General features: G+C 69.9%; 46 protein-coding genes, 2 pseudogenes and 1 riboswitch (1 of these 49 running past the window's edge). Of the genes and pseudogenes, 25 read left to right on the top strand and 23 right to left on the bottom strand.

Annotation, left to right across the window (positions count from 1 at the left end; translation table 11 throughout):
• On the bottom strand, positions 1-709 hold the 5' portion of the coding sequence (locus tag AB0D27_RS13905; protein ID WP_362506864.1) for a C40 family peptidase. It extends 101 nt beyond the left edge of the window; only the first 709 of its 810 coding nucleotides appear in the window; its start codon is at positions 707-709; its stop codon lies off the left edge, out of view.
• A 742-nt stretch (positions 710-1,451) separates the two neighbouring features.
• Here AB0D27_RS13905 and AB0D27_RS13900 point away from each other — a divergent pair.
• From AB0D27_RS13900 to nuoN, 14 genes are read left to right on the top strand one after another with little or no spacing between them, the layout of a single operon-like run.
• Complete coding sequence (locus tag AB0D27_RS13900) at positions 1,452-1,811, top strand: NADH-quinone oxidoreductase subunit A (RefSeq protein WP_007383963.1); 360 nt, start codon at positions 1,452-1,454, stop codon at positions 1,809-1,811.
• Between the two features lie 14 nt (positions 1,812-1,825).
• Positions 1,826-2,380, top strand: a complete 555-nt coding sequence (locus AB0D27_RS13895) for an NADH-quinone oxidoreductase subunit B family protein (RefSeq protein WP_362506861.1) — start codon at positions 1,826-1,828, stop codon at positions 2,378-2,380.
• Positions 2,377-3,138, top strand: coding sequence for an NADH-quinone oxidoreductase subunit C (locus AB0D27_RS13890; RefSeq protein ID WP_362506859.1), 762 nt, complete (start codon positions 2,377-2,379; stop codon positions 3,136-3,138). Before AB0D27_RS13895 ends, AB0D27_RS13890 begins: the two co-directional genes overlap by 4 nt.
• Positions 3,135-4,478, top strand: coding sequence for an NADH-quinone oxidoreductase subunit D (locus tag AB0D27_RS13885; RefSeq protein WP_362506856.1), 1,344 nt, complete (start codon positions 3,135-3,137; stop codon positions 4,476-4,478). The genes AB0D27_RS13890 and AB0D27_RS13885 overlap by 4 nt, the downstream gene beginning before the upstream one ends.
• Positions 4,475-5,320, top strand: a complete 846-nt coding sequence (gene nuoE / locus AB0D27_RS13880) for an NADH-quinone oxidoreductase subunit NuoE (protein WP_362506853.1) — start codon at positions 4,475-4,477, stop codon at positions 5,318-5,320. Before AB0D27_RS13885 ends, nuoE begins: the two co-directional genes overlap by 4 nt.
• Complete coding sequence (gene nuoF, locus AB0D27_RS13875) at positions 5,320-6,696, top strand: NADH-quinone oxidoreductase subunit NuoF (RefSeq protein WP_362506850.1); 1,377 nt, start codon at positions 5,320-5,322, stop codon at positions 6,694-6,696. Before nuoE ends, nuoF begins: the two co-directional genes overlap by 1 nt.
• Positions 6,693-9,197, top strand: coding sequence for an NADH-quinone oxidoreductase subunit G (locus AB0D27_RS13870; protein ID WP_362506847.1), 2,505 nt, complete (start codon positions 6,693-6,695; stop codon positions 9,195-9,197). The genes nuoF and AB0D27_RS13870 overlap by 4 nt, the downstream gene beginning before the upstream one ends.
• A complete protein-coding gene (nuoH, locus tag AB0D27_RS13865) occupies positions 9,194-10,570 on the top strand; it encodes an NADH-quinone oxidoreductase subunit NuoH (protein ID WP_362506844.1) in 1,377 nt (458 codons plus the stop codon). The genes AB0D27_RS13870 and nuoH overlap by 4 nt, the downstream gene beginning before the upstream one ends.
• Positions 10,563-11,204: an NADH-quinone oxidoreductase subunit NuoI gene (nuoI, locus tag AB0D27_RS13860; protein ID WP_362506841.1), complete on the top strand. Its 642-nt coding sequence runs from the start codon at positions 10,563-10,565 to the stop codon at positions 11,202-11,204. Before nuoH ends, nuoI begins: the two co-directional genes overlap by 8 nt.
• Positions 11,201-12,016 (top strand): NADH-quinone oxidoreductase subunit J, encoded by an 816-nt coding sequence (locus AB0D27_RS13855; protein ID WP_362506838.1) that lies wholly within the window; start codon positions 11,201-11,203, stop codon positions 12,014-12,016. The genes nuoI and AB0D27_RS13855 overlap by 4 nt, the downstream gene beginning before the upstream one ends.
• Positions 12,013-12,312, top strand: a complete 300-nt coding sequence (nuoK, locus tag AB0D27_RS13850) for an NADH-quinone oxidoreductase subunit NuoK (protein WP_004927567.1) — start codon at positions 12,013-12,015, stop codon at positions 12,310-12,312. The genes AB0D27_RS13855 and nuoK overlap by 4 nt, the downstream gene beginning before the upstream one ends.
• A 14-nt stretch (positions 12,313-12,326) precedes the next feature.
• Positions 12,327-14,273, top strand: coding sequence for an NADH-quinone oxidoreductase subunit L (gene nuoL, locus AB0D27_RS13845; RefSeq protein ID WP_362506835.1), 1,947 nt, complete (start codon positions 12,327-12,329; stop codon positions 14,271-14,273).
• A gap of 5 nt (positions 14,274-14,278) precedes the next feature.
• Entirely contained in the window at positions 14,279-15,874 is a 1,596-nt protein-coding gene (locus AB0D27_RS13840) for an NADH-quinone oxidoreductase subunit M (RefSeq protein WP_362506832.1), read from the top strand.
• Entirely contained in the window at positions 15,871-17,520 is a 1,650-nt protein-coding gene (gene nuoN, locus AB0D27_RS13835; protein ID WP_362506829.1) for an NADH-quinone oxidoreductase subunit NuoN, read from the top strand. Before AB0D27_RS13840 ends, nuoN begins: the two co-directional genes overlap by 4 nt.
• Before the next feature lie 51 nt (positions 17,521-17,571).
• Here the strand turns inward: nuoN and AB0D27_RS13830 are convergent, their stop codons facing one another.
• A complete protein-coding gene (locus AB0D27_RS13830; protein WP_362506827.1) occupies positions 17,572-18,171 on the bottom strand; it encodes a hypothetical protein in 600 nt (199 codons plus the stop codon).
• A gap of 287 nt (positions 18,172-18,458) precedes the next feature.
• On the opposite strand from AB0D27_RS13830, the gene recQ reads away from it, so the two are divergent.
• Entirely contained in the window at positions 18,459-20,444 is a 1,986-nt protein-coding gene (recQ, locus tag AB0D27_RS13825) for a DNA helicase RecQ (RefSeq protein WP_362507037.1), read from the top strand.
• 361 nt (positions 20,445-20,805) lie between these two features.
• Here the strand turns inward: recQ and AB0D27_RS13820 are convergent, their stop codons facing one another.
• From AB0D27_RS13820 to fahA, 7 genes and pseudogenes are all read right to left on the bottom strand, one after another.
• Positions 20,806-23,535, bottom strand: coding sequence for a fumarate reductase/succinate dehydrogenase flavoprotein subunit (locus tag AB0D27_RS13820; RefSeq protein WP_362506824.1), 2,730 nt, complete (start codon positions 23,533-23,535; stop codon positions 20,806-20,808).
• Between the two features lie 38 nt (positions 23,536-23,573).
• Positions 23,574-24,500, bottom strand: a complete 927-nt coding sequence (locus AB0D27_RS13815; RefSeq protein WP_362506821.1) for an ATP-binding cassette domain-containing protein — start codon at positions 24,498-24,500, stop codon at positions 23,574-23,576.
• Positions 24,484-25,377: an ABC transporter permease gene (locus tag AB0D27_RS13810; RefSeq protein WP_362506818.1), complete on the bottom strand. Its 894-nt coding sequence runs from the start codon at positions 25,375-25,377 to the stop codon at positions 24,484-24,486. Before AB0D27_RS13810 ends, AB0D27_RS13815 begins: the two co-directional genes overlap by 17 nt.
• Positions 25,374-26,727: pseudogene (locus AB0D27_RS13805) on the bottom strand (ABC transporter substrate-binding protein). The gene AB0D27_RS13810 and the pseudogene AB0D27_RS13805 overlap by 4 nt, the downstream one beginning before the upstream one ends.
• Positions 26,728-26,742: 15 nt before the next feature.
• A complete protein-coding gene (locus tag AB0D27_RS13800) occupies positions 26,743-26,970 on the bottom strand; it encodes a ferredoxin family protein (protein ID WP_030347217.1) in 228 nt (75 codons plus the stop codon).
• A 124-nt stretch (positions 26,971-27,094) separates the two neighbouring features.
• The gene (locus AB0D27_RS13795; protein ID WP_362506815.1) at positions 27,095-27,874 is read right to left on the bottom strand and encodes a GntR family transcriptional regulator; all 780 of its coding nucleotides are present in this window, start codon (positions 27,872-27,874) and stop codon (positions 27,095-27,097) included.
• Positions 27,875-28,197: 323 nt separating this feature from the next.
• A complete protein-coding gene (gene fahA, locus AB0D27_RS13790) occupies positions 28,198-29,475 on the bottom strand; it encodes a fumarylacetoacetase (protein ID WP_362506812.1) in 1,278 nt (425 codons plus the stop codon).
• 237 nt (positions 29,476-29,712) lie between these two features.
• Between fahA and AB0D27_RS13785 the strand changes: the two genes are divergently transcribed.
• Complete coding sequence (locus AB0D27_RS13785; RefSeq protein ID WP_362506809.1) at positions 29,713-30,984, top strand: ATP-grasp domain-containing protein; 1,272 nt, start codon at positions 29,713-29,715, stop codon at positions 30,982-30,984.
• Between the two features lie 28 nt (positions 30,985-31,012).
• Complete coding sequence (locus tag AB0D27_RS13780; protein ID WP_362506806.1) at positions 31,013-32,254, top strand: FAD-dependent oxidoreductase; 1,242 nt, start codon at positions 31,013-31,015, stop codon at positions 32,252-32,254.
• Between the two features lie 88 nt (positions 32,255-32,342).
• Here AB0D27_RS13780 and AB0D27_RS13775 read toward each other — a convergent pair whose 3' ends face one another.
• Positions 32,343-33,365, bottom strand: coding sequence for a hypothetical protein (locus AB0D27_RS13775; RefSeq protein ID WP_362506803.1), 1,023 nt, complete (start codon positions 33,363-33,365; stop codon positions 32,343-32,345).
• Between the two features lie 311 nt (positions 33,366-33,676).
• On the opposite strand from AB0D27_RS13775, the gene AB0D27_RS13770 reads away from it, so the two are divergent.
• On the top strand, positions 33,677-34,522 hold the full coding sequence (locus AB0D27_RS13770; RefSeq protein ID WP_362506800.1) for an HAD family hydrolase: 846 nt from the start codon (positions 33,677-33,679) through the stop codon (positions 34,520-34,522).
• A gap of 9 nt (positions 34,523-34,531) precedes the next feature.
• On the opposite strand, the gene AB0D27_RS13765 is transcribed toward AB0D27_RS13770, so the two are convergent.
• From AB0D27_RS13765 to AB0D27_RS13750, 4 genes and pseudogenes are all read right to left on the bottom strand, one after another.
• Positions 34,532-35,293, bottom strand: coding sequence for a LysM peptidoglycan-binding domain-containing protein (locus AB0D27_RS13765; protein ID WP_362506797.1), 762 nt, complete (start codon positions 35,291-35,293; stop codon positions 34,532-34,534).
• Between the two features lie 5 nt (positions 35,294-35,298).
• A riboswitch (cyclic di-AMP (ydaO/yuaA leader) is annotated at positions 35,299-35,457 on the bottom strand.
• Positions 35,458-35,726: 269 nt separating this feature from the next.
• Positions 35,727-36,056: a hypothetical protein gene (locus AB0D27_RS13760; protein WP_362506794.1), complete on the bottom strand. Its 330-nt coding sequence runs from the start codon at positions 36,054-36,056 to the stop codon at positions 35,727-35,729.
• Positions 36,057-36,089: 33 nt separating this feature from the next.
• Positions 36,090-38,105, bottom strand: a complete 2,016-nt coding sequence (locus tag AB0D27_RS13755) for a CocE/NonD family hydrolase (protein WP_362507034.1) — start codon at positions 38,103-38,105, stop codon at positions 36,090-36,092.
• A gap of 40 nt (positions 38,106-38,145) precedes the next feature.
• A pseudogene (locus AB0D27_RS13750) lies at positions 38,146-39,100 on the bottom strand (oligopeptide:H+ symporter); the annotation flags it as partial.
• Between the two features lie 266 nt (positions 39,101-39,366).
• Here AB0D27_RS13750 and AB0D27_RS13745 point away from each other — a divergent pair.
• A complete protein-coding gene (locus AB0D27_RS13745; protein WP_362506791.1) occupies positions 39,367-40,377 on the top strand; it encodes a polyprenyl synthetase family protein in 1,011 nt (336 codons plus the stop codon).
• 99 nt (positions 40,378-40,476) lie between these two features.
• On the opposite strand, the gene AB0D27_RS13740 is transcribed toward AB0D27_RS13745, so the two are convergent.
• The gene (locus AB0D27_RS13740) at positions 40,477-41,028 is read right to left on the bottom strand and encodes a hypothetical protein (RefSeq protein ID WP_362506788.1); all 552 of its coding nucleotides are present in this window, start codon (positions 41,026-41,028) and stop codon (positions 40,477-40,479) included.
• A gap of 189 nt (positions 41,029-41,217) precedes the next feature.
• On the opposite strand from AB0D27_RS13740, the gene AB0D27_RS13735 reads away from it, so the two are divergent.
• The 4 genes from AB0D27_RS13735 (at position 41,218) to AB0D27_RS13720 (ending at position 45,490) form a co-directional block, all read left to right on the top strand.
• Positions 41,218-42,180: a CHRD domain-containing protein gene (locus AB0D27_RS13735; RefSeq protein WP_362506785.1), complete on the top strand. Its 963-nt coding sequence runs from the start codon at positions 41,218-41,220 to the stop codon at positions 42,178-42,180.
• Positions 42,181-42,414: 234 nt separating this feature from the next.
• Positions 42,415-43,623, top strand: a complete 1,209-nt coding sequence (locus tag AB0D27_RS13730) for a DUF2092 domain-containing protein (protein ID WP_362506782.1) — start codon at positions 42,415-42,417, stop codon at positions 43,621-43,623.
• A gap of 27 nt (positions 43,624-43,650) precedes the next feature.
• Positions 43,651-44,616 carry an ABC transporter ATP-binding protein gene (locus AB0D27_RS13725; protein ID WP_362506779.1) on the top strand — a complete coding sequence of 322 codons (966 nt, stop codon included), beginning with the start codon at positions 43,651-43,653 and terminating at the stop codon, positions 44,614-44,616.
• Complete coding sequence (locus AB0D27_RS13720) at positions 44,603-45,490, top strand: ABC transporter permease (RefSeq protein WP_362506776.1); 888 nt, start codon at positions 44,603-44,605, stop codon at positions 45,488-45,490. The genes AB0D27_RS13725 and AB0D27_RS13720 overlap by 14 nt, the downstream gene beginning before the upstream one ends.
• Positions 45,491-45,588: 98 nt before the next feature.
• On the opposite strand, the gene AB0D27_RS13715 is transcribed toward AB0D27_RS13720, so the two are convergent.
• Together AB0D27_RS13715 and AB0D27_RS13710 are read right to left on the bottom strand one after the other, a co-directional pair.
• Positions 45,589-46,182, bottom strand: a complete 594-nt coding sequence (locus tag AB0D27_RS13715) for an NAD(P)H-dependent oxidoreductase (protein ID WP_362506773.1) — start codon at positions 46,180-46,182, stop codon at positions 45,589-45,591.
• 188 nt (positions 46,183-46,370) lie between these two features.
• Positions 46,371-49,250 carry a hypothetical protein gene (locus tag AB0D27_RS13710; protein ID WP_362506771.1) on the bottom strand — a complete coding sequence of 960 codons (2,880 nt, stop codon included), beginning with the start codon at positions 49,248-49,250 and terminating at the stop codon, positions 46,371-46,373.
• Between the two features lie 46 nt (positions 49,251-49,296).
• Between AB0D27_RS13710 and AB0D27_RS13705 the strand changes: the two genes are divergently transcribed.
• Positions 49,297-49,854, top strand: a complete 558-nt coding sequence (locus AB0D27_RS13705) for a hypothetical protein (protein ID WP_362506768.1) — start codon at positions 49,297-49,299, stop codon at positions 49,852-49,854.
• 5 nt (positions 49,855-49,859) lie between these two features.
• Here the strand turns inward: AB0D27_RS13705 and AB0D27_RS13700 are convergent, their stop codons facing one another.
• From AB0D27_RS13700 to AB0D27_RS13675, 6 genes are all read right to left on the bottom strand, one after another.
• Positions 49,860-51,278 carry a zeta toxin family protein gene (locus AB0D27_RS13700; RefSeq protein WP_362506765.1) on the bottom strand — a complete coding sequence of 473 codons (1,419 nt, stop codon included), beginning with the start codon at positions 51,276-51,278 and terminating at the stop codon, positions 49,860-49,862.
• Positions 51,275-51,565, bottom strand: coding sequence for a hypothetical protein (locus AB0D27_RS13695; RefSeq protein ID WP_362506762.1), 291 nt, complete (start codon positions 51,563-51,565; stop codon positions 51,275-51,277). Before AB0D27_RS13695 ends, AB0D27_RS13700 begins: the two co-directional genes overlap by 4 nt.
• Positions 51,566-51,593: 28 nt before the next feature.
• Positions 51,594-51,959 carry a DUF4913 domain-containing protein gene (locus AB0D27_RS13690; RefSeq protein ID WP_362507031.1) on the bottom strand — a complete coding sequence of 122 codons (366 nt, stop codon included), beginning with the start codon at positions 51,957-51,959 and terminating at the stop codon, positions 51,594-51,596.
• 161 nt (positions 51,960-52,120) lie between these two features.
• Entirely contained in the window at positions 52,121-53,875 is a 1,755-nt protein-coding gene (locus AB0D27_RS13685; RefSeq protein ID WP_362506759.1) for a TraM recognition domain-containing protein, read from the bottom strand.
• 203 nt (positions 53,876-54,078) lie between these two features.
• Positions 54,079-55,581: an ATP/GTP-binding protein gene (locus AB0D27_RS13680; RefSeq protein WP_362506756.1), complete on the bottom strand. Its 1,503-nt coding sequence runs from the start codon at positions 55,579-55,581 to the stop codon at positions 54,079-54,081.
• Positions 55,578-57,071, bottom strand: a complete 1,494-nt coding sequence (locus tag AB0D27_RS13675; RefSeq protein WP_362506753.1) for an SCO6880 family protein — start codon at positions 57,069-57,071, stop codon at positions 55,578-55,580. Before AB0D27_RS13675 ends, AB0D27_RS13680 begins: the two co-directional genes overlap by 4 nt.
• 385 nt (positions 57,072-57,456) lie before the next feature.
• Here AB0D27_RS13675 and AB0D27_RS13670 point away from each other — a divergent pair.
• The coding region (locus tag AB0D27_RS13670) for a hypothetical protein (protein ID WP_362506750.1) at positions 57,457-57,671 on the top strand (215 nt) is incomplete at its 3' end.

Below are 57,671 nucleotides of genomic sequence, written 5' to 3'. Positions count from 1 at the left end.
CATAGACCGCCACGTGGTACGCGCTGCCCGCACCGCCCCAGTAGAGGATGTCGCCCGGCTGCAGGGCGCTCAGCGAGACCTGGGTGCCCGCGGTCGACTGGCTCTGCGAGACACGCGGCAGGCTGACGCCGACCTGGTTGAAGGCGGCTTGGACGAGGCCCGAGCAGTCCCAGGAGTTGGGGCCGGTGCCGCCGGAGACGTAGGCGTCACCGAGCTGCGCCTTGACGAAGGCGAGGACGGCCGCGGCGGAGCCGGTGGCCGTGGACGTGCTCGGCGTGCTCGTGGAGCTGCTCGCCGACGCGGACAGGGTGGTGCGCTGCGAGGAGCGCGAGGCGGCCTGGGCGGCGGCGGCCTTGCGTGCGGCCTCAGCCTTCTTCTTGGCCTCCGCCTTCTTCTGGGCCTCGGCGAGGTCGGCCTTGGCCTGCTTGGCGGCCTTGGCGGCGGCCGCGTCTCGCTCCGCCTGCAGCTCGTAGTTGGCCGCGGCCTGCTGCGTGGCGTCCGCGGACTGCGCCACCTGGGTGGCCAGGTCGGCCGTCAGGGTGGGCAGTTCGAGGGTCTGGGTCACGGGCTCGGCCGCGTTCGCCGAACCGGACGCACCGGCCACTGCCAGGGTGCTGAGAACGCCACCGGCAACTCCGGCGCGCATCGCGAGCGACGACGCGTTGCGGCGGGGCTTCCGGTGGCTTCGTATGTGAGCGGTGTGGGACATGGGTACAAGCGGTATCAGGGGCTCCTCCATACCTTCAAGAAACGTGTGGTGCGCCACAGTTGTTCAATCGACTGCCGAATTCAGCGCGCGTCACCCTTTATTGACGCCGTAACGGGCATTGCGGACACGACCCATCAAGCCCGTGATCAAGGCGTTTCTCTATTACGTCCGGATTGCCCGCCGCCTACCACTGGTTGAACCTGATGGCCAAGCCCGGCTTATCTGACCCACATCAAGATGTGGCGCAGGTCACGGAACGGTCACCACGGAGGCGGCGTCACGCGCGTGAGTCCCGACCTCACCCGCTCGTGAACGCGTGCACGCGTCCACACCCGTCCCCGCCCCTCCCTCTGAAGAGTGAACGCGGGCCTCTACCAAGCCTCCGAGTCCAGCACCAATTTGCATGCAGCGGAAGTCTCTTGATATGGAGACGTCGCTTCGGACCTGCGACGACGAGTGGAAATGTCACCTCTGGTGATCGCCCGGACGCTTCGCGTATGAAGATCACTGCTCATCCGACTTCATGATCGTTCGTCAGGTGGTGGAGATCACAAAGCTTGTGTAATACCCCGTGTCGCAGATCACAGACCGGCGGGCATAAGATGCGAGGCAGTTGGGCTTGTGACCTGCTTCACATGTTCGCGATCTTCGCCGGGACGGGCGGGGTTCGTGGGGCCGGTGGGGCGGGGTGCTCGCTCGCCGAACCGCCACCAGTCAGTGCCGACTGAGAGGAGCGAGGAGCGTGAACGCGTATGCGCCGATCCTCGTATTGGGAGCCCTCGGGGCAGGCTTTGCGATCTTCTCCGTGGTCATGGCCACGCTGATCGGTCCGAAGCGGTACAACCGCGCCAAGCTCGAAGCGTACGAGTGCGGTATCGAGCCGACCCCCACGCCGGCCGGCGGCGGGCGCTTCCCCATTAAGTACTACCTGACGGCGATGCTCTTCATCGTCTTCGACATCGAGATCGTCTTCCTCTACCCCTGGGCCGTCACCTTCGACGCCCTGGGTGTTTTCGGGCTCGTGGAGATGCTGCTCTTCGTGCTCACCGTCTTCGTCGCGTACGCGTACGTATGGCGGCGCGGCGGTCTGGAATGGGACTGAGGGGCCTTTAAGACATGGGACTCGAAGAAAAACTGCCGAGCGGATTCCTGCTGACCACCGTCGAGCAGGCCGCCGGCTGGGTACGCAAGGCGTCCGTCTTCCCCGCGACGTTCGGGCTCGCCTGCTGTGCCATCGAGATGATGACGACCGGCGCCGGGCGCTACGACCTGGCGCGCTTCGGTATGGAGGTCTTCCGCGGATCGCCGCGCCAGGCGGACTTGATGATCGTGGCCGGCCGGGTGAGCCAGAAGATGGCGCCGGTGCTACGGCAGGTCTATGACCAGATGCCGGACCCCAAGTGGGTGATTTCCATGGGGGTTTGTGCCTCGTCAGGCGGAATGTTCAACAATTACGCCATCGTGCAAGGAGTCGACCATATCGTCCCGGTCGACATCTATTTGCCCGGCTGTCCGCCGCGGCCCGAGATGCTGATGGACGCGATCCTCAAGCTCCACCAGAAGATCCAGACCTCCAAGCTCGGCGTGAACGCCGAGGAGGCGGCCCGCGAGGCGGAGGAAGCGGCGCTCAAGGCGCTCCCCACCATCGAGATGAAGGGCCTGCTGCGGTGAGCGACGCGAACGGCAACGGGGCGAACACGCCGGGTAACGGCGTCAACCCCGAGAAGGACCTGGGTGCCTCGAACCTCCCCGGCCAGCGTGGCGAGGGCGGCGAGGAGATCCGCGTCCAACGCGGCATGTTCGGCGCCGACAACGGCGGCGACACCTCCGGCTACGGCGGCCTGGTCCGCTCGGTCCGGCTTCCCGGCCCGGCCACCCGCCCCTACGGCGGCTGGTTCGACGAGGTCGCCGACGAGCTGGAGGGCGCCCTGGAGGAACAGGGACTCGTCCCCGAAAACGCCATCGAGAAGACGGTGGTCGACCGCGACGAGATCACCTTCCACATCGAACGCGAGCACCTGCTCCGCGTCGCCCAGACCCTGCGCGACGACCCGGCCCTCCGCTTCGAACTGTGCACCGGCGTCTCCGGCGTCCACTATCCGCAGGACAAGGGCCGCGAGCTGCACGCCGTCTACCACCTGCGCTCGATCACCCACAACCGGCTGATCCGCCTGGAGGTCAGCGCCCCCGACGCCGATCCGCATGTCCCCTCGCTCGTCTCCGTCTACCCGACGAACGACTGGCACGAGCGCGAGACGTACGACTTCTTCGGGCTGATCTTCGACGGTCACCCGGCGCTGACGCGGATCATGATGCCGGACGACTGGCAAGGCTTCCCGCAGCGCAAGGACTACCCCCTCGGCGGCATCCCCGTCGAGTACAAGGGCGCCCAGATCCCGGCTCCGGACCAGCGGAGGTCGTACTCATGAGCACGCAGACCCCTTCTTCCGGGGCATCGGCCGCGTCGGCCCGCGAGACGACCGAGGGCACCGTATATACGGTCACCGGCGGCGACTGGGACGAGATCGCCCAGTCCGCCGCGAAGTCCGACGACGAGCGCATCATCGTCAACATGGGTCCGCAGCACCCCTCCACACACGGCGTGCTCCGGCTCATCCTGGAGATCGACGGCGAGACCGTCACCGAGGCCCGCTGCGGCATCGGCTATTTGCACACCGGCATCGAGAAGAACCTCGAGTTCCGCACGTGGACACAGGGCACCACGTTCGTGACGCGCATGGATTACCTGACGCCGTTCTTCAACGAGACGGCGTACTGTCTCGCGGTCGAGAAACTCCTCGGCATCACGGACGAGATCCCCGACCGCGCCACGATCATCCGCGTGCTCCTGATGGAGCTGAACCGGCTCTCCTCCCACCTGGTGTGCATCGCCACCGGCGGCATGGAGCTGGGCGCCACCACGATCATGATCTACGGCTTCCGTGATCGTGAACTCATTCTCGACATCTACGAGCTGATCACCGGCCTTCGGATGAACCACGCGTACATCCGCCCCGGCGGACTCGCCCAGGACCTGCCCCCGGGGGCGGTGGACCAGATCCGCGAGTTCGTGAAGAAGATGACGAAGAACCTTCCCGAGTACGACAAGCTCGCCACCGGGAACCCCATCTTCAAGGCCCGTATGCAGGACGTCGGCTACCTGGACCTGGCCGGCTGCATGGCCCTCGGCGCCACCGGCCCGATTCTCCGCTCGGCGGGCCTGCCGCATGACCTTCGCAAGTCCCAGCCGTACTGCGGCTACGAGACATACGACTTCGACGTCCCGACCGCCGACACCTGTGACTCCTACGGGCGCTTCCTGGTCCGCCTGGAGGAGATGCGTCAGTCGCTGCGGATCGTCGAACAGTGCCTGGACCGGCTGCAGCCCGGCCCGGTCATGGTCGCCGACAAGAAGGTCGCCTGGCCCGCCCAGCTCGCGCTCGGCCCCGACGGTCTCGGCAACTCCCTCGACCACATCAAGAAGATCATGGGCACTTCCATGGAGGCCCTGATCCACCACTTCAAGCTGGTGACCGAGGGCTTCCGCGTGCCGCCGGGACAGGCGTACGTGGCGGTCGAGTCGCCCAAGGGCGAGCTCGGGGTGCACGTCGCCTCGGACGGAGGCACCCGCCCCTACCGGGTCCACTTCCGGGACCCGTCCTTCACCAACCTGCAGGCCATGGCGGCGATGTGCGAGGGCGGCCAGGTCGCCGACGTCATCGTCGCCGTCGCATCCATCGACCCCGTGATGGGAGGCGTCGACCGGTGACCACCACCCCCTCCGAGGGCGTCAGCCTGGGCATGCCGCAACTGCCCGCGCCCGACTACCCGGACGACGTTCGAGCCAGGCTCGAAGGGGACGCGCGCGAGATCATCGCCCGCTACCCGGACTCCCGCTCGGCGCTCCTTCCGTTGCTGCACCTCGTGCAGTCGGAGGAGGGCCATGTCACACGCACAGGGCAGCAGTTCTGCGCGGACCTACTGGGCCTGACCACGGCCGAGGTGACCGCGGTCGCGACCTTCTACTCCATGTACCGCCGCAAGCCCTCCGGCGACTATCAGGTGGGCGTCTGTACCAACACCCTGTGCGCGGTCATGGGCGGAGACGCGATCTTCGAAGCGCTCCAGGACCACTTGGGCGTCGGCAACGGCGAGACCACCGACGACGGCAAGGTCACCCTGGAGCACATCGAGTGCAACGCGGCCTGCGACTTCGCGCCGGTCGTAATGGTCAACTGGGAGTTCTTCGACAACCAGACCGTGGCCTCCGCGAAGCACCTCGTCGACGACCTGCGCGCGGGAGCACAGGTCGACCCCACCCGCGGCGCCCCCTTGTGCACGTTCAAGGACACCGCCCGGATCCTGGCGGGCTTCCCCGACGAGCGGGACGGCGCTGTGGAGGCCGGCGGCAGTGCGGGACCCGCCTCACTGATCGGCCTCCGCCTGGCCAGGGGAGAGACAGCCCCCGCGCGCGTGGTGCACCCCCGCGGCGGTGAAGCCCCCAAGGACCAGCCGCCCGCCGAGCACCTGAGCTCACACGACGCGCCGCAGGAGACATCGGCCTCCGACCCGGCCCACCCGGCGGGTCCTGTCGCCGAGGAGGGGGAGTGATGACCGTGTCCACTCAATATGGGGGCACCTCGCAGCCGGAGGCTGGGGGAGGAACCAGCCCCGAGAAGCTGCTCGCACCCGTGCTGTCGGCCTTCTGGGACGAGGAGAAGTCCTGGACGCTGGACGTGTACCGAAGGCACGAGGGATACGAGGGGCTGCGCAAGGCGCTCGCCATGTCGCCGGACGACCTCATCGCGTACGTCAAGGACTCCGGACTGCGCGGCCGCGGCGGCGCGGGATTCCCCACCGGAATGAAGTGGCAGTTCATTCCTCAGGGTGATGGCAAACCTCACTATCTAGTTGTCAACGCCGACGAATCGGAGCCGGGAACCTGCAAGGACATCCCGCTCCTCTTCGCGAACCCGCATAGCCTCATCGAGGGCATTGTGATCGCGTGTTATGCCATCCGGTCTTCGCATGCCTTCATCTATCTGCGCGGTGAAGTGGTCCCTGTTCTGCGGCGGTTGCACGAGGCCGTGCGTGAGGCCTACGCGGCGGGCTACCTCGGCGAGAACATCCTGGGCAGCGGACTCGACCTTCAACTCACCGTGCACGCGGGCGCGGGCGCGTACATCTGTGGTGAGGAGACCGCACTGCTCGACTCGCTCGAAGGCCGCCGTGGTCAACCGCGGCTTCGTCCCCCTTTCCCTGCCGTCGCGGGCCTCTATGCGTGCCCAACTGTTGTAAATAACGTCGAGTCGATCGCGTCAGTTCCCGCCATTCTGCAAAAAGGCAAGGAATGGTTCAGGTCGATGGGCAGTGAGAAGTCCCCGGGCTTCACGCTCTACTCGCTCAGCGGCCATGTCGCCAGCCCCGGCCAGTACGAGGCCCCGCTAGGCATCACGCTCCGCCAACTCCTCGACATGAGCGGCGGGATCCGCCCCGGCCACCGGCTGAAGTTCTGGACGCCTGGCGGCTCCTCGACGCCGATGTTCACCGACGAGCACCTCGACGTCCCTCTTGACTACGAAGGAGTGGGGGCCGCGGGTTCCATGCTCGGCACCAAGGCGCTCCAGTGCTTCGACGAGACGACCTGTGTCGTCCGGGCGGTCACCCGGTGGACCGAGTTCTACGCCCACGAGTCCTGCGGCAAGTGCACGCCCTGCCGCGAAGGGACGTACTGGCTCGTGCAGTTGCTGCGCGACATCGAGGCCGGCAAGGGCGTCATGTCCGACCTCGACAAGCTGAACGACATCGCCGACAACATCAACGGCAAGTCCTTCTGCGCCCTCGGCGACGGCGCCGCCTCGCCGATCTTCTCCTCGCTCAAGTACTTCCGCGAGGAGTACGAGGAGCACATCACGGGCCGCGGCTGCCCCTTTGACCCGGCCAAGTCGACCGCTTGGGCGGACAAGCACACGGAGGTGAACGCATGACGGTAACCACGAGCGCTCCCTCCGGTGGGGGAGAGGCGGCGGTCCCGCCGGCGGATCTCGTCTCGCTGACGATCGACGGCGTCGAGATCAGCGTGCCCAAGGGCACCCTGGTCATCCGCGCCGCCGAACAACTCGGCATCGAGATCCCCCGGTTCTGCGACCACCCGCTGCTCGACCCGGTCGGCGCCTGCCGCCAGTGCATCGTCGAGGTCGAGGGCCAGCGCAAGCCCATGGCGTCCTGCACGATCACCTGTACGGACGGGATGGTCGTCAAGACGCACCTCACCTCCCCGGTGGCCGAGAAGGCCCAGCACGGTGTGATGGAGCTGCTGCTCATCAACCACCCGCTGGACTGCCCGGTCTGCGACAAGGGCGGCGAGTGCCCCCTGCAGAACCAGGCGATGTCGCACGGCAACACCGAATCCCGTTTCGAGGGCAAGAAGCGGACCTACGAGAAGCCCGTCCCGATCTCCACGCAGGTGCTGCTCGACCGTGAGCGGTGCGTGCTGTGCGCCCGCTGCACCCGCTTCTCCAACCAGATCGCGGGCGACCCGATGATCGAGATGGTCGAGCGGGGCGCGCTCCAGCAGATCGGCACCGGCGAGGGCGACCCCTTCGAGTCGTACTTCTCCGGAAACACGATCCAGATCTGCCCGGTGGGCGCCCTGACGTCGGCGGCGTATCGCTTCCGCTCGCGGCCCTTCGACCTCATTTCCTCGCACTCCGTGTGCGAACACTGCTCCGGCGGCTGTGCCACCCGCACCGATCACCGGCGCGGCAAGGTCGTGCGGCGCCTCGCGGCCCCGGACCCCGAGGTCAACGAGGAGTGGCTGTGCGACAAGGGGCGGTTCGGGTTCCGATACGCACAGCAGAGGGACCGCCTCGACACGCCGCTCGTACGAGGTGCGTCCGGAGAGCTGGAACCCGCCTCCTGGCCGGAGGCCCTGTCGGTCGCCGCTGAGGGGCTGTCGGCGGCTCGCAGCAGGACCGGTGTCCTGACCGGCGGCCGTCTCACCGTGGAGGACGCCTACGCGTACAGCAAGTTCGCGCGCGTGGCCCTCGACACGAACGACATCGACTTCCGCGCGCGCGTGCACAGCGCCGAGGAATCCGACTTCCTGGCGGCCCGGGTCGCCGGACGCGGACGCGACCTCGATGGCACGGGGGTCACGTACACCTCCCTGGAGAAGGCGCCCGCCGTCCTGCTGGCCGGCTTCGAGTCCGAGGAGGAGGCGCCCGGCGTCTTCCTGCGGCTGCGCAAGGCGTGGCGTGGACACGGTCAGAAGACCTACTCGCTGGCCACGCATGCGACGCGCGGCCTGGAGAAGGCGGGCGGCACGCTGCTGCCGGCCGCGCCCGGCACCGAGACCGAGTGGTTGGACGCCCTCGCGAGCGGTGTCGGTCTGGAGGGTGACGGCGCGAAGGCCGCCGAGGCGCTGCGCACCGAGGGCGCGGTGATCGCCGTCGGCGAGCGCCTTGCCGCCGTGGAGGGCGGCCTCACCGCGGCCGTGCGGGCCGCGTCGGCGACAGGCGCCCAGCTGGTGTGGATTCCGCGCCGGGCCGGGGAACGCGGTGCCGTCGAGGCGGGCGCGCTGCCGTCGCTGCTGCCGGGCGGACGTCCGGCCACCGACCCGCGCGCGCGGGAGGAGGTCGCGGCCGCCTGGGGCGTCTCCGAACTTCCGCACCGCTACGGCCGCGACACCGGCCAGATCGTGGAGGCCGCCGCCGGCGGTGAACTGCGGGCCCTGGTGGTCGCGGGCGTGGAGGTCGCCGATCTTCCCGATCCGGCACGCGCGCGTGCGGCACTTTCCGAAGTGGGCTTCCTGGTGTCGCTGGAACTGCGACCCAGCGAGGTCACCGAACACGCCGACGTCGTCCTTCCGGTCGCGGCGGTCGCCGAGAAGGCCGGCACCTTCCTCAACTGGGAGGGCCGGGCCCGCTTGTTCGAGGCCGCGCTCAAGCCCGACCAGATGACCCGCCGCGTGGCGCCCAGCGACGCGCGTGTCCTGCAGATGCTGGCCGACGCCATGGACGTCCACCTGGGTCTGCCCGATCTGCGTACCGCGCGCGGGGAGCTGGACCGGCTCGGCGCCTGGGACGGTCCGCGGGCCACCGAACCGCTGGAAACAGCGGCACAGTTGCCGCGCCCCGCCGCCGGGGAGGCCGTACTGGCCGGGCATCGGCTGCTGCTCGACCAGGGCCGACTCCAGGAGGGTGACGAAGCGCTCGCCGGGACCCGGCACGCCGCACGCGCGCGCGTGTCGGCCGCCACGGCCGCCGAGGTGGGCATCAAGACCGGCGACCTGCTCGCCGTCACCGGTCCCTGCGGAGTGGTCGAACTGCCTCTGCAGATCGCCGAGATGCCCGACCGCGTGGTCTGGCTCCCGCTGAACTCAACCGGCAGGGGCGTCGCCTCCGACACCGGGGCGCTGCCCGGCGCACTCGTCCGTATCGGTCCGGCGACCCTCGCCGCCGAGGCCCCCAAGGAGGTGGAGGCATGACGCCGTACCTCGCCGCTGAAGACCTCTCGATGTTCGGCCGCGACCCCTGGTGGCTGGTCGTCATCAAGGCGGTCTTCTGCTTCGCCTTCCTGATGGTGACCGTGCTCTTCTCCATCGTGTGGGAGCGCAAGGTCGTCGCCTGGATGCAGTTGCGCATCGGCCCCAACCGGCACGGCCCCTGGGGCATGCTCCAGTCGCTCGCCGACGGCATCAAACTGATGCTCAAGGAAGACGTCATCGTCAAGCGCGCGGACAAGGTGGTCTACGTCCTCGCACCGATCGTCGCGGCCATCCCGGCCTTCATGGCGATCGCGGTGATCCCCTTCGGGCCAGCGGGCAACGAGATCTCGATCTTCGGCCACCGCACCACCATGCAGCTCACCGACCTGCCGATCGCGATGCTCTACATCCTCGCGGTCGCCTCGGTGGGCATCTACGGGATCGTGCTGGCGGGCTGGAGTTCTGGATCCACCTACCCGCTGCTGGGCGGTCTGCGGTCCTGCGCGCAGATGATCTCGTACGAGATCGCCATGGGCGCCGCCTTCGCCTCGGTGTTCCTCTACTCCGGGTCCATGTCGACCTCGACGATTGTCGAACAGCAGCACGACCGCTGGTACATCGTCCTGCTGCCGGTCTCGTTCCTGATCTACATCGTCACGATGGTCGGCGAGACCAACCGCGCCCCCTTCGACATGCCGGAGTCCGAGGGCGACCTCGTCGGCGGCTTCAACACCGAGTACTCGTCGATCAAGTTCGCGATGTTCATGCTCGCCGAGTACGTGAACATGGTGACGGTCTCGGCCGTGTCGACCACCCTCTTCCTGGGCGGCTGGCGGGCCCCGTGGCCGATCAGCACCTTCTGGGAGGGCGCCAACCACGGCTGGTGGCCGATGGCCTGGTTCGTGGTGAAGGTGCAGCTGCTGCTGTTCTTCTTCATCTGGCTGCGCGGAACGCTCCCGCGCGTCCGCTACGACCAGCTGATGAAGCTCGGCTGGAAGGTCCTCATCCCGGTCTCCGTGGTCTGGCTGATGCTCGTCGCGACCGTGCGGACCCTGAGGAACCAGAACTACGACTTCGCGGACATCGCCCTGTACGTCGGCGGCGGCGTCCTCGTCCTGCTGCTCCTCTCGTTCGCCGCGGACATCTTCCGCGACCGCGGCGCCAAGGAGCAGGAGGAGCCCGCCGAGCCCGCCGCCTTCGACCCGATGGCCGGCGGATTCCCCGTACCGCCGCTGCCAGGACAGGAGCTGCCGCCGGTGCCGCGGCGCCGCCCGCGCCGTGAGCGGGAGCTGATTGTCAGTGGTGGGTCCGATACTGCGAGTGACGGATCAAATGGCGGAACTCGTGACGGAAAGGAGGGGTCCGATGGCTGAGGAGCCGAAGGAGACCAAGCCGGGTTTCCAGAACCCCGTCGCCGGCTTCGGCGTGACCTTCAAGGCCATGTTCAAGAAGCGGCTGACCGAGCAGTACCCGGAACAGCAGAAGACCACCGCCCCGCGGTTCCACGGCCGGCACCAGCTCAACCGCCACCCGGACGGCCTGGAGAAGTGCGTCGGCTGTGAGCTGTGCGCCTGGGCCTGCCCCGCGGACGCCATCTATGTGGAGGGCGCCGACAACACCGACGAGGAGCGCTACTCGCCGGGCGAGCGCTACGGCCGCGTCTACCAGATCAACTACGCCCGCTGCATTCTGTGCGGCCTGTGCATCGAGGCGTGCCCCACGCGCGCGCTCACGATGACGAACGAGTTCGAGCTGGCCGACTCCAGCCGCGCCAACCTCATCTACACCAAGGAGCAGCTGCTCGCCGGCCTCGAAGAGGGCATGGTCGACACGCCGCACTCGATCTATCCCGGCACCGACGAACAGGACTACTACCGGGGACTCGTCACGGAGGCCGCGCCCGGCACGCAGCGCCAAGTCGCCCTCTCCAAGGGCGAGGTGCCCCAGGAAGCGGCCTCGACCTTCGGTGAGGACGAGCCGACGTCGGAGAAGGTGATCGGGCGATGACGGATCTCGCCGCTTACTCCACCTCGACCGGTGAGGCCTTCCAGTTCTGGGTCCTCGGCACGGTCGCCGTGATCGGCGCCCTGTGCACCGTCTTCATGAAGAAGGCCGTGCACAGCGCGCTCTGTCTCGCCGGGACCATGATCGTCCTGGCGGTGTTCTACCTCGCCAACGGCGCGTACTTCCTGGGCATCGTGCAGATCGTCGTCTACACCGGCGCGATCATGATGCTGTTCCTCTTCGTGGTCATGCTCGTCGGTGTCACCGCGGCGGACTCCCTGAAGGAGACCATCAAGGGCCAGCGCTGGCTGGCCCTGGTGTGCGGTGCCGGCTTCGGCATCCTGCTCCTCGCCGGCATCGGCAACGCGTCCATCAAGGACTTCGACGGCCTGGCCAAGGCCAACGCGAACGGGAATGTGGAGGGCCTCGCCGCCCTCATCTTCACGAAGTACGTGTTCGCCTTCGAAATCACCGGCGCGCTGCTCATCACGGCCGCCGTCGGCGCCATGGTCCTCACGCACCGCGAGCGCACCGAGCGCGCCAAGACCCAGCGCGAACTGTCCGAGCAGCGGGTACGGGAGGGCAAGCACCTGCCACCGCTGCCTGCTCCCGGTGTCTACGCACGGCACAACGCGGTGGACATCGCGGGCCTGCTCCCCGACGGCACCCCGTCCGAGCTGACCGTCAACAAGACGCTGCGTGAGCGCGGGCAGATCCGTGACGTGTCGGCCGACGCGCTGAGCGACCTGAAGGCGCTGGAGCGGCGCGCCGAGGAGCGCCTGGAGCGCACGAAGACGGAGGAGGCGTCCAAGTGAACCCGGTCAACTACCTCTATCTCGCCGCCCTGCTGTTCACGATCGGCGCCACCGGCGTACTGATCAGGCGGAACGCGATCGTGGTGTTCATGTGCGTCGAGCTCATGCTCAACGCCTGCAACCTCGCGTTCGTCGCCTTCTCCCGTATGCACGGCAATCTCGACGGCCAGATCATCGCCTTCTTCACGATGGTCGTCGCCGCCGCGGAGGTCGTGGTCGGGCTCGCGATCATCGTGTCGCTGTTCCGTTCCCGCCACTCGGCCTCGGTCGACGACGCCAGCCTGATGAAGCTGTAAGGGGTCGCTGAATCGTGGAGAACCTGATTGCGCTGCTGGTAGCGGCGCCTCTGCTCGGAGCGGCCGTACTGCTGTGCGGCGGCAGGCGGCTGGACGCCGTCGGCCACTGGATCGGTACGGCCCTCGCGGCCGCCTCCTTCGTGATCGGCGTCGTGCTCTTCGCCGACATGCTGGGCAAGAGCGCGGACCAACGGGCCATCGGCCAGCACCTGTTCAGCTGGGTCCCGGTCGCCGGCTTCCGGGCCGACGCCTCCCTCCAGCTCGACCAGCTGTCGATGACGTTCGTGCTGCTGATCACCGGCGTCGGCTCGCTCATCCACCTGTACTCGGTCGGGTACATGGAGCACGACGAGCGCCGACGCCGCTTCTTCGGCTATCTGAACCTGTTCCTCGCGGCGATGCTGCTGCTCGTCCTCGCCGACAACTACCTTCTGCTGTACGTCGGCTGGGAGGGCGTCGGCCTCGCCTCGTACCTGCTCATCGGTTTCTGGCAGCACAAGCCCAGCGCCGCCACCGCCGCGAAGAAGGCCTTCCTGGTCAACCGCGTCGGCGACATGGGCCTGTCGATCGCCATCATGCTGATGTTCACGACCTTCGGGACGTTCGCCTTCAAGCCGGTCCTGGCGAGCGTGGGTGACACGTCCGAGGGCAAGCTCACCGCCGTCGGCCTGATGCTGCTGCTCGCCGCCTGCGGCAAGTCCGCCCAGGTGCCGCTGCAGTCCTGGCTCGGGGACGCGATGGAGGGCCCGACCCCGGTCTCGGCCCTCATCCACGCCGCCACCATGGTGACCGCGGGTGTGTATCTGATCGTCCGCTCAGGAGCGATCTTCAACGCGGCGCCCGACGCGCAGACGGCCGTCACCGTGGTAGGAGCCGTCACGCTCCTCTTCGGTGCGATCGTCGGTTGCGCGAAGGACGACATCAAGAAGGCGCTCGCCGGTTCGACCATGTCCCAGATCGGCTACATGGTGCTCGCCGCGGGCCTCGGCCCCATCGGCTACGCCTTCGCGATCATGCACCTGGTCACACACGGCTTCTTCAAGGCCGGACTCTTCCTCGGCGCCGGTTCGGTCATGCACGGCATGAACGACGAGGTCGACATGAGGAAGTACGGCGGCCTCAGGAAGTACATGCCGATCACCTTCATCACCTTCGGCCTCGGCTACCTCGCCATCATCGGCTTCCCGTTCCTGTCCGGCTTCTACTCCAAGGACAAGATCATCGAGGCGGCCTTCGCGAAGGGCGGCACCGAGGGCTGGATTCTCGGCGGCGCGGCCCTGCTCGGCGCGGCGATCACCGCGTTCTACATGACGCGCGTGATGCTGATGACGTTCTTCGGAGAGGAGCGCTGGCGCAACGCGCCGACGCCGTCCCCTGCGGAGCCGAGCGTGGAGCCCGCCGCCGAGACGCGCGGCGAGCACGCGGAGCCGCACCCGCACGAGTCCCCCAGGACCATGACGATCCCCATGATCGTGCTGGCCGTCGGATCGGTGGGCGCGGGCGCCTTCTTCGGGATCGGGAACCGCTTCCTGCACTGGCTGGAGCCCATCACCGGGCACGAGGAGGGCAACTCGCCCGTCAGCGCCCTCACGGTCACGCTGGCCACCATGGCGGTGCTCGTCATCGGTGCCGGAATCGCGTACGCGCAGTACGGGCGCCGTCCCGTCCCGGTGGTCGCCCCGCGCGGCTCCCTGCTCACCCGGGCCGCCCGCCGCGACCTGCTCCAGGACGACTTCAACCACGTCGTGCTGGTACGCGGCGGTGAGCACCTCACCCGCTCCCTGGTGTACGTCGACCACACCCTGGTCGACGGGGTCGTCAACGGCACGGCGGCCTCGATGGGCGGCCTCTCCGGGCGCCTGCGCAAGCTGCAGAACGGCTATGCGCGCAGTTACGCGGTCTCGATGTTCGGCGGTGCGGCGATCCTCATCGCCGCGACCCTGCTGATGAGGGCGGTCTGATACCGATGTCCTTTCCTCTGCTGACAGCGACGGCGGCGCTCCCGGCCCTCGGGGCGATCGCCACGGCCGCCGTACCGGCCGCGCGGCGCGTCGCCGCCAAGTGGCTGGCGCTGCTCGTCTCGCTCGCCACGCTCGCGCTGGCCGCGATCGTCCTCGTACGCTTCGAGCCCGGCGGCGACCGCTACCAGCTCACCGAATCCCATGCCTGGATCAAGGACTTCGGGGTGCGGTACGAGCTGGGTGTGGACGGCATCGGAGTGGCGCTCCTCGCGCTGACGGCGCTGCTGATCCCGTTCGTGATCCTCGCGGGCTGGCACGACGCCGACCCGCAGGAGACCGGCGCCGCATCCCTTGGCAGCTTCGCTGCGGGGCGCTGGCGGCCGACGCAGGGCTTCTTCGCCCTGATCCTGGCCGTCGAAGCGATGGTGATCATCTCGTTCGAGGCCACCGACGTCTTCCTCTTCTACATCTTCTTCGAAGCCATGCTCATCCCGATGTACTTCCTCATCGGCGGCTTCGGAGACCGTGCTCACGAGCACGGTGACGAGGCGGCTGCCACCCAACGGTCGTACGCCGCAGTGAAGTTCCTCCTCTACAACCTGGTCGGCGGCCTGATCATGCTGGCCGCCGTAATCGGCCTCTACGTAGTGGCCGGGAACTTCTCGCTCCAGGAGATCGCCCAGGCCCGCGCCAACGGTTCGCTGCACATGGCGACCAGCACCGAGCGGTGGCTCTTCCTCGGTTTCTTCTTCGCCTTCGCGGTGAAGGCGCCGCTGTGGCCGCTGCACACCTGGCTGCCCAACGCCATGGGTGAGGCCACCGCCCCGGTCGCCGTACTGATCACGGCGGTCGTCGACAAGGTCGGCACCTTCGCGATGCTCCGCTTCTGCCTCCAGCTGTTCCCGGAGGCCTCGAAATGGGCGACGCCCGTCATCCTCGTACTGGCGCTGATCAGCATCATCTACGGGGCGCTGCTCGCGGTCGGCCAGCGAGACATCAAGCGACTGGTCGCGTACGCGTCGATCTCGCACTTCGGGTTCATCATCCTGGGCATCTTCGCGATGACCAGCCAGGGCCAGTCGGGCGCGACGCTCTACATGGTCAACCACGGGATCTCGACCGCCGCCCTGATGCTGGTGGCGGGCTTCCTGATCTCGCGGCGCGGCTCGCGCCTGATCGCCGACTACGGAGGGGTGCAAAAAGTCGCCCCGGTGCTCGCGGGCACCTTCCTGATCGGCGGCCTCGCGACCCTCTCGCTTCCGGGGCTCGCGCCCTTCGTGAGTGAATTCCTGGTCCTGGTCGGCACGTTCACGCGCTACCCGGCCGTCGGCATCATCGCCACCTTCGGCATCGTTCTCGCCGCGCTCTACACGCTCGTCCTCTATCAGCGGACGATGACGGGCCCGGTGAAGGCGGAGGTCGCCGAGATGCCCGACCTCAGGGTGCGTGAGCTTCTGGTGGTCGCCCCGCTGATCGCACTGCTGATCTTCCTGGGCGTCTACCCGAAGCCGGTCACCGACATCGTCAACCCGGCGGTCAAGCAGACCATGTCAGACGTACACAAGACGGACCCCAAGCCCGAGGTGGAGGCGGCCAAGTGAGCGCAACAGCCGTCCACAGCCTGTGGACAACCGCGGCCGACCCGATCTCCAAGATCGACGCGCCGAAGATCGAATACGGGCAATTGTCGCCCACCTTGATCGTCCTCGGGGCGGCGATCATCGGCGTGCTGGTCGAGGCGTTCGTGCCGCGCAAGTCCCGTTACTACGCTCAGGTGTTCGTGTCCGTCGTCGCACTGGCCGCCGCCTTCGCCGCGGTCGTCGCCCTCGCGGCCGGCGGGTACGGCACCACGAAGGCGCACATCGCGGCGATGGGCGCGATCGCCGTCGACGGGCCCGCACTGTTTCTTCAGGGCACGATCCTCCTCGCGGGCATCCTCGGCGTGTTCACGTTCGCCGAGCGGCGGCTCGACCCGGAGGCGCACGGCAACCGCGTCGACTCGTTCGCCGCGCAGGCCGCGTCCGTGCCCGGCAGCGACAGTGAGAAGGCCGCGGTGAAGGCCGGGTTCACCACCACCGAGGTGTTCCCGCTCCTGCTCTTCGCGATCGGCGGCATGCTGGTCTTCCCCTCGGCCAACGACCTGCTGACGCTCTTCGTGGCCCTGGAAGTCTTCTCCCTCCCGCTCTACCTCCTGTGCGCCGTGGCCCGCCGCAAGCGGCTCATGTCGCAGGAGGCCGCGGTCAAGTACTTCCTCCTCGGCGCATTCGCCTCCGCGTTCACGCTCTTCGGCATCGCCCTGCTGTACGGCTACGCGGGCTCCGTGTCGTACGCGACGATCGCGCAGGTGGTCGACGGCACCATCCAGAACGTCGACCCGGCTCTCGCCGGAACCATGGGCAACGACGTGCTGCTGCTCATCGGCGCCGCCATGGTGGTCATGGGCCTGCTGTTCAAGGTCGGCGCGGTGCCCTTCCACATGTGGACGCCGGACGTCTACCAGGGTGCGCCGACACCGGTCACCGGCTTCATGGCCTCGGCGACGAAGGTGGCCGCCTTCGGCGCGCTGCTGCGCCTGCTGTACGTCGTCCTGCCGGGCCTGCGTTGGGACTGGCGGCCGGTCATGTGGGCCGTCGCGATCGTCACCATGCTCGGCGGTGCGATCGTCGCGATCACCCAGACCGACATCAAGCGGCTCCTGGCGTACTCGTCCATCGCGCACGCAGGCTTCATCCTCGCGGGTGTCATCGCGACCTCGCCGGACGGAGTCTCGTCGGTGCTCTTCTACCTGGGCGCGTACTCGTTCGTCACGATCGGCGCCTTCGCCGTCGTGACACTCGTACGGGACGCGGGGGGCGAGGCCACACACCTGTCCAAGTGGGCGGGCCTCGGACGCAGGTCTCCACTGGTGGCGGCCGTGTTCGCGGTCTTCCTGCTGGCCTTCGCGGGTATCCCGCTGACCTCCGGATTCGCCGGAAAGTTCGCGGTGTTCAAGGCGGCGGCGGAGGGCGGCGCGGGCGCGCTGGTCGTGGTCGGTGTGATCTCGTCGGCGATCGCGGCGTTCTTCTACATCCGGGTGATCGTGCTCATGTTCTTCAGTGAGCCGCGGCCCGAGGGCCCAACGGTCGCCGTGCCCTCGCCGCTGACCATGACGGCGATCGGGGTGGGTGTGGCGGTCACGCTGGTTCTGGGTGTGGCGCCGCAGTACTTCCTGGATCTGGCGGGGCAGGCTGGGGTCTTCGTGCGCTGAACCGCGGTGCCGGGCCCCGCTCCCTGCCCGGGAGCGGGGCCCGTGCCATGTTCAGTGGGCTGAGTGACCCGACATGGCGGAGTGAGCGGAGTGGCCGGAGGAGGCCGGACACTTGACCGTGGGATTCCAGCGTTCGAACAGACCGCTGGGATTGTGCTTGTAGAGCCAGACATGCAGGTCGTAGTGGATCGGCATGGTGGCGTTGTGGCCGAGCATCGGGCCGTCGAACTTGTGGCCCCCGAACATCGAGGGCCTGTCGCCGGCCGTCTTCAGATTCTGATCGGCGTCCGGGACGATCCACTCCACACCGACGAGCCTGCGGCCCCCGCCCTCCGCATCCTCATAGAGGAGAGCCGCGGGTTTTGTCGGGTCGACCGAGCCGTAGAGGGACTCCTTGAAGTAGTGGTAGCCCATGCTGCCGTGGCCCATGGGGTCCGGGGAGCACCGGTTGGGGACGTATCCGTCGGCGACGGCGGCCGGTTCGTAGGAGTACTTCGCGGTGGCGGCGTACGCCATGGCCAGCTCCACCGGGACCTTCGGGTCGAACGCGCCGTCGTCCGAGCCGGCGTGAGCGGGGACGGTCGCCAGTGAAACGGACGCGACAGCGGCTGTCGCGAGGGTGATGACGCTCTTGAGAGGACGCGGGAACATGCGAGGGCTCCTAGAGATGCGAGAGGCGCACAAGACGGCGCCGGTCCGTCGGTCGCGGGCCCCTCCCCCCCGCCAGAGCAGCATGTCCCGTGATCGCAGGGGGCCGCCATGCAGAGGGGGCCGACGGGCTGACGCATACGGGAGCGCCGGTCGGCGGAGAGACGGCGAGCCCATGCCGGTGCGTACAGCAGCCGACCGGTCGCAGCCTGTGGATAACTCTGAGGCTGTCGGCGCGGGCCCCTATCGTGGACGCAGTGGTCGAGGCGCGACGTACGGGGGACAGGACGATGGGCGGGACGGGTGTGATGACCGAAGCGGACGCGACGGGGACACGGAGTGAGAGCGAGGCGCTGGCCACGCTCCACCGGGTCTTCGGGTACGACGCCTTCCGCGGCGAGCAGGAAGCGATCATCGAGCATGTGGTGGCGGGCGGTGACGCCGTCGTCCTGATGCCGACGGGCGGCGGCAAGTCGCTCTGCTACCAGATTCCGTCACTGGTCAGACCGGGTACGGGCGTCGTGGTCTCCCCGCTCATCGCGCTGATGCAGGACCAGGTGGACGCGCTGCGGGCGCTGGGCGTGCGCGCCGGGTTCATGAACTCCACGCAGGACTTCGACGAGCGGCGGGTGGTGGAGGCGGAGTTGCTGGCGGGGGAGCTGGACCTGCTCTACCTGGCCCCGGAGCGGCTGCGACTGGAAAGCACGCTCGACCTGCTGTCGCGCGCGAAGATCTCCGTCTTCGCGATCGACGAGGCGCACTGTGTGGCCCAGTGGGGCCACGACTTCCGCCCTGACTACCTGGCACTCTCACTGCTGGGCGAGCGCTGGCCGGACGTCCCGCGGATCGCGCTGACGGCCACGGCCACGCGCGCGACACACAAGGAGATCACCCAGCGCCTGGGCATGCCGACGGCCCGCCACTTCGAGGCGAGCTTCGACCGCCCCAACATCCAGTACCGGATAGTGCCGAAGGCCGACCCCAAGAAGCAGCTGCTGTCGTTCCTCCGGGACGAGCATGCGGGCGACGCGGGCATTGTGTACTGCCTCTCGCGCAACTCGGTCGAGAAGACGGCCGAGTTCCTCTCCCGCAACGGCATCGAGGCGGTTCCGTACCACGCGGGCCTGGACGCGGGCACCCGCGCCGCCCACCAGTCGCGCTTCCTGCGCGAAGAGGGACTGGTGGTGGTCGCCACCATCGCCTTCGGCATGGGCATCGACAAGCCGGACGTACGGTTCGTCGCCCACCTCGACCTGCCGAAGTCTGTCGAGGGCTACTACCAGGAGACGGGCCGCGCGGGGCGTGACGGACTGCCGTCCACGGCCTGGATGGCGTACGGCCTCCAGGACGTGGTGCAGCAGCGCAAGCTGATCCAGGGCTCGGAGGGCGACGAGGCGTTCCGCCGCAGAGCGGCCGCCCATCTGGACTCGATGCTGGCCCTGTGTGAGACGGCCCAGTGCCGGCGCTCCCAGCTCCTGGCCTACTTCGGCCAGGACCCGCACACACCGGCCTGCGGTAACTGCGACACGTGTGTGACGCCGCCCGAGACGTGGGACGGCACGGTAGCGGCACAGAAGCTGCTGTCGACGGTGGTGCGGTTGCAGCGCGAGCGGGGACAGAAGTTCGGCTCGGTGCAGATCGTCGACATCCTGCTGGGGCGTCGGACTCCCAAGGTGATCCAGTTCGACCACGACCAGTTGTCCGTCTTCGGTATCGGAGAGGAGCTGACCGAGGGGGAATGGCGGGGTGTCGTACGGCAGTTGCTGGCCCAGGGGCTGCTCGCGGTCGAGGGCGAGTACGGGACGCTGGTGCTCACCGACGCCAGCGGGACGGTGCTGCGACGCGAGCGCGAGGTGCCGTTGCGCAAGGAGCCGCCGAAGCCGACCGTCACCCGCTCGGCGTCCTCGAAGGGCGAGCGCAAGCCCAAGGCCGCCGTGGCCGAGCTGCCGCCCGAACTCGTCCCCGCCTTCGAGGCCCTGCGCACCTGGCGCGCCGAGCAGGCTCGCGAACAGGGCGTCCCGGCGTACGTCATCTTCCACGACGCGACACTCCGCGAGATCGCCACGGTGTGGCCCACCTCGGTGGCCGAGCTGGGCGGCATCAGCGGTGTGGGCGAGAAGAAGCTGGCGACGTACGGAGAGGGGGTGCTGGGAGTGCTCGCCTCGCTGGACGGGGCTCCCGGGCGAGCACCGGAATCGGGGCCGGCGCCTGACGAGGAGCCGGACTCGCACTGGCCGGAGATGGATGCGGAGCCGGAGCCGGAGGACTGGATATAGGGGCGGGGCGCCATCGTCATCGGCCGCGCTGTGGGCGCTGGGTGGAGCTTTAGCCGGCCGCGCTGTGGGCGCTGGGTGGAGCTTTAGCCGGCCGCGCTGTGGGCGGGGGGTGGAGCTGTCGTCGGCCTTGGTGTGGGCGCCGTGTGGAGCCGTAATCGGCCTCCCTGTGGGCGCCGGATGGAGCTGTAGCCGGTCTCCCTGTGGGCGCTCGGTGCCGCTGTAGGCGTCCTTGCTGTGGGTATGCGTGCCGCTGGGGCGGCACGGTGGGCACAGCGGTACTCCGTCAACGCCGACGTGTGGAACCACCCCTATGCCGGGTGCCCTGTAGCGCAGTGGTGCCGCGCCACTCCGGCGGCCGCGGTCACAGCGCCCGTGACGCGTATGCCCTGACGTCCGCGTCGGAGTCCGCCGTGGCCGTGGCGAGGGCGGTTCGCGCGTCCTCGGACTCCCCGGCGTGACGCATCAGCGCCAGTACCGCCGCCTTGCGGACGTCGGCGTTCGGGTCGCCGAGAGCCTTGGCCAGGGTGGGGACGGCCACGTCGGCATCCGCCGCGGACAGCGCGGTGGCGGCTCCGGAGCGAACCTGCCAGGCCGGGTCGGCCTGCGCGGCGACGGCACGCGCGGCGAGTGGCGCGGGGCATCCGGTGGCAGCCAGCGCCTCGAAGGCCGCCGCGCGGACCAGGGCGTCGGGGTCGGCGGTGAGCTGGTCGAGGGTGTCCTCGACCAGCCTCCCCGCGGTGACGTTGGCCAGAGCCTTGGCCACGGTGACGCGGACCTCGCGGGAGGGATCGACGGCCGCCCGGGTCAGGTGCTCGGCGGCATCGACGGAGACGAGGGCGCGCACGGCCTCGATACGGACGGCGAGGTCAGGATCCGCGAGGGCGCCCACGAACAGCGCCGCGTCCCCCAGGCGCAGGGCGCGCAGCACGTCCAGCGCGGCGGCGCGCACGACGGGATCGTCCCCGGCGAGGCCGGAAGCGAGACCGTCACGCAGGTCGGGCTCGGGCGGCAGGGTCTCGACCAGCTCGCGCAGCGAGGCCGCGGCGGTGGCCCGTACGTCGCCGTGCGGGTCGTGGAGCGCGGCGGCCAGCGCGGGGCCGGTACCGGGCGGCACGGTCTCGGTGAGTACGGCGAGGGCCGCGCGCCGCACAGCGGGGGAGGGATCGTTCAGATAGGGGCGCAAGGCGGGGAGTTCGGGTTCTTCCTCGGCGAGGGCGAGGAGTTCGAGAAGGCGAGGTGATGAACCGTCACCGTCGCTGGGGAGACGGCTGGTGCCGCCGTCGAGGACGGCGGTGACCGTCGGCCGCGAGGCCACCGGGGCGGCATCGCGCGCCCCGGCTGTGGCCACACCCTCCGGGTGCACCTCGCCGAGGTGCCGGGAGGGTCCGCCGGTCGGGGCGAAGTCGGCGACGGGGACGAGATACGGAGCCACGGGACGGGCCGTGAACTCCATCGAGCCGGAGGGGGACTTGTGCAGGTCGAGATGGTGGAACCAGGAGGCGTCGTCGCGCGCGGGATGGTCCGTGCGGTCGTGGTAGAGGCCCCAGCGGGACTCCGTGCGGGCGAGCGACGCGCGCGCGGCCATCTCCGCGCAGTCCCGGATGAAGGTGACCTCGGCGCACCGCATCAGTTCGTGAGGAGTGCGGGCGCCCATTTCCGCGATGTCGGCGCGCATCCGCTCGAAGGCTTCGAGGGCGAGCGAGAGCCGGGCACCCGACTTGGGCGGCGCCACGTAGTCGTTGACGAAGCGGCGGAGTTTGTACTCGACCTGGGGTTGCGGGGGCCCTTCCGGTTGGCGCAGAGGGCCGTAGATCAAGTCATGCGCGTCGCGGAGTTGGTCCTGCGGCAACTCGCCCTCATAGGGCTTGTGCTGGGCCGCGTCCGCTCCCGCGAGGTCGCCGAAGACAAACGCGCCGATCATGTAGTTGTGGGGGACACAGGCCAGGTCCCCGGCGGCGTACAGGCGCGGCACGGTGGTACGGGCGTGGTCGTCGACCCGTACGCCGGAAGCGGAGTGGCCGCCGCACAGGCCGATCTCGGAGATGTGCATCTCGATGTCGTGGGTGCGGTAGTCGTGGCCGCGTCCGGCGTGGAAAGTGCCGCGGGTCGGGCGCTCAGTGGTGTGCAGGATGGACTCGAGGGCGCTGATCGACTCCTCGGGGAGGTGGCTCAGCTTCAGGTAGACGGGGCCCCGGTCCGAGGCGACCTCCGCGGCGAACTCCGCCATCATCTGGCCCGACCAGTAGTCGGAGTCGACGAAGCGTTCGCCGTGCCGGTTGACCTGGTAGCCGCCGAAGGGGTTGGCGACATAGGCGCAGGCGGGACCGTTGTAGTCCTTGATCAGCGGGTTGATCTGGAAGCACTCGATACCGGTGAGTTCCGCCCCGGCGTGGTAGGCCATGGCGTAGCCGTCGCCCGCGTTGGTGGGGTTCTCGTACGTCCCGTAGAGGTAGCCGGAGGCGGGCAGGCCGAGGCGGCCGCACGCGCCGGTCGCGAGGATGACGGCGCCGGCGCGGACCGAGACGAACTGCCCCGTACGGGTGTTGAAGCCGACGGCCCCCACCGCGCGTCCCTCGGCCGTGAGGACCCGCACGGGCATCACACGGTTCTCGATGCGGATGCGCTCCCGCATCTCGCGCCGCCGCAGCTGTCGGTAGAGCACTTTCTTGACGTCCTTGCCCTCGGGCATCGGCAGCACGTACGAGCCGGACCGGTGCACCTGCCGGACCGCGTACTCGCCGTGCTCGTCCTTCTCGAACTTCACGCCGTACGACTCCAGGCGCTGGACCATGGCGAAGCCGCGGGTCGCGGTCTGGCGGACGGTGGACTGGTCGACGATGCCGTCGTTGGCGCGGGTGATCTCGGCGACGTAGTCGTCGGGCTCGGCGCGGCCGGGGATGACGGCGTTGTTGACGCCGTCCATGCCCATGGCGAGGGCGCCGGAGTGGCGGACGTGCGCCTTCTCCAGGAGGAGGACGTCGGCCCCGTGCTCGGCCGCGGTGAGGGCCGCCATGGTGCCGGCGGTGCCGCCGCCGATGACGAGGACGTCGCAGGACAGCTCTTCGGCGTCCGCGAGTGCGGGAATCTCCATGGGGGGCGTGGTCTGCACGGGGGTGCCTTTCCGGTTCTTCAACTGCCGAGTGACGTGAGGACCTCGTGGCGCAGGGCGAGCCTCGCCGGGTCGTCGAGGGCGGATCGCTCGCGGGGGCGGGGTACCGCCCGGACGGCGAGGAGAGTTCCCGCGCTGCTGGTAGCACCGCCGTCGACCTGGCGGCCGGAGCCGAGCAGAGCGACCCGGTCGCCCAGGAACAGTGCCTCGTCCACGTCGTGGGTCACGAAGACGACGGTCGCTCCGGTGCCGTGCAGTACCTCGACGAGGAGGTCCTGCATGCCGGCGCGGGTCTGCGCGTCGAGGGCGCCGAAGGGTTCGTCCATGAGGACGGCGCGGGGCGTTCCCGCGAGGGCGCGGGCGAGCTGGACGCGTTGGCGCTGGCCGCCGGAGACGCGGTGCGGCAACTGCCGTTCCCGGCCGGTGAGTCCCACCCGGGCGAGCCAGGACTCGGCCTGGGCGCGGCGCTCGAGGCGCGGCAAACCCGCGATCGCGAGCGGAAGTTCGACGTTGGCGCGCAAGGTGCGCCAAGGAAGGAGAGTGTCCTCCTGGAAGACGAGCGCGCGGTCCGCGCCGGGGCCGGGCAGGGGGCGGCCGTCCTGGGCGATCGTTCCCGCGAGCGCGGGGAGCAGCCCGGCGAGGGTGCGCAGGAGGGTTGACTTGCCGCAGCCGGACGGGCCGACGACGGTGAGGATCTCGCCCGGAGCGATGTCGAGGTCGACGCCTTCGAGGACGGGGGCGCCGGGGCGGCCGAGCGAGGCGTTCGCGAGGGAGAGCCGGGTGCCGCGGGTGGCGACGGACGCCTTGGTCTCAGCCGAGCTACTCGTCGCGGTCTCGGTCGTGTCGCTCGTCGGGGTCTCGGACGGGGTGTTCGTCGCGGTCTCGGGCGGGCTGTTCGTCGGGGTCTCGGGCGGGCTGTTCGTCGCGGTCTCAGACGAGGTGCTCATCGCGTACCCCCTCACCGCGTATGGCTTCCGGGACCGGCGAGACAGCAGCGGCAGCCTTGCGCGGCCTGGTGACCCGTTCGCGCACCCCAGCACCCCGCCCGCGCGGCATCGTGACGTACTCCGTGCGCGGCAGCCACCGGGTGAGCCATCGCCCCACGCGTTCGACGGCCGTGGAGGTGAGCCAGCCGAGCACGCCGATCGTGACCATGCCGACGAAGACGCCTGGGTAGTCGACGACGGTGTAATCCTGCCAGGTGCGATAGCCGACCCCGTACTGGCCGGAGATCATCTCGGCGGAGATGACGCAGATCCACGAGACGCCGATGCCGACCGAGAGCCCGCCGAAGATCCCGGGCAGGGCGCCCGGCAGGACCACCGAGCCGAGCACCCGCCACCGGCCGCCGCCCATCGTGCGCACCGCCTCCTCCCACACCGGAGTCAGCGCGCGCACCGCGTGTCGGGTGGAGACCAGCACGGGGAAGAAGGCGGCGGCGCAGGTGATGAAGACGATGCCCTGCTCGTTGCTGGGGAAGAGGAGGATCGCGACGGGGACGAGCGCGATGGCCGGGATCGGGCGGACCACTTCCAGGAGCGGGCCGAGCAGGTCCTCGGCGAGGCGGGAGCGCGCGACGGTCAGCCCGGTGGCCACGCCCAGGACGGCTGCCAGCAGAAAGCCGGTGAGGATGCGGGTGAGGCTGTCGGTGAGGTCCGTCCAGTAGTCGTCGCCGCCCAGCCGGTCACCGAAGGCGCGGGCCACGTCGGCGACGGTCGGGAACTGCGAGAAGCGCAGCCAGAGGTCGACGTTCAGGCTGGTCAGGAGCTGCCAGGCGGTCAGGGCCGCGGCGAGAGACGCGGCCCTGACGAGATACCGGGTCATGACGCCCGCCCCAGGGCGTCGGCGTACGAGATGGTGCGCGCGCCCTCGTGCGCGGCGACGTACGCACGCGCGGTCGCCGCCGTGACGAACGGGCGCAGGTTGTCGCCGTCGGCCACCCACACCGCCTTGTCCGCGAACCACAGGGTGCCGGTGGTGGTGTCTGGGACGTACGCGGCGCGCAGGGTGGTGCGGTGTGCGGCGACGTAATGGAGAAGGGAGGAGGGGGAGTTGAAGGTACGTGTACTGGTGGCGCCCTTGGGCCATGCCTCGCTCGCGGCCGGTGGGGGCGTCGCGGCGAGCTGGTCGGCGTACGCGGTGGGGCCGAGCGCGCGCTTCACGTACTGGTCGTCGACGAAGGCGTCCACGTCTACGTCGCCGACGAGTTTCGCCGACTTCAGGACCGTGACGTCCTTCTTCAGGGCGGAGATCAGGCGTGGTTGCAGTGCCGGATCGAAGGTGGCGATGCCATGGGCGCCGTTGTAGAGGTAGACGACCTCGGCGGGCAGGCCGGTGGCCTTCGCGACCTTCTCCGCGGCGGCCACTGGGTGGTCGTGGAGATACGTCGTCGCGTCGGACTGGGCCTTGAGGAAGGCCTCGAGTACGGCAGGGTGCTTCTTTGCGAAGTCCTCGCGGGCGGTGACGCCGTGGAAGGTCGGCAGGTTCAGTTCGGCGCCGTCGTACAGGGGCCTTCGCCTTGCCCTGGTAGGTCAGCAGGCCGGGCCAGGCGACGAACTGGGAGAGCGCGTCGGTGCTGCCCGCCGCGAGAGCCGAAGCACCCACGGCGGGTTGCTGGTTGAGTTTCTGGATGCCCTTGTCGGGGTCGATACCGGCGCGCTGGAGAGCCCGGACGAGGGTGCCGTCGGCGGCCGAGCCGATGCTCGTCGACACCTTCTTGCCGCGCAGATCACTCAGCGAGCGAAGCTTCGAATCCGGTGCTGTGACAATGGTGTTGAGGCCGCCGCGGAGGTTGTAGCCGGTGACGGAGACCAGGCGGGTGGGACGGCCGAGCTGTTTGCCGCGGGCCGCGTTGATGAGAAGCGGGAAGTCGCCCATCGAACCGATGTCGATCTTCCCGGCGGTCATCTGGGCGGTGATCGGGGCGCCGGTGGCGTAGTCCTGCCAGTTCACCTTGTATGTGGTGCGGTCGCCGAGGGCGTTCAGTTCCTTCTCGAAGGAGCCTAGCGAGCGAAGGAGTGTGCCTGCCGTGACGGTGTTGATCGTCTTGGACTGGTAGCCGATCGTGATGGTGACGGTGGAGCCGTCTCCGGCCCCGGCGGCGTTACCGCCGCAGGCGGCGAGTGGAAATGCCAGCGCCACTGCGGCGAGCGGGGCGATTGCCTTGTGCTTCATGGGAGTTCGGGCCTCTCACCGCAGGAGATAGGGCATGTTGACCGTGACGGCTCCGGTGGGGCAGCGGGCCGCGCACGGGCCGCAGTACCAGCACTCGTCGACGTGCATGTACGCCTTGCCGCTGCTCTCGTCGATGGCGAGGGAGTCCAGCGGGCACATGTCCACACAGAGCGTGCAGCCGTCGATGCACTTCGACTCGTCGATGGTCACGGGCACGTCGGCCCGCTGGGGCGCCAAGGGCATGGCTGTCTCCAGAAAAGTCCTGCGCGGGATGAACCGGAAAGGTCCTTCAAAACGATGAAGGGGTGAGGGGAGAAGGGGCGCGAAGAAGTGAGCGGAGGTGAGGGAGAGGCGATGAGGAGGCGTGTCAGAGCACGCGGCGGAGCTGGCCGCTCATCGTGATGCGGTCGCCGCGAAAGCGGATGAACTCCAGGTCCACGGGGCGGCCGTCGGCGAGGTGCGTGAGGCGTTCCAGCATGAGTAGGGCGGTGCCGCGCGGGGCCTGCAGTACGGCAGCGGAGTGGGCGTCCGCGTTCACGGCCTCCAGGGTGATGTCGGCGTGCCCGAGGGGCTGCAGCGTGATCGCTTCCAGGAGGCGGAAGACGTCGGTGTTCTCCAGGTCGGCGCCGAGCAGGGCGGTGCCGAGGTCGAGCGGGATGTAGGTGAGGTCGAGGGAAAGGGGGAGGCCGTCCAGGCGACGGAGGCGTTCGATGTAGAGGACGTCGGCACCGGGGACGATGCGGAGGCGGTCGGCCACGGGAGCCGGCGCGGCCACCGGGCCCACCGTGCGGACTTCGTTGGTGACCTGTCCGTGTTCGCGCAGGGTCTCCGCGAGTCCCATCAGCCGGTCGAGTCCGTGCGGGTACTTCTGGGCGACGACGACGGTGCCGACGCCGGGGAGGCGCTCCACCAGGCCTTCCGCGCGGAGCAGGTCCAGGGCCTGGCGGACGGTGTTGCGCGAGGCGCGGTAATCGGTGCCGATGGCTGCCTCGTGCGGCAGGGTGCCGTCCGGGAAGCCGCCGGTCAGCACCTGGTGGCGGAGTAGGTCGGCGAGCTGCCGGGCCTGGTCCGCGCGCAGCCGACGCCGGTGGGCGGCGACGGTGGTCGCGCCTGGTCCGGCGTGGTCTCGGATGCGTTCGGTGGGCATGCGTCGGACGATACCGACGGAGGGTGGGGCGTGGTGTTGCTGGAGTGTTGCGCCACCTGTCGGTGCGGAGGGAGGGGGGCTGGCCTGCGGGTTCGGGCGGGGGCGGGGGAGATCTGCCACCGTGGGAGGTGGGCGGAGTGGAGTGTGGGCGTGCTTCGGAGGCGGGGTGTGGGTGCCGGGGGGGGCGGGGGCTTGCGTGTGTGAGGGTTTCGCCCGCTCAGCCCCTACCCGTCCCGTACCTGGAGGCTCCGCCCCCGCCTCCCGGATCGGCCTTGACGGCCTCGTCCTCAAACGCCGAACGGGCTGGAGGGCGCCGGCCGGGGTTAGGAGCTCTCCGGCGGCGGTGTGATGCGACCCTTCACCTCGCCCAGCCCCACCCGTGTTCCGCCCGGGCCAGGGGCCCATGCCGTCAGGGTGACCTCGTCGCCGTCCTCGAGGAACGTGCGCTTGCCGTCGGGGAGGTCGAGGGTGGTGCGGCCGTTCCAGGTGAGTTCGAGGAGGGAGCCGCGCTCGGTCTCCGAGGGGCCGCTGACGGTCCCGGAGCCGTACAGGTCGCCGGTGCGCAGGGAGGCGCCGTTGACCGTCATGTGGGCCAACTGCTGGGCGGCGGTCCAGTACATGGTGGAGAAGGGGGGTTCGGAGACGACATGGTCGTTGATCGCGACGGAGATACGGAGGTCGTAGCCGCCGGGCTCCTCGGAGGAGTCGTCGAGATAGGGGAGGAGAGGGTGTGTGCGTGTGGGGGGCGCGACCCGGGCGTCCTCCAGCGCGTCGAGCGGGGTGATCCAGGCCGATACGGAGGTGGCGAAGGACTTGCCGAGGAAGGGGCCGAGGGGGACGTACTCCCAGGCCTGGATGTCTCGCGCCGACCAGTCGTTGAGGAGGCAGAGGCCGAAGACGTGCTCGCGGAAGGAAGAGAGGGGGACGGGGGTGCCCATGGCCGAGGGCGCGCCGACCACGAAGCCGACCTCCGCCTCGATGTCCAGGCGGATCGAGGGGCCGAAGACGGGCGCGGTGTCGGAGGGGGCTTTGCGCTGGCCCGACGGGCGTACGACATCGGTGCCGGACACCACGACCGTGCCGGAGCGGCCGTGATAACCGATCGGCAGATGCTTCCAGTTGGGGGTGAGGGAGTCGGCGGCGTCGGGACGGAAGATCTGGCCGACGTTCCGGGCGTGGTTCTCGGAGGCGTAGAAGTCGACGTAGTCCGCCACCTCGAAGGGGAGGTGCAGGGTGACGTCGGAGAGGGGGTGGAAGTGGGGTTCGAGGGTCTCCCGGTGGCTCGGGACCGTGACCCAGGCTGTGAGCGCGCGTCGTACGTCGGACCAGGCCGTGCGGCCCGCGGCGAGCAGCGGGTTCAGGGTCGGCCGCGCCAGCAGCTCGGCGTAGGGGGAGCCGAGCGCCCGGGCCGCCGCGCCGGCGTCGAGCACGTGGGCGCCGAGCCGCACACCGACGCGCCGCTCGCCGGCGCCGGCCGAACTGGCCGAACTGAACGAGTCGGCCGAACTGAACGAGCCGGGGGACTCGGTCAGGGAGAACACGCCGTACGGAAGGTTGTGCGGGCCGAAGGGATCGCCCTCGGGGACTTCGAAGGGGGGCATCGGTCGGTGCCTCGCTTTCGGGTTCGTACTCGCCATGTGATCCATGTGATCCATGCGATCCACGCGTTTCATGTGGTCGCGGCACACGTTACGGGGGAGTGGCCGTACAGCGGCAGTGCCTAAAGAGTTCGCAATGTCCGAAAAGGCCTTGTCGGACGTGTCAATTCCGGCTTAGCGTCCTTTGGGGGACGCGGACGGGGTGGGTCCGGTCCGTAGGGGGAATGCGTGGGGGGACCCGTGGCCAGGAGCTCCAGCAGTGTGCCGGTCGATGCCGATCGGGATGTTCCGGGCCTCATCGTGAAGTTCGGCGACTATCCGCTGCACCACGGCGGGGTGGGCGCCATCCGGAGTCTGGGCCGACTCGGCGTACCGATGTATGCGATCACGGAGGACCGTTACACGCCGGCCGCGAGCTCGCGCTATCTGCGGCGGGCGTTCGTCTGGCCGACGACCGGCACGGAGGAGCCCGAGCGGCTCATCGAGGGTCTGCTGCGCATCGGCCGCCGCATCGGCCGGCCGACGGTCCTCGTGCCGACGGACGAAGAGGCCGCCGTGCTGATCGCCGAGCACCAGGACGAGCTGACCGATCGCTTCCTCTTTCCGCGCGTGGACGCCAAGCTGCCGCGCCGCCTCGCCAGCAAGCGGGGGCTGCACGAACTGTGCGTGGAATACGGCATTGCCAGCCCGGCGGCGGCCTTTCCGGAGTCGTACGAGGAGATCGTCGCCTTCGCCGAGAGCGCTCGCTTCCCTCTCGTCGCCAAGAACCGCGAGGCGTTCGTGCGCCGCAGCCGGCCGGCGGTGAACGGGACGACCAGGATTCCGACCCGCGAGGGACTGCTGACGCTTGCCAAGGACTGGGGGGCGCAACCGGGAGTGATCCTCCAGGAGTACCTGCCGAGGGAGGAGGCCGAGGACTGGATCGTGCACGCGTATTTCGACGCGGAGTCGACGCCGCTCGCGATGTTCACGGGCGTGAAGGTCCGCTCCTGGCCCCCGCACGCGGGAATGACGGCGAATGCGTACGTCGTCGACAATCCGGAACTCGCGGACCTCGCCGCGCGTTTCATCAAACAGATCGGCTTCAGCGGCGTCATCGACCTCGACCTGCGCTTCGACCGGCGCGACGGACAGTACAAGCTCCTTGACTTCAACCCACGGATGGGCGCGCAGTTCCGGCTCTTCGAGAACGAGTCGGGGATCGACGTCGTCCGTGCCATGCATCTGGATCTGACCGGGCGCACCGTTCCCGAGGGGGAACAGCGGGCCGGTCACCGGTACATCGTGGAGAACATCGACCTGCCGGCCCTGCTCGCCTACCGGCGCAGCGGCTATACGACACCGCACGCGCCGGCTCGCGCGAGCGGTACGGAGCTGGCCTGGCTCGCGGGTGACGACCTGCGGCCGTTCTTCACGATGCTCGCGCGCTTCGTGCGGCCGGGCGCGAAGCATCTGTATCAGCTGTGGCGGACCAACCGCCTTGGCAGTACCAACAGTTCCACCGCGAAGTAGACGTAGTACGTCCTGGGGAGGGGACTTCGTGATTCATCCGGTAGCAGTCATCGGTGCCGGGCCATTCGGCCTGTCCACCGCCGCCCATCTGCGGGCGCGCGGTATTCCGGTGCGTGTCTTCGGCGAGCCCATGGTGAGCTGGCGCGATCACATGCCCGAGGGGATGCTTCTGAAGTCGACCCCCGCCGCGTCCTCCATCGACGCCCCGCAGCGTGGGCACACGCTTCTCGATTACTGCAATGCGGCGGGCATACCGCGTCTTGTCACGGACGAGGACATCATCCCGGTCGAGACGTTCATCGCGTACGGGGAGTGGTTCCAGCAGAAGCTGGTGCCCGAGCTGGAGCGGGTGCGGGTCGTCTCGGTGGACCGTAAGGGGGGCCGCGATGGCTCCGGTGGCTCGGGAGGCTCCGGTGGCTCCGGTGGTTTCGAACTGAAGCTGGACTCGGGGGAGTTGTTCACGGCGCGGGCGGTTGTGGTGGCCACCGGTCTGTCCGGGCTGGCCCATCTGCCGCCCGAGCTCGCGGGCGCGGCAGCCGACGGACCCACTCCCACGGGCCCTGTCTCCCACAGTTCCCAGCACCACGACCTGAGCCGGTTCTCCGGCAAGGAGCTGATCGTCGTCGGCGCGGGGCAGTCCGCCCTGGAGACGGCGGCGCTCGCGACGGAGGCGGGCGCGCAAGTGCGGGTCGTCTCGCGGGGCAAAGGCGCCGTCTCCTTCGGCGCGCCCCCATGGGACCAGCCGAAGCTGCGCCCTGAGTCGCCCTTCGGGCGCGCCTGGTCCCTGTGGGCGCTGACCTATTACCCGGGGCCGTACCGCTATCTGCCCGCCCAGGCCCGGCACTATCTGGTCCGCCGCGTGCTCGGTCCGCTCGGCGCCTGGTGGCTCCGCGACCGCTTCGAGGGCAAGGTCGGCGTCCGTGAGGTCCAGCGGATCGTCAGCGCCGACGCCTCCGAGGGCAGCCCCGTCCTCGCTGTCCAGACCCACGGCGGCCGGGTAGAGAAGCTCTCCGCCGACCATGTCATAGCCTCGACCGGCTATCGCGTCGACATCGCCGCGATGGACTTCCTCGGGCACGAGCTGCGCACCGAGTTGTCGGTCAGCCGGGGCACGCCCAAGCTGGGCGCAGGGCTTCGGTCGTCGGTGCCCGGGCTGTACTTCACGGGGTTGCCGGCGGCGGCTTCGTACGGGCCGGTGATGCGGTTCGTGTGCGGGACGGAGTTCGCCTCACCGCGACTGGCCAAGCATCTGGTGGCCGCGCACGGGTGAGCGCGACTGGCCAAGCATCTGGTGGCCGCGCATAGGTGGGTTGGTGGAGGCACGGGCGGCGCCATGACGGGAAGGCGCCTCCTGGTCGTCAGGCCTCTTCGGTGAGGGTCCAGGCGCCGGAGTTTCTCCGTGGGGCGGGGAGGACTTTCCACTTCGAGAGGTCGCCGTCGGTGTCCGGGTTGCCCGAGGGGAGCATCCCTCGGGCGTCGGCCTCGAAGTAGAGGCGGTGCGCCCAGTATTCGGGGAGTTCGTGGCCCAGGAGGTCTTCTCCCACGGGTTCGAATTCCTCGGCGGCGTACCGCTCGTTGATCCGCGCGACCGCCTCCGCGCGGGAGATCCCGAAGCGTGTCACCAGTACGTCCGCCATGTCGCGGAAGTAGTCGAGCCACTCCTCGTCGAGGCGCATCAGGAACTCGCCGGTCCTCGGGGCGCTCTCGTAGATCGCGGCCAGCTGCCAGGTCAGGAAGTCGGCGATCAGCTCTGGAGGGTTGGCGGCCCGGGTGGCGGTGATCTCCCATCCCGGGCAGTCCATGTCGAAGACGACGATGGGGAGGGGGCGGCCGAAGATCTCCGTGAGGAGGCCGCTGGAGTGGAGGTGGCGGGCCAGTTCGATGCAGGTGTCGGCGAAGTGGTTGACCAGGGCCTCGTACTGGTCCTCACTCGCGTCGTCGCCCTCGTCGCCCTCGTCGCCCTCGTCGCCCTCGTCGCCCTCGTCGCCCTCGTCGCCCTCGTCGCCCTCGTCGCCCTCGTCGCCCTCGTCGTCGAACCAGAGGCCGAGGTGCTTGACGTCATCGACGTACAGGGGGCTTCCGGCCGGGTCCTCGGGCACGTTGCCGAGCGTTTCGAAGCCGTCCAGGAGCCAGTAGGCGTAGTTCCAGCGGGCCTCGCCCGGGTCCTCCGGGTACACCGACTGCTGGTACTGGGTCTCGGTGTTGTATCCGATCGCCACGTACGGGCGGCGGGAGTCGTAGTCGATCCGCCAGATGCGGAAGGAGAGAGCGTAGATCTCGGGCTTGGGAGCGTCCGGGAAGCGCCGGATGATCGCTTCAGCGGCCGTGCGGAGGTGCTGTTGGAAGGGAGTCACTCCCCGCTCGGAGGGCGTGAGGGTCATGTCTCTCCCTGGAGCTTCCCGATGGAATTGCCCAACGGACTTACCCAACGGACTTACCCAAGGGACTTGCCCGATGGACTTTCCTGATGAAGGGCTGCGGCTCCTGGCGCGCGTGGGAGCCCGCGCTCGGATAATCCCGCACGCCGGGAGTGGCGTTGGTACGCCCCCCACCGCCAAGCACCGCTCTTACCGCCCGTATCGACGGATATCACCCGTACCGACCGTGTGGTGAGCGGCGTTGCTGACGGGATACCGGACGTCGTCCGGTTCACGCCGGGCCGATGAGTCGTTCGATCCGTATTCTTCGGATCATGGCCGCTCCGACTGCATATTCACTCATCGCCACTGACCTGGACGGAACGCTGCTGCGCGGCGACGACACACTCTCCGACCGGTCCCGGGCAGCGTTGGCGCGGGTGGCCGAGGCGGGCGCCCAGCATCTCGTGGTGACGGGTCGCCCCGCCCCGAGAGTGCGACCGCTGCTCGACGAACTCGGCGGTGAGGGACTGGCGGTGTGCGGCCAGGGGGCGCAGTTGTACGACGCCGGGACGGACCGTCTGCTCTGGTCGGTCACCCTGGACAGGGAGTTGGCGGAGACGGCGCTCGGCAAGATCGAGGCAGAGGTCGGGCTGCTGTACGCGGCGGTGGACCAGGACGGCGTGGACGGGCTGACGCTCATCGAGCCGGGGTACGTGATGCCGCATCCGACGTTGCCGGCGGTGCGGGTGCGGCGGCGCGACGACCTGTGGACCGAACCGATCAGCAAGGTGCTGCTCCGTCACCCGTTCCTGACCGACGACGAGTTGGCGTCGGCGGCGCGGGGAGTGGTCGGTTCGCTGGCTACGGTCACCATGTCGGGGCCCGGCACCGTCGAACTCCAGCCATGCGGCGTGACCAAGGCGACGGGCCTCGCTCTCGCCGCGGCCCACCTCGGCCTCACCCCCCGCACCACCCTCGCCTTCGGCGACATGCCCAATGACATCCCCATGTTCGACTGGGCCGCCCGTGGGATCGCCATGGCCAACGCCCACCCGGAACTCAAGGCGGTGGCCGACGAGGTGACCCTGTCGAACGAGGAGGACGGGATCGCGGTGGTGCTGGAACGGCTCTTCGGGGGCTCGGAGAGCCGGTCATCCCGGGTGAACAGCACCTCGTGAGTCGGTCGCTCAGTAGGCGCCGTTGACGTTGTCGATCGAGCCGTACTTCGCCGCCGCGTAGTTGCAGGCCGCCGTGATGTTCGCGACCGGGTCATAGGGATCCATGGCGGTGCCCGGGACGTGGTAAGCGGTGAAGGTGGGGTCGATGACCTGGAGGAGGCCCTTGGAGGGGATGCCGGCGGCGGCGTTGGAGTCCCAGTTGTTGATGGCCAGCGGGTTGCCCGAGGACTCGCGCATGACGTTGCGGTGGATACCGTCATAGCTGCCCGGGATGCCCGACTTGGCCATGATGTCCAGGGACTGCTTGATCCAGCCGTCGAGGTTGTTGGTGTACGTCTTCGCGGAGGCGGGGGTGGCGGTGGACGCGCTCGCCGACTTGGTGGCCGTGGCCGACACGGCTGTCGCCGACTTTGCGGACGTTTTGGTGGTTTTCGTACCGACCGTCAGCGTGAGGCCCGGGTGAATCAGTGTCGGGTCGTTGCCTATGACCGCGCGGTTGGCCTTGTACAGATCTTGCCAGCTGCCGGCCGTGGCGTGGTCCTTCGCGATCTTGGACAGGGTGTCGCCCGCGACCACCTTGTAGGTGACGAGCGAGACCTGCGGGACGGCGGCTTGTGCGACCTGTGCGACCTGTGTCGTCTGGGTGGCGGCGTGCGCGCCGGTCGCGCTCACGAGCGGGAGTGCGAGTGCGGCTCCGCTGGTTCCCACGGCGACCATGCCGCGGGTGAGGGGGCTGGTTCTGGGGCGGCGGTGCTTGCCTCGTCGGGCCATGACGAACGTCCTCTCCGGTGCCTGCGAGGTGAGCTGTCGGGTTCGGGCGGGAGCTGCCCGGCCGCGCGATGAGCGCGACTTCACCCCTAGCCGTTCCGGTGTCCGGATCGGCGGCTTGCCTGGGTCCCCCGCTCCTGCCGTGCGTGCGTGGGTGGGTGGGTTTCCGGGCGGCGGCAGGATTCGGCGATCCGCTCGGATCGACGTGAAGGTATGCGAGAGCACATGTCCGTAACAAGGCCGGATTTCCCGGTGAAGATCGCTTTCGCCTGATTGCGGCAGGGGTGAAACGTCCGATTGTGCCGGAATTCGATCCTCAACTTGCCTTTCGCAAAGGGGGGATCGCTGCGGGCCGCGAAACGCCCGACGCCGTCAGGCGTGACCCAATTCACGCGACCAATCCGAATCAAAGCGGCAAGCAGCGCAACTCGGGCATTTATGTTTCCAGCGTCCAGGCCGTGGAGTGCCTGGGCGGCGCCGGCCGTACCTCCCACACGGAGAGGTCCTTGTCCGGGTCGTCGTCGGGGAGGCGACCCGCGTTGGGCTCGAAGTAGAGCCCGTAGCCCCAGTATTCGGGCAGTTCGCGGCACATCGGCTCGGGATAGCCGGCGAACTTCCGCCCCTCGTATGCCCGGTTGATCCTCGCCACGGCCTCGGCGCGCGGGATTCCGAAGCGCGTGACCATCTCGTGGGCCATCTCGCGGAAGTACCCGAGCATGCCCTCGTCGAGGTCCATCAGGAATTCCTCGGTCCGCGTCCGCGCCATGACCTCAGAATCACCTACGGCACCCCCGAGTCTCTAGCCCGCCGTGCGCGGGATCCTCTTCTCCCAGGTCCGGTGGAAGACCACCTCGTCGCCGTCCCTGCAGATGACCTCGTTGGCGGTGATGAAGGCCTCGGCGTCGCAGGTGATGTCGGATGTCGTCGAGATACGGGCATCCCAGGGCAGGTCCGGGCGGTGGAAGCGGATCGACCAGGTCGAGCGGGCGCGGGCCGAAAGGGGGTCCGAGGCGTCGATCGTGTACGTCTCCAGTGCGTCCTCGGTGAATTCGAGGCCGTCGGGGTAGACGCGCGTGCCGCCGTAGCGCGGGTCCACTTCCAGGCGCCAGGTGCCGGCGGCCACGTCGCGGACGACCAGGCGTTCCGGCCGGGGCTCGTCCAGTGTGGCGGGGGAGACCACGCCCAGGGGTTCGGACTGCTCCGGCGCCTCGAAGGTGATCGGCTTCGACCCCGCCGCCGAGGATGCCGACTCCCTTGTGCGCACCGGGAGGTCCAGCGTGCTTCCGGTGGGATCCAGGGTGAAGCCCGTCTCCGAGCCCGGCTGGGGCCAGATCCAGGGCCAGTACGCCGAGGAGACGGCGAGACGGATGCGGTGCCCCGGCGGGAACGCGTAGCCGATGCTGTTCAGCTCGAAAACCACGTTCTCCGTAGAACCCTGTTTCCAGGGAACCGCCTGGTCACGGCCGTGGCGCGCTGACAGGTTCAGTACACCTCGGGTGACGAGCGTCGAGGCTCCGTCGGGGGCCACGTCGCAGAGGCGGGCGATCACCTGCCCCCGGGGAGACGAGGACGTCAGCCGCAGGTCGACCCTCGGGCGGCCCAACACCCAGGTCTCCTCCGGCACTTCGAATTCGAAGCAGGCCGACCTGGCGTCCTCCTCCCGCTGGTCCGGGGGCAGGTCCGCGTCGTTCCCCAAGGGAAAGAAGCGGCCCGCGTCCACTCCGGTGTGCTGAGGGGACCGGACGAGGACCGGAGGGCCCTGGAGCTCGTACGCGGTCGGGGTCACTGAGGGGGAGGGCCAGGCCGGGTCGCCCACCCAGCGGCCGGGGAGAGACGGGTACGTCGTCGCCGGGGGATGCGCGTCCATGACGTACGAGCGCAGGACGGGTTCCGCCATCACGCCCGTGTCGGTCTCCCGCAGCCAGTGGTCCCACCAGCGCAGCGTCTCCTGGAGGAAGCCGATCGCCGGGCCGGGCGGCAGGCCCCGGTCCGGGTACTGGTGCGACCAGGGGCCGATCAGGCCTCGTACACGGTCCGCGGGAAGGTTCTCGACCAGGCGCAGCACCGTGTCGCGGTACGGGTCGTGCCAGCCGCCGACCGCCAGCACCGCCGCCCGGATCGCGCCGTAGTCCTCGCAGACGCTGCCGTGCCGCCAATACGCGTCCCGGGTCTGGTGTGCCAGCCAGGTGTGGACGAAGGGGTCCACCGCCTCCAGGCGCTTCACCCACATGTCACGCCACATCACCTCGCCCACGTGGACGGGGTCCGGTGGGCGGGAGACGAAGGCGAGCATGGTGGCCGCCCAGGCGTGCATGTCGACGGCGAGGACGGAACCTCCCATGTAGTGCGCGTCGTTGTCATAGCGATCGTCCGTCGAGCAGACCGTGACGATCGCCTTGAGCGGCTCGGGCGCGAGGGCCGCGATCTGGAGGGAGTTGAAGCCGCCCCAGGAGATGCCGAACATGCCCACCCGGCCCGAGCACCAGGGCTGGGCTGCCAGCCAGTTGACGACTTCCACCCCGTCGGCCAGCTCGACCTCGGAGTACTCGTCCGTCGGCAAGCCCTCCGAGTTGCCGTGACCGCGCACGTCCACGCGGACGGAGGCGTAGCCGTGACCGGCGTACCAGGGGTGGCGCTGCCAGTCGCGGGGCGCGGTCCAGTCGGTGAGGCGGTACGGGAGGTACTCGAGGAGGGCCGGTACGGGCTCGTCGGTCAGCGGGCGCCAGACCCGCGCGTACAGACGGGTGCCGTCCGGTAGGGGGATGAGGACGTCCTCGTGAGCCGTCTCGTAGGGGAAGGACGTACGCATGCGCATGCTCATGGGGAGGACCTCAGTGGACGGGGTGCATCTTGTGGCGCAGCCGGCCGCGCTCCTCGGGCGTCACCCGGGGGCCGGCGAACATCAGCGCGAAGTAGACGACCGGGGCGATCACCGAGATGAGGGGGAGCAGGTCGACGAAACGGCCCACCGTCAGGGATCCGGCGGCGGCCAGGAGTACGGCCAGGAGTACGGCCAGGAGTGCGGCCAGTACGGCCAGTACGGCCACGACCAGCAGACCGCAGACGATTCCGCGGACGGCGCGGCGTCTCGCGGCCGGGACGAGGGCGAATTCCGCCGGGTGCGTGCGTCCGGCCAGGTGACGGCGACGGCGGCCCGCCACGTACGGGATCAGACCGAACGTCATACCGATCGCGGCCGCCGAGAAGCCCCAGTGCCGGCCCCTGTGGTCGCCGAGCCGGCTGGTGATGAGGGGGCCCGCGAAGGCGCCGATGTTGATCGCCATGTAGTAGATCGCCATGTAGGGGAGGGCGAAGCCGGCGTCGCGACGGTCGTCGTCGGTGCGGTAGAGCTTGCCGGCCATCGTGGCGACGTTGGGCTTGAGCAGGCCGGTGCCCGCGCTGATCAGACGCAGGCCCGTCCAGGTCGTGACGGTCGTCGGTACCGCCATGGAGTAGTGGCCGCAGGCGATCAGGATGCCGCCCCACAGGACCGCGCGGTACGAGCCGAGCGTGCGGGCGGCGAGCCGGCCGCTTGCGACGGAGAGCAGATGGACGGGCGTTCCGTACGCCGCCGACACCGATGCCGCCGACACCGATGCCGCCGTGCCCGCGGCCATGCCCATGCCGCCGTGGGGCGACGGTGTCGGGGAAGTAGAGGACCAGGATCGCCTGCATGCCGAGGAACGAGAAGCGCTCCCAGACCTCCAGGCCGGAGAGGTGCAGCAGGCCCCTGGGCCGGCCGAAGAAGGCGTGGTCGTCACCCGGAGGTGGGCGGCTGTCCGGCTCGCTCTCCACGGCGCTTCGGGACACGGGGGCCTGCCTCTTCACAAGTCGTTACATGTCCTGTCGTATCAACTGATCAAGAACATACCGCTCGTGATCGGATACCGCCCGGGCGTGCGGGGTACCTGCCGCTGGAGCGAAGTCGGCCGGGGGACGGTGGGCGCTCGTGGTGATCGAAACGTGACCGGATACGCTGACTTGAGTGATGGCAGCGACACATCGACAAACCGTGTCATCGACCGAATGATCGACCGAGTTCGCCATGTGATCGTCAGCAGACAGGAGAACCTCTCGTGACCGTCGTCGGGCCGTTCGGGCTGAGCGTGCGGGACCAGGCTCTCGAAGCCGATGTCCAGGCCGGATTGGCGGCCGTGGAAGAGGGCTTGCTCGAAGTCACCAAGAGTGAGGTCCCCTTCATCACTGAGGCCGCACAGCACCTCCTGCGGGCCGGCGGGAAGCGGTTTCGTCCGCTGCTCGTGATGCTCGCCGCGCAGTTCGGTGACCCGTACGCGCCGGGTGTCGTGCCCTCGGCCGTGGTCGTCGAGCTGACTCACCTCGCCACGCTGTACCACGACGACGTGATGGACGAGGCGGACGCGCGCCGTGGGGTGCCCAGCGCGAACAACCGCTGGGGCAACTCGGTGGCCGTCCTCACCGGTGACTTTCTCTTCGCGCGCGCCTCGCACACGCTGGCCGACCTCGGGCCCGAGGCCGTCCGGATCCAGGCCGAGGCGTTCGAACGGCTGGTGACCGGGCAGATCCTGGAGACCGCGGGGCCGCGCGACGGCCGCGATCCGGTCGATCACTACCTCGATGTGCTCAGCGGCAAGACCGGGTCGCTGGTCGCCGTCGCGTGCCGGTTCGGGGCGATGATGTCGGGGGCCGACGAGACGGTCGTGGACGTGCTGACGCAGTACGGGGAGCGGCTGGGCGTCGCCTTCCAGCTCGCGGACGACGTCCTGGACATCGCCTCCGACTCGCACGAGTCCGGGAAGACGCCGGGCACCGATCTGCGCGAGGGCATCGCGACGCTGCCGGTGCTGCGGCTGCGGGAGCGGGCGGAGCGGCTGGGGCTGGCCGAGGACATCGCGCTGTGCGAGCTGCTCGGCTCCGATCTGAGCGATGACGCCCGGCATGCCGAGGCGCTCTCCCGGCTGCGGGTGCATCCCGCGCTCGAGCAGGCGCGTCGCGACACCGTGCGGTACGCGGAGGAGGCGCGGGCGGCACTCGCTCCGCTGCGGGAGTGCGACGCGAAGGCGGCGCTGGTGGAGCTCGTTGACGCGGTGGTACACCGGGCGGGCTAATGGCCCGGCGTTCGGCCCCTCCGGCCCCCGGCGGCCCGTCCCCCGTTCGGGCCGCTTCCCTCGGTAGCCGCTTCCTCCCTCGGTAGCCGTTTCCATCCGTCAGTAGCCGCTTCCTCCCGTGCTCGTCGACGTCGTGGTTGACGCCTTCGCGCCCGTCGGTGTCACCGCGAACCAGGTCCCGTCCACTCCCTGGCCGTATGCCTCCTTGGGCTCGTCGTCCTTGGCGAAGCGGTAGAGGGGCCAGCCGGCGAGGGTCAGTTGGGTCGTGCCGTCCGTGCGCTTCACCGTCGAGACCAGGTTCTTGTCGATGCCCTTGGTGGTGATGGCGCCTTGGGTAGTGGCCGGGGGCCAGAGTTTGGCGCAGGTGTCGTAGCAGCTGACCTTCGTCGGGTGGGCGGAGTCGGCGTCGAAGCGGTAGAGGACGTAGCCCTTGCTGTCGGTCACGACGGTGCCGACTTTCTTGACGTCGGCGGTGGCAAGCGTGGCCGCTCCCACCGTGCCGCCCTTCGCGCTGGTGCCGCTGCCCGTCTTCGCGCTGGTGCCGCTGCCACCGCTGCCGCATCCGGAGAGCGTCAGTGCCAGGATCGCGGCGCCAGTGGCCGCGTATCCGGTGATGTGTCCGATGTTCGTGTTGTGCCTGGTGGCGACCATGGCGACCCTCTTGACCGTTGCCGATGACTGTCACCTATATGTACGTATTTGGTCGAGTTTCCGCTCGACCTCGGAGCGATGTGATGCAGGTCACACACTTGGATTGAGTCCAGGATCGGACTCAGTCCGTACTCATCCGTGGAAGCTGACGCAGGGGGTGTCAGCGAGATACGGGGAGACAACAGAATCATGGGATCGAACGCCACGTTCGGCACATTCAGCGCGCGTCGCAAGAGCCTGGTCCTGGGGGGTGTCGCGGTTGCCGCCGCGGTCGGTGTCGCCGCCGCAGTTGTTCCGGCGGTCGCCGACAGTGGGGGCCACAGCGGCGGTCAGAACGGCGCGACCATCCTCGCCACCAGCCTCAACGGGGCCAACGAGGTGCCCGTGCAGGGTGGCCCCGCCGTCGCTGACAAGGACGGCGCGGCACTGGAGTTCATCAAGGTCAAGGGCGACAAGGTGTCCGTCGCCGTGAGCTGGCGCGGCACCGGAAAGCCGACCATGCTCCACATCCACCAGGGCGCCAAGGGCACCAACGGCGGCGTCAAGGTCGACTTCACCAAGCTGCTCGACAAGATCAAGGGCCACCACATGGTGGGCACCGTGAAGGTCGAGGACGCCGGGCTGCTGAGCCAGCTGAAGACCGACCCCGGTTCCTTCTACGCGAATCTGCACACCGCCGAGTTCCCCAGTGGCGCCGTCCGCGGCCAGCTCCACAAGGTCACCGGCACCTTCGCGTTCCGGCACGCCCTGGACAACTTCCAGGCGTCCGTCGTCCAGGGCAAGCAGATCTACGAGTGCAAGCCCGCCGAGGGCGGCGGCTACGCCTTCGCCCAGCGGGACGTCGCGGCGCTGCTCGGCGGCGACATCGCCCACTCGTTCGTGAAGCCCAACTCCGGTACGCCGCAGTGGGTCGCGCCCGACCGCAGCGCGGTCACCGGCGCGCTGATCTCCAAGACATCGAACGGCGACAAGAACATCCCCGAACTCGACCTCAAGGCCACCCAGTCCGGCAGGCACCGCGGACTGCTGGCCGGGACGCAGGAGATCCTTCGCCTCAACACCGTGGGCGGCGTCGCTCCGGCGGGGTCCTGCTCACCGGGCACGATCGTGGGCGTTCCGTATCAGGCCGACTACGTGTTCGTGCAGCGCTGACCGGCTGACACGCGGGCGGCGCCTCCCCCAACCCCTACGGGTCGGGGGAGGCGCCGCCCTCTCACGTCATACCGCAGGAGTACACGGAGTTGAGTCCCGGGTCTGACGCTTCCTTCTGGCCGATTTGGTCAGATTGAGAGCACCACTCCTCACCGGTTCGGGTGAGAATGGCGGCTCAGGGGTGGACGAGTGCACGACGGTATGGCCGCCGCCGACGACGGAGGTAAGGCACACATGGCACCGTACGAATCCGACGACACGCTTGCCGACGAAGCCGACGACGTGCGTGCCGGCCGCCGCAAGGCCGCCCGCTACGTCGTCCCGGTCGCGGTGGTGGGGCTGGCGGCGGCGACGATCGGGCTCGTCCCGGCGCTCGCCGACTCCGGTGACCCCAACCTGCCGAAGGTCACCGCACAGCAACTCATCGAGAAGATCGCCAAGTCGGACGTCCAGCAGCTGTCCGGCACGGTCAAGATCAGCACCGACCTCGGACTGCCCAGCCTGGGCGGCCTGGAGAGCAGCTTCGCGTCGGGCGCCGCCAAGGGCGGCGGTTCGTCCGCCGATCCGTCGTCCAAGCTCATGGAGCTGGCGTCCGGCACACACACGCTGCGCGTCGCCGCCGACGGCCCGGACAAGGGCAAGGTCTCCCTCCTGGACAGCGCCGCCGAGTACAGCGTCATCCACAACGGCGACGAGGTGTGGGCATACGACAGCAAGTCGAACGAGGCCTACCACGCGACCGCGCCCAAGTCCGGGAGCCAGAAGGAGAGCCCCAAGGCGAAGCAGGAGGTCCCCTCCACTCCGAAGGAGTTCGCCGACGAGGCCCTCAAGTCCGTCGACGCCACCACCTCCGTGACCGTCGACGGCACCGCGCAGGTCGCGGGCCGTGACGCGTACAAGCTGCTCATCAAGCCGAAGCAGTCGGGCACGACGGTGGGCGCGATCAGCATCGCGGTGGACGCCAAGACGGGGCTGCCGCTGAAGTTCACGCTGACCCCGGCGAGCGGTGGCGCGGCGGTCGTGGACGCGGGCTTCACCAGGGTCGACTTCTCCAAGCCGGCCGCCTCGACGTTCGACTTCACCCCGCCGAAGGGCGCGAAGGTCACCCAGGGCGACGATCTCAAGGCCGACAAGAAGGCCCAGCCGAAGTCCGACGAGGGCCTGACCAAGGGGCTCGACGGTCTGAAGACCCTCGGCAAGGGGTGGAACTCCATCGCCGAGTTCGACACGGGCGGCCAGGGCGTGCCGTCGGGCTCGTCGTCCGGCAACGGTGACGTCTCCGGCTTCCTGAACTCCCTCGGCGACCACGTCACCGGCAAGTTCGGCTCGGGCACGGTCTTCTCGACCCGCCTGGTCAACGCGCTGATCACGGACAACGGCAAGGTGTACGCCGGTGCCGTCACCAAGGACGCGCTGGTCAAGGCGGCCAACGCGGCCCAGTAAGCCCCGTACGACGAATTGAGGGAGCCCATGGAGGAACTGTCCGCCGCGGAACCCGGCCTGGTGGACACGGTGATCGCCACCCGTGCGCTCACCAAGCGCTACCCCGGCGGACAGCTCGCCGTCGACGGCCTGGACCTGACCGTCCCGGCGGGCAGCGTCTTCGGCTTCCTCGGGCCGAACGGCTCAGGCAAGACCACCACCATCCGCATGCTGATGGGCCTGATCGAGCCGACCTCGGGCACGGCGCGGGTGCTGGGGCAGCCCATGCCCCGCGCCACCCGCGCCGTGCTCCCGCACGTCGGCGCCCTCATCGAGGGTCCCGCGCTGTACGGCTTCCTCTCCGGGCGCGACAACCTCGTCCGGTACGACGCGGCCGACCCCACCGCTGACCCGCGCACCCGGCGTGCACGCGTCGCTGCCGCCCTCGACCGGGTCGGACTCACCGCCGCGGCCGGCAAGAAGGCGAAGGCGTACTCGCTGGGGATGAAGCAGCGGCTCGGGCTCGCGGCGGCACTGCTCCAGCCCCGGCGCCTGCTCGTCCTGGACGAACCGACCAATGGACTGGATCCGCAGGGCATGCGTGAAATTCGCTCCCTCGTGAGGGCGTTGGCCTCCGACGGCACGACCGTCTTCCTCTCCTCGCATCTGCTCGACGAGATCGAGCAGGTCTGCACGCACGCGGCCGTGATGGCGCGGGGGCGGCTCATCACCCAGGGCCCGGTCGCCGACCTCGCGGCGGGTGCGCGGCGCCGACTGGTCGTGACCACCCCGGACCCGGGGGACGCGGCCCGCGTACTGAAGGAGCAGGGCGTCGCGGATCTCGTCGTGACCGAGACGGGTGTGAGTGCCGAGCCGCCGGACCGCGAACTCGCCGAACTGAACGCCGCGCTGGTCACGGCGGGCGTCCGGGTCCGCGGCTTCGGGGTCGAACGGGCCTCGCTGGAGGACGCGTTCGTGGCGCTGACGGGGGAGGGATTCGATGTCGCGGGCTGAGGTTCTGCCGAAGGCGCGTGTCGGGCGCGCGCCGAGTCCGTTGTGGACGTTCGGGCTCTTCCGCAGTGAGCTGGTCACCACTTTCCGGCGCTGGCGGACGATCGCGCTGCTCGGCGTGCTCGCGGCCGTACCCGTCCTCATCGGGATCGCCATCAAGATCGAGACGAGTGGCGGCTCGGCGGCGGGCAGAGGCGGCGGCGAAGGGCCGGCGTTCATCTCGCAGGTCACCAACAACGGCCTGTTCCTGGTGTTCACGGCGCTGGCCGCGACGCTCCCCTTCTTCCTGCCGATGGCGATCGGCGTCATCGCGGGTGACGCGATCGCGGGCGAGGCGGGCGCCGGCACCCTGCGCTATCTCCTGGTCGCCCCAGCGGGCCGCACCCGGCTGCTCCTCACCAAGTACGCCACCACGATGACGTTCTGCCTGGTCGCGACCCTGATCGTGGCGGCCTCGGCGCTCACGGTGGGAGCGCTGCTGTTCCCGCTGGGCGAGCTGACCACCATCTCCGGAACCCGGATCAGCTTCACCGAGGGGCTCGGGCGAGCGCTGCTCATCGCGTTGGTCGTCGCCGCCTCACTGATCGGTGTCGCGGCGCTCGGCCTGTTCATCTCCACGCTCACGAACAGCGGCATCGCGGCGATGGCGACGACGGTCGGCCTGCTCATCACCGTCCAGATCCTCGACCAGATACCCCAGCTCCACGCCCTCCAGCCGTACTTCTTCTCGCACTACTGGCTGTCCTTCGCCGACCTGATGCGCGACCCGGTCTACTGGGACGACCTCGCCCGCGATCTCGGCCTGCAGGCCCTGTACGCCGCCGTGTTCGGCTCGGCGGCGTGGGCCAGGTTCACGGCAAAGGACATCACCGCGTAGGACATCACCGCGTAGGACATCACCGCGTAGGACATCACCGCGTAGGACATCACCGCGTAGGACGTCGCCGCGTGGCACTCACCCGGGGGCGGACCTACTCACGTGGTGGCGGGCTCGTACGGGAAACGGGCGGGTCGCGGCTCCCGCGCGAAGAACGTCTTCGCGCGCGCCAGCGCTTCCGCGTCGTTCAGTACGTCGCCCCGCCTGCTGCCGTTGCCGAGCAGAACCCCGCCGAAGCGCATCTTCATATACGCGGCCGAGTTGTTGAGCGTGCCGATCAGCGGCTCGGCGACCTCTTGCTCCTCGTGCGCCAGCGCGGTGGCGCCCCAGAGCGTGCGACCGGCCAGGGTCGCCTTGAAGTCGATGCCGGGCGTGCGCAGCCATCCCGACCAGTAGTCCAGGTAGCGCTTGGTGAGGCCGGACACCGAGTACCAGTACAGCGGCGAGACGATCACGATGTCGGTGGCCGCGAGCGTGGCGTCGAGCAGCAGCCGCGGATTGCTCCCCGGGGGAGCGAGCAGATGGTCGCTGTCGCGTCGCAGGTCCACGAAGTCGGGCAGCGGATGATCCGCGAGGCTCAGCCAGCGTTGCCCGATGCCTTCGGGAAGTTGCTCGGCGGCCTTGCGGGCCAGCAGCTCGCTGTTGCCCTCGGCACGGCTGCTGCCGAGCAGAAACAGGAATCGGCGGTTCATGGGTCCCCCTGGGATGTGCGCGGCGAACGGCGACTACATGCGTGGACAATATATGCGTACGCATGCAGTCGTCCAGTAGGGCCCCCGGCGGGGCCCGCGAGGCCCATCCGCTCCGGGCGGCCCATCCGCTCCGGGCGGCCCATCCGCTCCGGGCGGCCGATCCGCTCCGGACCGACCGCCCGTACGGGTCAGCGCCCGGGCGCGCCGCCTGTTCCGCCCGGCTGCGGGGGCCGCTGGACGCGCGGGGGCTGCCCGGGCGAGGCGGGCCGGGGCGCCGAGCCGGGGACGGGGCCGCCGGGGGTGGCCGAACCCTGGCCGGACTGGCGTCGGGCGGCGCCCGCGACGGGGTTGGCGGGAGTGGCCGGCGCTGTACCGGCGGAGGGTGCCGTATCGGTGGTGGACGCGGATCCGCTGGATGGCGCCGAACCGCTGGAGGGCGCGGAAGCCCTCGATGGTGCCGAATCGCTGGATGGCGCGGAAGCCCTGGATGGTGCCGATCCGCCGGATGGCGCGGATCCGCTGGAGGGTGTCACCCCCGGCGTCCCCGGGGGTGCCGTGGCTTCCGGGGCTCCCGGGGCTGCCGCCGCCACCGCCGGTCTCCGCCAGCTCTCGGGTACCGACGCGTGACGTTCCACCGACCCCTCCTCCCGCGCCTGGGCGAGGCGGGTGGACTGCTGGGCCGTGGGGGCGAAGCCGGGGGCCGCGTTGCCGCTCTGGGACGGGACCTGGCGTACGGCCATGGCGCCGAGGGAGGCCTGGGTGTCGCGGGGGAAGACTTCGCGGGGCAGCTGCTGGGACGCGGCGCCGGTCACCTCGACGCGGTGCTGCCGGCCACCCGTTTCGAAGGTGACGCCGTAACCGAGGTACTGCCGGTCGTGGTCGAACATCAGGTCGCCGCGCACCTGGCCGCCCCCGGCGCGGGTCCGCTCGCCCAGTTCCTGGAGCGCCTCGGGAATCGGCGCGGTCCGGCCGAGGCTGGCCACATAAGCCTCCGCCTCCACCTGCCCCTCCCGGAACCGCGGCTTCCCGTCGGGGCCGGTGTGCATCCGCACGGCGCCGACCCGGTTGTCCGGGTGGATGTCGATCGTCAGGCGGCCGTCACCGCCGTACTCGCTGACGAAACGCTCACGCATCGCGGTGAACTGGACCTGGTTCTCCAGTGCGGGCGGCAGGTTCGGCCCGTAGATGGTGACGCGGGCCTCGGGGTCGGCCTCGAGGATGATCTCGGCGTTGGCCACGCCCGTGCCGCCCGCGCCCGCGACGAGCCAGGTCTTCGGTGACCCCTCGGCACCCACGTCAAAACGGTTCTCCGCGATCTCGTCCCCGATGAACACCCGCCCGGGCGCCGCGGCCCTGGCCTGCTCCCACTGCGCCGTCGCGTCGAGGGTCTGCAGCGCGGCCCGGGCTCCGCTCTCGGTACGCAGGGTGTCCAACGCCCCCTCCTCACGCAGCACTTGGAGTGTCTGCTGAGCACTCGTCGCCCCGGCCAGACGGCCGTGCACCGGTGAGTCGCCGGGCAGTTGTCCGCGTACGGCGTCGAGCGCCTCCGGCAGATTCACCACATCGCGGCGGTCGACGCCCGGCACCATCTCCGGCGGCAGCCCGGTGGCGACGGTCGGGGTGCCCTCGACCCTCACATAGACGTCGTCGGAGCCGTCGCCCGGCCGGATGTGCGCGTACAGGTGGCCGTCCTGCGCGGGGATCAGCCGTGCGGTCCCGTCGACGACCGGGCCGCGTACGGCGAGCTGGTCCTCCCACAGCCGCACGGCGTCACGTGGCACCCGGCCCGTCGGGTCGACGAACTGGTGGGCGTCGCCGAGCCCGGTCGCCCGCATGTCCCGTACCTGGTCGGCGGATTGCACGATGCCCTGTCCGGGGTCCAGGTGCCAGCGCCCGCGCGCGTCGACGAGCAGTGCGTCCGGGTCGCGCCCGACGAGGCTGGCGCCGCCGCCGATGACGACCTGCCGGGCCGGCCACTCGCCGTTCGCGGTGGCCTCCGCCCGCAGTTGCTCGAGGGTGGCGGCGCTCGCCCGGGTGCGCTGATCGGCCGCCTCGGCCGCCGCCGCGGCGAGTTCCTCGCGGGGGAGGGGGGTGCCGTCGGGGCGCAGGCCCGGCATGGGCTGAGCGCCGAGGGACGCCCCCAAGGGCTCGGCGTGCTCGGCCCGGGACCGGAAGGCGCGCAGCTCGGCCACATCGGCGGCGCCCAACTGCTCCATTGGTACCGCGAGTTCACGCAGCGCGTCGGTCGACAGCGGGGTCAGGTGCTGGTCGACGACGTTACGGCGGAAGTCGGCGGCCTGGAGCTCCAGTGCGTGCCGCTCGGAGCCGGCCGGTGCCTGCGGGCGCAGACCGGTGTGGTCCAGCAGGGCCGACAACTCGCCGCGGGCCTCGGCGCGTTGGCTCGCGCCGAGGGTGGCGTCGTTCATCCGGGCGGCGAGGTAGTTCAGTTCGCCGACGCGGCCCAGGTCCTCCTCCGTCAGGCTCAACCGCCGGTCGGATGCGGTGAGTTGACCCTGAGCGAGCAGATCGTCGCGGCGCGGCGCGACACCGGCGACCTCGGGGTCCCCGGCGGCCGCCCGTGCCGCCCGGTCGCGCACCGCGAGCATCTCGCCGACCTCGTGGCTCAGCGCCCGGCCCACCTGCCGGGGGTCCATTCGGTCGGAGAGCTGGACGACGTGGTGGTCGGAGGTGGTGTTGACATGCGTACGGGCGACCGTGCCGGACGGCAGCGGTACGGCGTCCACGCGCAGCGTGAGGTTTCTGCCCTGGTCGTCGGTGAGCGCGAAGAAGCGGTCGCCCGCGGCGCCGGCGCGCGGCTCGACCGAGCGCAGCCGCTCCCCGTACAGGCTCTGCACCACCATCGGCAGGGTGCTTTCCGCCTGCGCGATGACGGCAGCCTGTCGGCCGGGGTCAGGGGCCGTGCCGGTGCCCCCGGTGAAGCGGCTGCCCGCGACGTCGGTCGCGGTGATGACGGTGGGTTCCGGCCGGGCGGCAGGGCCGGTGGCATGGTCTGCGCGGGAAGCCGAGGAGGCCCGGGTGTCCCTGCGGTTGAGCGGTTCCTGATCCACTGGCACTTTCCCCCTTGGCCGGCCTCGTGGCACGTAAGATCTTGGCATGCTGATCGCCCGTTCGACGCAAGAAGCGCACCTCTACATGGACCTGCACGCGTGTGTGTGCGGGGCCGAGGGCTTCGAGCGCGAGCACCGTCTCGAAGAGCGCGACGGTGTGCTGGTCGCGGTGTACGAGGGCCCCTGCCCGAAGTGCGGCCGCACCCGCTCGTACGAGTTCCGGCTTGCTGACGAACTCCCGCCCGCACCACCGGCGTTCGGTGGCGCCGAGCCCTCCCGGATCATCGATCCCGGTGAGTTCCTGTGGATCAGTGACCAGGTCGCGACGGACACGGGGCTGCGGCTGCTGCACACGCCGCCGACCGAGCAGCGCGAGCAGCGGGTGGGCTCCGCGTTCGCGCTCGCCGCGGTGGAAGAGGTCCTCAAGTTTCTTCCGGAGGGCGCCGACCGCGTCCCCGAGGAGCTGTTCACCTCGGAGCGCGGCCGTGAGGTGTACCGCAAGAACCCCCGCCGCTTCGAGCGCGCCGAGCTCCTCGACAACCTCGCCCGCAAGCGCCGAGTCCTGGAGAGCATCGACCGCTTCAGCCCGCCTCCGGGCGCGTAGGCGGGTCACGGGGTACGAGGGGGTCGGCGCGGCGCGGGCGGGGTGATCGCGGGGGTGGTGCCGGGTGCCTTCGGCGATCGACCAGCAGCCGGTGCGGCTGCGCCGGTGCCGGACCGCAGCTTGCCGGCCGCCGAGACGCGGATGGTGGCGTCCCCTTGGCGATGGGCGGGTGGGGAGTTGGGGACGGCCGCCGGTGAGGAGTTGGGGCCGGGAGCCGGGGAAGAGGCCAGCTCGGCAGCCGGGGAGATGCGGAGTCCCGGGCGCGGGGAGGAGCTGAGTCCCGGAGCCGGGGAGGTGCGGAGTTCCGGAGCTGGGGAGGAGCTGAGTCCCGGAGCCGTGGAGGTGCGGAGTTCCGGAGCTGGGGAGGTGCGGAGTTCCGGAGCTGGGGAGGTGCGGAGTTCCGGATTCGGGGAGGTGCGGAGTCCCGGATTCGGGGAGGAGCTGAGTCCCGGATTCGGGGAGGAGCTGAGCCCCGAAGTCGGGGAGGAGCTGAGCCCCCGGGAAGAAGGTCCCGTACGCGCTCCCCGTGCGGGGAAGTCCCCCCGTTCCGAGGTGATCAACCCCGTGGCCAGCCCGCCCGCGACCAGCTTCTCCGCGTTCTCGCGGCCGATCGAGAAGCCGCGGCCGGATGTGCTCTGGGCGTAGAGGTCCTTGATCATGGCCTCGGGGGCCATACGGCCGCCGTACCAGTCGCGCCCGGCGTCGAAGTCGGTGCGGCCGTGCTGCCAGCGGCTCGCGTTCTGCGCGAGGCACTGTTCGACGGGGACCTCGACCGACAGCAGGACGCGCTTGTCGTAGCCGCCGGTGCGCAGATCGCCGAGGAGTTTCTCGTTCCAGCGCTGGTCGCGCAGGGTCGCGTCGTAGAGGAGGTTGTAGCCCTCTGAACGCGCCCACTGCTCGAAGGTCCCCTGCAGATAGGCCGACTCGCGATGCGTGAGCGAGGCCATCTCGGAGGGTGACAGCCGTAGACCGCCCGACAACTCATGGGCACGCGGCGGCAGTTGAGGCGCCCCACCGTGCTCGAACACCGCCACCTTGAACTCGTCCGGGTCCAGCACCACGTAGTCGCGTACGTCGATGCCGTGCACCTCGTTCAGCGCGTGCCCCAGCTCGTCGTCGCGCCCCTGCCACTCGGCAAGCCCGCGCAGCGCGCCGCCCTTGCCCGCTCCGGGTGCCCCGGCGGTGAGCAGCGCCGCGTGACCGTCGCGTGGCAGGCCGGCGCAGCGCGCCTTGAAGTCCTCGAGGACCGTGGCGTGCAGGCGCTCACGCTCGGGCGTCCACAGCGCCCCGTGCCGGAACCGGCTGAACGTGTCACCGTCCCCCGGAGCGAGATCGCCCCCGGCCGACATCCGGGTCTGCAACTCCCGGTACAACGCGCGGTATTCAGGTCTGAGCCCCGCCTCCGGCCCGTCGCCCGGGGTCACGGCAGCCGCCGCTCTCCCTCGTCGATCCGGCGCTGGATCTCCTCGACGTCCTCGCGGGTCAGCTGCCCGAGCAGCCGCGCCGTGGCGACCACGGAGAGGGTGTTGTCCTGGTGGGTCGGCTCGGGATGGCCCTCGTCCAGCCCCTCTTCCGCCTCGAAGGGCCAGGCGGCGACGGTCGCGATCATCTGCTCACGTTCGACGAATCCGGCGGAGTAGAGGCCGAGGTAGGCGCGCAGGGACGGTGCGGGTTCGTCTGCCGACGTGCCGTTCGCGGGGGTCTCGTTCATGTGCGGGAGTATTCCTCGTCTTCCTCGTCTACCAGAGGCTGGTTTCGTACGGATCCGGCTCGGGCTGCTCGGAGGCGGCGACGGCGTCCTCGTACGACTCGACCGTCGGTGGCGTCTTCGGGCGGTGGCTGCCCGCCTTGCAGCCGGCGAACGGGCCGTGCGGCGAGCGGAGTTCGGTGAGCACGGGCCCGAGGTGGTCCCGGTGCCAGATGGCGGGTCCGGACGCGCCCGCGGCCGGGTCGGTGTGCTCCTGCCAGGCCAGCCACAGACCGTGCAGCCGGGCCACCGCCTCCAGGTGCTCCCACCACCGCGGGCACCAGGGCTGCTGCGAGGTGACCTCGCGGCCGTAGACGGGGAGCAGCAAGTCAGCCACCCAGACGGCTAGTTGGCGCATCTCGTCGGCGTACTCACGGCCGTCGAGATAGAGGATGAACGGCGGGGCAGCCGGCTGCTCCGTCTCGTCTGTGTGCTCCGTGTGCTCCGTGTGCTCGGTGTGCTCCGAGTGGTCTAGGTGGCTGGAGTGGTCTGGGTGGTCTGTGTGGTCCGTCGCGGTCGTCATCGGATGGTGATCCCTTCAGCGGCGCGGGCGGTGATGGCCCTGACCTCGGCCTGCGCCGCGGTCGCGATACGGTCGGCGCCAGGTTCGGCGTACCAGGGGCGCAGTCTGACCAGCGCGGGTTTGATGCCGGTGGCCAGGAGCAGCGCGGTGCCCTTGGGCAGGGCGCGGATGCGGTCGGCGGGCAGGATGCGCTCCAGGCGGTACGAGGTCGAACGGGACCGGCCGTCCTTGCTCTTGGACCAGCTGACCGTCGACACGTCGTGCTCGCCGACCAGCCGGGAGATCTTCTCCACGAAGTCGGCGTCGTCCAGGCCCGCGCCGAGCAGCTTGATCGTGGCGGCCGACCAGAGCGCGTCCATGCCGGCCTCGCCCCACACCCGGGCGCCTTGCCGGTAGCTCTGCAACAGCGTCACGATGTTGATGCCGCGTGAGCCGAAGTGCGAGTACAGATCGGGGAGATCGGAGATCCGGCAGACGTTGGCGGCCTCGTCGAGTACTGCCGTCATCGGCGGTTCGAGCCGTCCGCCCATCCGCTCCGCCGCGACGACTCCCGCACGCAGGACGGAGTCCGCCGCCGCCGCGATGACTCCGGCCGCCGAGCCGCCGCCGTCCTTGGACAGGAGGTAGAGCGTGTCGGTGGACAGGACGTGCCGGTCGGGGATGAACTGCGCCAGCTCCGGATCCGGTGTCACCCACGCCGCGATCGACGGGTCGAGCAGACAGGCCACGCACTGGCGGGCCGTCTCGTAGATGCCGTCCCGGGTCTCCACCGCGCCTTGCATGGTGCCCTGCAACTGGTCCGCCAGGGCCGCCATTCCGGCGTCCCGCAGCAGGTCGACGGGCGTACGGTCCGCCGGGTCGGCCAGCCACGCCAGCACCTCGCCGATCTGCCGCCCGCCGCGCTGGGCCGCGTGGAAGAGGGCGGTCAGGGTGTTCTGGGCTGCCGAGATCCAGAAGTCGCGGCGGGACGCGTCGTCGTTGACCGCGCCCACGAAGTGGCCGGCGAGGCGGCGGGCGCCCTCGATCGTCGCGGCGTCGGCGAGCATGTCCCACCACAGGGCGCGGGGTGTGTGGGCGATGCGCTGGGGATCGAACGTCCAGACCCGGCCCACGCGTTCGCGTTCCGCGCGCGTGACGCTGTACACGTCCGCCTTGTTCGACGTCAGCAGGACGCTGCCGCGGGCCCGCAGGACGCGCGGTACCGCGATGCTCGTGGACTTGCCCGCGCGGGGGGCCATCAGGTCCAGCTCCACGTCCTCGTAACTGGAGCGGAGCTCGGGGCCGCCGGGCTCCAGGTTGCCCAGCAGGTTCCCGGTGTCGTCCGGTGTGATCTTTCCCAACTTGGCCAGTACAGGGCGGAGTTGGGACGCCCGCTGGGCGGCGCCCTTGGGGAGGAGGCCGGCCAGTTCCTTGCGGCCGGCCAAGCCGGTGGGTTTGGCCAGGCGGCGTCGTACGAGGGTGAGGAGTACGACGATGACTGCTACGACCGTGCCGAAGACGGCCGCCATGCCGGCCGTGACCGCCGTCGCCGACGCCGTCGGCCACACCGTGTCCGGGCCCTCCTTCACCAGCCTCGACAGCGTTGACAGCCCGAACGGCGGCGGGTTCCAGCCCGCGCCGCTCACCGCCGCGCCGATCGTTCCGCCGAGCCAGGCCCCGACGAACAGGATGCCGACGAGGAACGCCGCGCCCGGCACGATCCAGGGGAGGAAGTCCTCCCCGCTGCGCTGACTCTTACGTGTACTGCTCATCTGTGGTCCCCCGGTTGATGGTTTTCGCCCCCGCCCCCGCCCCCGCCGCCGCCCCCACCCGTCCCGTCCTTGGGGGCTCCGCCCCGATTCAGCCCGTCCGGCGTTTGAGGACGAGCGCGAAGCGCGATAGGGGGTCTGGGGGGCGAAGCCCCCGAGGTACGGGACGGGTAGGGGCGGAGGGGGCGAAAGAAGCCCCGGCACGCTCACCGCGGCTTGGAGAGCGACGGTTTCTCCGCCTCCGACCAGCGGGTGTTGGTGTTGTGCAGCGCCCGCTCGGTGTCGGTGATGGACACCTTGATCGGGATGCCGGGGCGTCCGCCGACCTTGATCAGGAAGCGTCCACGCCCGGGTGGTTCCTCGTTCCCGCCGGTGCTCGCCCACCCCGGCGGCGACGACCACGACGACACGAGTTCGATCTCCCGCTCGGACATCCCCACGATCTCGCCGAGCTCCCTCATCTCCGTACGCGGCAGCCCGGCACAGACGACCATCCCCGCCCGCTCCACGAACCCGCGTGCCTTGGCACGGTCGGCCTCGCTCCCCAGCGCCTCGGCGTCCTTCAACGTGTGCGTGATCTTCGCGTCCCCCAGGCCGAGCGACCGGTTGAGCCGGGTCAGCGCGTCGATCCGCTCGACGATCCCGGAGGCGGCCCGCAGCGGGCGCCACAGCTCGTCGAGGACGGTGAAGAACCACCGCTGCGGCGCGAGTCCGGCGTCCGCGAGCGCGTGCGCGGCGGCCACCGTGCCGAGCCCGTCCGACCAGGCGGCCAGCATCGCGGCGGCGGTCAGCTGCGTGTCCGCCTCGCCGATACGGGAGATGTCCACGCACACGGCGGGCGAGGCCGGGTCGATACGGGTGGAGGTCTCGGTGGCGAAGGTGTCGCCGAGGGGGCCGTCCAGCACGCCCAGCAGGGAGCGGTGCAGGGGGTCCACGGCCTCCTGGTAGCGGGCCACGTTCCCACGGTCCAGCGTCACCGCCCGGACCCGGTCGGGACCCTCGTCCAGCACCTTCAGCAGATCCGGCAGCAGCGGTGCCCGGCCCGGCTTCGTACGCTCGGCAAGGTGGTGCAGACAGGCGGAGAGCACCGACTGCTCGTGGTCGTCCATGGGGCGCCCCCGGACGATCGTGATCAGTGCGGCGACCATGTTCAGGACGCGGCCGTGCGCCTCGGCGGCGAGCACCCGGCCGCGTTCGCCCCCGATCCGCACCGCCGCCTCGCCCATCGCGCCCGGGTCGAGGACGTTGATGCCCCCGACGCCACGGCCGATGGAGATCACCTGGCCGCCCAACGCCCGTACGGTGTCGGCGTAGTCGGGCTTCAGGTCGCCGAGCACCAGCGGGGTGATGCCCGTTGCCGCCATCCCGATCAGCATGCGGTTGACGAGGGTCGACTTGCCAAGGCCCGGCATGCCGAGCATGAACAGGGACGGGTTGGAGATGTAACGGGCCCGGGTGAACCAGGAGATGGGGTCGCCGCAGACCGTCGCCCCGGTGTGCAGGTGCTGGCCCAGCGGGACCCCGGTCATCGGCGCGCCGGAGCCCGCCGCGAACGGCCAGAGGCCGCAGGCCTGGACCGTGGTCGCCCGCCACATCGACGGCGGGTCGACGTGGCCGACCTGGCCGCCGCCGGGGCCGTACCAGCCGCGGGGTGGGGCGACGGGAGGCTTGGTGCCGGGCCTGGTGCCGCTGGTCGACTGCCTGTTCACAGTGCCTCCCTGAGCTGGTACGGGACGAGGGTGTGCTCCCACGGCAGCAGGCCTACCGGCAGCGTGCAGGTGAAGGCCGAGGCCTGCATCCGGTCCGCGGGGCGCATCAGGACGCGGGACGACGCCTGCAGGTTGCGTACGGTGATGCCCGCGTCCTGCAACCGCTCCTCGTCGTCGACGGTGACCGTCACCATCAGCGAGAACTCCACGAGCCCCGCGCCCGCCGCCTCCTCGGCCGCCGTCTGCTCGGCGGCCTGCATCTCCGAACTGGCCCGCGCCTGTACGAGACCGCGGCGCGAGCCCGCCATGAAGTGGGCGGAGCGGCGGTCGGACTCCACGATGCGGGCGGAGGTCGCCGGGTCGATGGGGCGGTAGATGAGGGAGACCCGCTTGCGGCGGGTGCCGGGCGCGGGTTCCAGCAGGCCGCGCAGGACGCTCGAGCGCACTGTGCCGCGCGGCGCCAGCGTCAGCATCCAGGTGCGGGAGACTCCCGAGTCGTGCTTGTACGCCGTGACGGTCTCGACGGCCGCCGCGGGGCCCGCGTCGTTCCACTCCAGGCCGGTGGTGGCGTGTTCGGCGCGGGCGCTGAGTACATCGGGGGCGATGGCGGGGTCGTACGCCACCCGGACGATCTCGGCGAGGCGCTCGGCCGCGAGCGGGTAGGCGCTGCCGCCGCCCGCCGCGACGAGGCCGGACAGCAGGCCCGGCAGGCGCATCGACAGGTCGGTGATGATGTCGTCCGTGTCGCGCTTGGGGCCGCCTGTTGGGCCGTAGGTCAGGGCGATGTACGTGTGCATCTCGGAGGATGCCGACGGGTAGCGGTCGACCACCTCCTCCATTACCGCGCGGGCCGCGGCGGGGGCGGTGGGGGAGATGCGGGGGAGTACCTCGGCGGCCAGTCGGGTGCCGGTGTCGGGGGCCGTTTCCACGACGACCTGGGCGCCGCGGAGGCCCGGCTCGTGCGAGAGGCGGGCGAGCCAGTCGCCCCAGGACGCCACCCAGATGTCGACCTGCTGGGGGTCGACGAGGGAGCCGCCGTCCGGCTCGCAGGCCAGGACCACGGTGTACAGGCCGCGGCCGGGGTGGTGCAGTACGCCGAAGGAGCGGTTGTAGGCGTCGCGGCCCTCGTACATCTTGGTGCGGGCGAGCAGGCCGGGGGGCTGGTAGCGGCCGCCGGGGCGCTTGGAGAGGGGGCCGGAGACGTAGGTGTGGGAGCCGTTGGCCTTGCGCCTCATCCAGCCGAGGCGGAGCGCGAGGACCTGGTAGACGTTGCGGCCGTCTACCGTGCGGAGGGCGAGCGGGGCGAGGAAGAGGCCTACCGGGACCAGCACCGTGATCGCGGCGGCGAGGGAGACCAGGGACGCCAGTAGCGCCACCAGGAGTCCGCCGAAGGCTACGACGGTGCCTAGCAGGCCCAGGGGGCCTAGGCCGGGGCGGCGGGGCCTGCGCCAGTTCCCGTACGTGGGACGCGTCATGGCGTCGGTGGACATGGGTTCCTTCTTCCTTCCGGTGGGTGGGTCGCCCACGGGGTGGGGGGCGCCCACGGGGTGTGTGGGTCGGAGCCGCGCCGGTACATCCGCCCGCATCCGGACGGATCGGCTGTGGGCTGGGAGGTGCTGTCTTCTTTGGATCCGTCCGGATGCGGGCATTCGATGTACCGACACGGCCCCTTCCGTGCGTCCGCGGGTGCGGTCCGGTGGGGGTTTTGCGTGTGCCCACGCCCCTTCCGTGCGTGGGCGGGTGCTGCCCGGTGGGGGTTGCGTGTGGCGCACGGCCCCTGCGTGCGTGGGCGGCAGCGGCCCGGTGGGGATTTGCGTGTGCCGCGCGCCCCTTCCGTGCGGGGGCGGGTGTTGCCCGGTGGGGGTTCTACTGGTTGTGGCCCTTCATGCCGTCGTTGTCGTCCAGGGAGTTGGCTACTTCGGAGGCTGCGGCTACGCCCGTTTGCACGGCTACCGCGGCAGCCTGGACCGCCAGGGCCGCGCCGCCCGTGGCCGCGCCCGCGATCAGTCCCGCCCCGTGGACCGGATCCGCGTCGTCGACGACGGCAGCATCAACAAGTCGACGAACACCCTGATCACCTACGACGCCAC

This window comes from Streptomyces sp. NPDC048415 (assembly GCF_040651675.1).
Taxonomy (GTDB): domain Bacteria; phylum Actinomycetota; class Actinomycetes; order Streptomycetales; family Streptomycetaceae; genus Streptomyces.
Note: the sequence above shows the minus strand (reverse complement) of the source record. Positions and strands in the feature narration are given on the sequence as shown.

What these genes read in the sequence shown, in the direction of transcription:
- AB0D27_RS13895 (WP_362506861.1), top strand. Translation starts at nt 1,826, where the DNA reads ATGGGACTCGAAGAAAAACTGCCGAGCGGATTCCTGCTGACCACCGTC.
- AB0D27_RS13885 (WP_362506856.1), top strand. Translation starts at nt 3,135, where the DNA reads ATGAGCACGCAGACCCCTTCTTCCGGGGCATCGGCCGCGTCGGCCCGC.
- nuoF (WP_362506850.1), top strand. Translation starts at nt 5,320, where the DNA reads ATGACCGTGTCCACTCAATATGGGGGCACCTCGCAGCCGGAGGCTGGG.
- AB0D27_RS13870 (WP_362506847.1), top strand. Translation starts at nt 6,693, where the DNA reads ATGACGGTAACCACGAGCGCTCCCTCCGGTGGGGGAGAGGCGGCGGTC.
- nuoH (WP_362506844.1), top strand. Translation starts at nt 9,194, where the DNA reads ATGACGCCGTACCTCGCCGCTGAAGACCTCTCGATGTTCGGCCGCGAC.
- nuoI (WP_362506841.1), top strand. Translation starts at nt 10,563, where the DNA reads ATGGCTGAGGAGCCGAAGGAGACCAAGCCGGGTTTCCAGAACCCCGTC.
- AB0D27_RS13855 (WP_362506838.1), top strand. Translation starts at nt 11,201, where the DNA reads ATGACGGATCTCGCCGCTTACTCCACCTCGACCGGTGAGGCCTTCCAG.
- AB0D27_RS13840 (WP_362506832.1), top strand. Translation starts at nt 14,279, where the DNA reads ATGTCCTTTCCTCTGCTGACAGCGACGGCGGCGCTCCCGGCCCTCGGG.
- AB0D27_RS13830 (WP_362506827.1), bottom strand. Translation starts at nt 18,171, where the DNA reads ATGTTCCCGCGTCCTCTCAAGAGCGTCATCACCCTCGCGACAGCCGCT.
- recQ (WP_362507037.1), top strand. Translation starts at nt 18,459, where the DNA reads ATGGGCGGGACGGGTGTGATGACCGAAGCGGACGCGACGGGGACACGG.
- AB0D27_RS13820 (WP_362506824.1), bottom strand. Translation starts at nt 23,535, where the DNA reads ATGGAGATTCCCGCACTCGCGGACGCCGAAGAGCTGTCCTGCGACGTC.
- AB0D27_RS13815 (WP_362506821.1), bottom strand. Translation starts at nt 24,500, where the DNA reads ATGAGCACCTCGTCTGAGACCGCGACGAACAGCCCGCCCGAGACCCCG.
- AB0D27_RS13810 (WP_362506818.1), bottom strand. Translation starts at nt 25,377, where the DNA reads ATGACCCGGTATCTCGTCAGGGCCGCGTCTCTCGCCGCGGCCCTGACC.
- AB0D27_RS13800 (WP_030347217.1), bottom strand. Translation starts at nt 26,970, where the DNA reads ATGCCCTTGGCGCCCCAGCGGGCCGACGTGCCCGTGACCATCGACGAG.
- AB0D27_RS13795 (WP_362506815.1), bottom strand. Translation starts at nt 27,874, where the DNA reads ATGCCCACCGAACGCATCCGAGACCACGCCGGACCAGGCGCGACCACC.
- fahA (WP_362506812.1), bottom strand. Translation starts at nt 29,475, where the DNA reads ATGCCCCCCTTCGAAGTCCCCGAGGGCGATCCCTTCGGCCCGCACAAC.
- AB0D27_RS13775 (WP_362506803.1), bottom strand. Translation starts at nt 33,365, where the DNA reads ATGACCCTCACGCCCTCCGAGCGGGGAGTGACTCCCTTCCAACAGCAC.
- AB0D27_RS13770 (WP_362506800.1), top strand. Translation starts at nt 33,677, where the DNA reads ATGGCCGCTCCGACTGCATATTCACTCATCGCCACTGACCTGGACGGA.
- AB0D27_RS13765 (WP_362506797.1), bottom strand. Translation starts at nt 35,293, where the DNA reads ATGGCCCGACGAGGCAAGCACCGCCGCCCCAGAACCAGCCCCCTCACC.
- AB0D27_RS13760 (WP_362506794.1), bottom strand. Translation starts at nt 36,056, where the DNA reads ATGGCGCGGACGCGGACCGAGGAATTCCTGATGGACCTCGACGAGGGC.
- AB0D27_RS13755 (WP_362507034.1), bottom strand. Translation starts at nt 38,105, where the DNA reads ATGCGCATGCGTACGTCCTTCCCCTACGAGACGGCTCACGAGGACGTC.
- AB0D27_RS13740 (WP_362506788.1), bottom strand. Translation starts at nt 41,028, where the DNA reads ATGGTCGCCACCAGGCACAACACGAACATCGGACACATCACCGGATAC.
- AB0D27_RS13735 (WP_362506785.1), top strand. Translation starts at nt 41,218, where the DNA reads ATGGGATCGAACGCCACGTTCGGCACATTCAGCGCGCGTCGCAAGAGC.
- AB0D27_RS13730 (WP_362506782.1), top strand. Translation starts at nt 42,415, where the DNA reads ATGGCACCGTACGAATCCGACGACACGCTTGCCGACGAAGCCGACGAC.
- AB0D27_RS13725 (WP_362506779.1), top strand. Translation starts at nt 43,651, where the DNA reads ATGGAGGAACTGTCCGCCGCGGAACCCGGCCTGGTGGACACGGTGATC.
- AB0D27_RS13720 (WP_362506776.1), top strand. Translation starts at nt 44,603, where the DNA reads ATGTCGCGGGCTGAGGTTCTGCCGAAGGCGCGTGTCGGGCGCGCGCCG.
- AB0D27_RS13715 (WP_362506773.1), bottom strand. Translation starts at nt 46,182, where the DNA reads ATGAACCGCCGATTCCTGTTTCTGCTCGGCAGCAGCCGTGCCGAGGGC.
- AB0D27_RS13705 (WP_362506768.1), top strand. Translation starts at nt 49,297, where the DNA reads ATGCTGATCGCCCGTTCGACGCAAGAAGCGCACCTCTACATGGACCTG.
- AB0D27_RS13695 (WP_362506762.1), bottom strand. Translation starts at nt 51,565, where the DNA reads ATGAACGAGACCCCCGCGAACGGCACGTCGGCAGACGAACCCGCACCG.
- AB0D27_RS13690 (WP_362507031.1), bottom strand. Translation starts at nt 51,959, where the DNA reads ATGCGCCAACTAGCCGTCTGGGTGGCTGACTTGCTGCTCCCCGTCTAC.
- AB0D27_RS13685 (WP_362506759.1), bottom strand. Translation starts at nt 53,875, where the DNA reads ATGAGCAGTACACGTAAGAGTCAGCGCAGCGGGGAGGACTTCCTCCCC.
- AB0D27_RS13675 (WP_362506753.1), bottom strand. Translation starts at nt 57,071, where the DNA reads ATGTCCACCGACGCCATGACGCGTCCCACGTACGGGAACTGGCGCAGG.